Source organism: Bacillus cereus group sp. Bc061, assembly GCF_027715825.1.
Classification (GTDB): Bacteria; Bacillota; Bacilli; order Bacillales; family Bacillaceae_G; genus Bacillus_A; species Bacillus_A paranthracis.
In genome coordinates this window covers 1-57,671 of the sequence record NZ_JAQFTZ010000005.1, presented here as the reverse complement: position 1 = coordinate 57,671, position 57,671 = coordinate 1, and the positions used below count along the sequence as shown (strand labels likewise).

The following is a 57,671-nucleotide window of genomic DNA, read 5'->3' as shown; positions in this document are numbered from 1 at the left end:
AGCTCTGTCGCAGCTGTTGCACTAGCTCGTAAATACAATGTTCCGATCCGCTATGATTTCACAGCACAGGCTCCTCATTTTAATTATTTCGATGAAAATGGTGTACAACACGAAGTTTGGTTTGAAGATTCACGGTCTGTTCAAAGTAAGTTTAATTTAATGAAAGAACAAGGTATAGGTGGTATTAGTTATTGGAAGATTGGTTTACCATTCCCGCAAAATTGGCGTTTACTCGTTGAAAACTTTACGATTACGAAAAAGGGCTGACAAAAGTCAGCCCTTTTTGTACATTCTGTTAAGATTCATCTTTGATTTCACTTTTTAATGAGTCAATACTTTCTAAACGTCTTTGATTTTTTGCTTCAATAGCAGAACGATCTTTTTCATTAGAAAGTTCCGCTGTTTCTTTCGCTTCATTAAAGTTATCAATTGTATTTTGCACCATTTCTTGTAACTTTTCAGCGTTATCACTTCGATTATCTGGATTTGGCATGTACTTTCCTCCTAATATTGTATATACACACCATCTTAAATTACCTATCTTCCCTCAAATTTATACATAAAAAAGGAGAATACAATATTCTCCTTTTCTTTAACCGTTATCAACAATCGGTTGTTTACCCGTTTGGTCTTGCATTTGCTTCCCTTTATTGCCACCAGCTTTTTTTGATTGTGTTCCAATATGATTCGGTACAAAGTCTTTTGAATTCTTTTTCGGATTACCCATTACTATCGCCTCCTTAACAGTAGTATCGTACTAGTGTTAAGAATTATTCAGCTTGCTTAAAAAGTTTCATTTCATAACGTTTTTCAATACGCTCTTCAATGCGATCGATTGCATCGCGATCGCTTAATAATTGTTGTTTATTTTCTTTCACAAGCTCGTCAAATGATTTGCGACGACTTCTTCTCATGCTGTTCACCCTCTCTCCTTCTCATTCTTACTATACATAGTATGAGCAAAGGAAAAACTCTTTAATCAGATTTGCAAGAAAATTTTATGTTTTAATACTCCTAAAAAAACTCCGTGTACAATAAAATGTACACGGAGTTTTTCATACCATAATATTTAAATACTCTTTTAACTTTTCATCTGCATTCATTTCACTTTGTTTATAATCATGCAGCGCTTGCAGTACGAAATCATACTGTTCTAAAATATAACTTTCTAATTTCAGGACGTCCTCTAAGCAATTCAGCATAATTCTCGTATTACCAACTTCACTTTTTAACGCCGGTTCACAGGCTAAACTCGTACATATTTCTTTCACATCATCTTCTAATATGTCTGTTAATACGTATTTCTTTCGCCCTTTTACCTTTAATCTCATAACTGGATAAAAAGCTTTTATATCTAAATAGCTTCCTACATTCATGCAACGAATCCATTCGATATCACGTTTATTTCGTACAAGTATCTCTTTTACCGCTTCATATACTGCTGTCTCATCAAGTACTTCTGTATTCGATTTCCTTTTCGCCTCTTCTTCAATAGAGGCACATTTTTGATAAACTGCTGCACAAGTAATACAATCATCAAATGCATTATGAGAACTCAAACGAATTCCAAGCATTCGCTTTAACGTTTCAAGTTTATGATTAGGAGCGTGCTTCATATATTTCTTCGCTAAAAATACAGTATCAATCACTTTATTTTTCGGTTCCGGCAACCCCAGCATATTCACATTACTTTTCAAAAAGCGCATATCAAAAGATGCATTATGAGCGACAATTACATTCGTATGTAAAAATGCTAAAAATAAAGGTAACACTTCTTCAATCGTCGGTGCATCTGAAACACGATAATTTGTAATACCTGTTAAACTCGTTATTCGGTCTGGAATTGGACGCTCTGGATTCACATAGGAAACAAATTGATCTACTAGTTCATGATTACGATATTTCACTGCTGCCACTTGAATAATTTTATCATTATAAGGGTTAAATCCTGTTGTTTCAAAGTCAATTACAACATAATCTAACGGTAAGGATATATTCCCCACTCCAAATACACTCCTTTATCTCTCAACGTTTATATTTCTTTTATCATATCATGAAGCTTTCACTACGTGAAAAAGAAAAGGCAGAAATGATTATATTCCATCTCTACCTTTTCACTGTTATTTTAATTTAGCAATTCGTTTCTCCATCTCTTTTTGCGTCATCGGTCCAATAAACTTATCTTGAATGACACCTTTCGTATCTATAAAATACGAAGTTGGGATTGTAATGACTTTATACGCTGTTGTCACATCAATATTCTTGTCCAATAAAATAGGAAAAGTAATTCCTTTCTCCTTAGCAAAATTACTCACCTTTTCTATCCCTCCGCCTTTTTCTGAAGGCGTATAATTTATTGCTAAAATTTCTACATTTTCTTTATGTTCTTTATAGAAAGCCTCCATATCTGGCATTTCTTGCTGACAAGGTCCACACCACGTTGCCCAAAAGTTTAAAATCACTTTCTTTCCTTTTAAATCCGATAACTTTACATTCGTTCCATCTAACTTCGTTAATTCAAAGTCTGGCGCACTCTTTCCTATTTCAATACCGTTACTTGCAATCATCTCTTTCATAGCAGCTTTACTTTTTTCTTGCTCTCCTTGGGCCACCTGATCGCTTTTACCAAACTGTTCATAAGCTGCATATCCCGCTAAACAAAGTAACACTACAATAATCGTAAGCTTCCGCCACATTTTATATCACCCTAACGTGTTTGTCTTGTAACATATTCACCAAAATGCTATATACCTTATTTTAGCTTATACGGACAAGCTTGGAAATATTCACAGTCTAAATAATTAGAATATTCTTATTTAAAGTGCATTTTTTTCCTTTTTATCATATAATTAGAAAAACAAATGAAGTATTACCTATCTTCTTCTAGACCCATTCACCTTTTATTTTCATGGTTATATAACCTTCAACAAAAGGGGGATTGTTTATGAATTCATTCGAAAAAATAACATTATATATTCTTAGTTTTCTTTTATATCCAATCGGTATTATTACATGGATCATTTCACTCTTTAGTAAAGATATTGAAAAAAAGAAAGTAGGGCGTATTTGTCTTTACATCTCTCTAGTCTCATTCGTCCTTTTCATAATCCTCGGAATTACAACTTTCCTTATGACTGCTACTTTTAATGTTGATCTGAATCATTCCGAATCTATCGAGTATCAAATAAATGACGCTGAATAAAGATAAGAACAATGCTCTTATCTTTATTCACATCCCTTAAAAAAACAAATGACTATTTATTAATTTTTCAGGACTTCCACATGCTACAATACTTCCTTCTTTCATGATGACAACGCGATCTGCTAGTATTACTTTCTCTACATCATGCGTTGCTACAATTCTCGTTACATCGCTTCCTAGTCCTTCTATCATATTCCAAACAAATTCTTGATTGCCCGGATCTAATCCCGCAGTCGGTTCATCTAAAATAATAAAATTCGGATTTGAACCAATTGCTCGCAATAATGCAAGCCGTTTTCTTTCTCCTCCCGAAAACTCTTCACCGATTTTATGTAGTACAGTTTGAAGACCTTCAGGTAACCCCCTAATAATCGGCGTTACATTTACAAGTTCAGCACTTTTTTCTAACTCGTTTTCTAAGCCCACTTCCCCGAAATACATATTCTCTTTTACTGTCGTCCGAAAGAATTGAGGTTCTTGCCACACTGTAGTCAATCGAGCCTCATTTCCATAATAAGCAATGCTACCGTTAGATGGTTGATACAAACCTGTCATTAATTTTAAAAGCGTTGTTTTTCCTGCACCACTTTCTCCCACAATCATAACGAGTTCGCCAGGATTAATTTGCAAATCAATATTCTTAATTCTGCATTTCTCTTCACCATTCTCCTGAAATGAAACATTTGTTATTGTCATCCCCATCGCTTTTTCTACATTACTATTTGCCACTCGTTTATCTAAAAAGGAAAAAACTCTACTTGCCGAAGCAGCTGCAACTTGTGTCATCATTAATAAATCCCCCACATAACGGACAGGGAAAAAGAGCATCTCAATTGTCGCTAACACTGCAACAAGTGAACCAACCTCCATTTCGCCCTGCATTATTTTTTGCGCACCTATAATAAGAACAACGATATATGCTCCTGTTTCAATCACTGTTCCAACTACTCCAATGTAATGCTGCATCATCGTCTTCTTTACTTCTGTTTTATAAGATTGTGCCGTTACTCCTTTAAATAAGCCAATAGCCCATTTTTCTTTTTGCAAACTACGTAAATCTTGCGCTCCTTTTACAAACTGTGACACCATCTCTACAACAGTTGATTGATTTTTTTGAGCAATACTAGCAATATTTCTTACCTTCTTCCCTAAAAGCATCGGAACCATTGCACTTAAAAATAAAAACGGAGTTATCCACAATATGAACTGTATATCTATATGTTGTAGTGCTATGATCGCACCGATAAATTGCGCAATGGCGTGTATATATTCTATTAATATAGAACCATATAGCCTGACCCAGTTCGGAATATCAGATACGACTAACGTTTCTAGCTCTCCTTGTTTGATTTTCTCACTCTCTTCAAACGGTAATAGGAAAAAATGGCGCAATACATCTATACGCTTCTCTCGTAATATTCGCTGGCTCGCTTTTGAGCTTACATAATCAAATGAAAGATTGTTCACCCACATCAATAAGCGGGTAACTGTAAACAAAGTAATGTAAAAACACGCTCCCTTCAGCTCTCGTTGAATTAGGTTATCTACAATTAGTCCCATGAATAGTGGACGGGATAGATTTAAAATAGCTGCAAAAACCCCACTGCATACAGCTGCTATTACTAATATTTTTTCTTTCTGTAACGGTAACAAAATTCTTTTATATTCTTTCATAGTATTCCCTCCATTTTTATAGTAAAAAGAAAGGGATGAAACCATTTGGTTTCATCCCTTTCCATAAAATAAGGAAGCTAACAGTTGTTAGCTTCCTTATCATTCATTTCAATTGTTTAGTTTGACACTTTAGACTCTTCAATTTTCTCACGAAGAACCATTTGTAAGATACCACCGTGACGGTAGTAGTCAATTTCAACTTCACTATCGAAACGAGCTACTACTTCAAATTGTTTTTCGTTGCCATCTGCATCAGTTGCAACTACTTTTACAAGATCGCGCGGTCTAACTGTTTTGTCAATTTGAATTTCAAATGACTCGTTACCAACAAGACCTAATGTTTCAGCGCTTTCGCCATCTTTAAATTGAAGTGGTAATACACCCATTAACACTAAGTTACTGCGGTGAATACGTTCGAAGCTTTCTGCGATTACTGCTTTAATACCTAATAAGTTAGTACCTTTTGCAGCCCAGTCACGAGAACTTCCCATACCGTAATCTTTACCTGCAACAACTAGAAGGCCTGTGCCATCTTCTTTATATTTCATAGCAGCATCATAGATTGATGTTACTTCACCAGTTGGCCAGTATGTTGTATATCCGCCTTCTGTTCCTGGTGCGATTTGGTTTTTAATACGGATGTTCGCGAATGTACCACGCATCATAACTTCATGGTTACCACGACGAGAACCGTAAGAGTTGAAGTCAACTGGTTGTACGCCGTTTTCTAATAAGTAGCGTCCAGCTGGTGTATGCTTACCGATTGAACCTGCTGGTGAAATGTGGTCAGTCGTTACAGAGTCACCAAATTTACCAACTACGCGTAAGCCTGATAACGTTTCAACTTCACCTGGTTCTTTAGATAAACCTTCAAAGAATGGTGGGTTTTGAATGTATGTTGAATCATTATCCCAAGTATATAAAGCTTCGTTTGAAGTTTGGATTTCATTCCAACGCTCATTACTGTTAAATACTTGTGCATATTCTTTCTTGAACAGCTCAGATGTAACAACGCTTTGAACTACATCTTCAATTTCTTTAGCTGATGGCCAAATATCATTGAAGTAAACAGCATTGCCATTTGCATCTTTACCGATTTCATCATTTTTCAGGTCAATATCAACAGTACCTGCAAGTGCATATGCCACAACAAGTGGTGGTGATGCTAAGTAATTTGCTTTTACAAGCGGGTGAATACGACCTTCAAAGTTACGGTTACCAGATAAAACAGATGTTACTAGTAAGTCGTTTGCTGCGATTGCTTCTTCTAATTCCGGTGCTAATGGGCCAGAGTTACCGATACAAGTCGTACAGCCGTAACCAACTGTTTGGAAACCTAATTGATCTAAATACGTTGTTAAACCTGATTTATCTAAGTACTCCGTAACAACTTTAGATCCTGGTGCTAATGATGTTTTTACGTATTCAGGTACTTTAAGTCCCTTTTCAATTGCTTTCTTCGCAACTAAACCTGCCCCAATTAATACGTATGGGTTTGATGTATTTGTACAGCTTGTAATTGCAGCGATTGCGATTGCACCTGTTTTCATCGTTACTTCTTTATCTTCTAATGTAACCTTCACTTCTTTATCGAACTCTTGCTCATTAAATCCAAGTCCTTGTGTTCCAACTGGTGCTACAACAGCTTTGTGGAACGCATCTTTCATATCTGAAAGTGGAATTAAATCTTGTGGGCGTTTCGGTCCAGAAAGGTTAGATTCGATTGTATTTAAATCAATTTCAACAAGATCAGTGTAAATTGGATCTTTGCTGTCTGCTGTATAGAATAAGCCGTTCGCTTTACAATATTCTTCAACAACGCGAATTTGCTCCTCATCTCTACCTGTTAAACGTAAGTATTCTAATGAAATTTCGTCGATTGGGAAGAATCCACAAGTTGCGCCGTATTCTGGTGCCATGTTTGAAATTGTTGCACGGTCAGCTAAAGGCATGCTCTTTAAGCCATTACCGAAGAACTCAACAAATTTACCAACTACACCTTTTTGACGTAATACTTGTGTTACTTTTAATGCAACGTCTGTTGCTGTAGTACCACTTGGAAGTGTACCAGTTAATTTTACACCGATTACTTCAGGTACTGGGAAGTACGAAGGCTGTCCAAGCATTCCCGCTTCTGCTTCAATACCACCAACGCCCCATCCAAGAACACCGATACCATTAATCATTGTTGTATGTGAGTCTGTTCCAACTAACGAATCTGGGTATGCAACTAAGTCACCTTCAGCATTTTTCACAGCATGAACAACTGGTGCTAAATATTCAAGGTTTACTTGGTGTACAATACCTGTAGCTGGTGGAACTGCACGGTAGTTATCAAATGACTTTTGTGCCCAGCTTAAAAATTTATAACGTTCTTCATTACGTTTAAACTCTAAGTCCATGTTGAATGCAAGCGCGTCTGCCGTACCCGCTCTATCAACCTGTACAGAGTGATCAATTACAAGGTCTACAGTAATTTCCGGATTAATTTTATCAGGATCCCCACCCATGTCTGCCATTGCTTTACGAAGCGAAGCCAAATCAACAACAGCTGGAACACCAGTGAAATCTTGTAAAATTACACGAGATGGTTTAAATGGAACATCGATATCTTGCACATCTTTCGTTCCCCATTTCGCTAAATTTGTAACATGCTCTTCTGTGATTACACGTCCGTCTACTTGACGAAGTACTGATTCAAGTAAAACTTTCACGGAATATGGTAATTGAGATACGTTGCCAACCCCTGCATTTTCAAGCGCTTTCAAATCATAATAATGATACGTTTTTCCATCTACTTCAAAAGTTGCACGTGATTGAAATGGATTATGTTTGACCATTATGTTTCCCCCCTGTTAAACGTGACTAAGTTGTCTGAATATAAAATGTAGACAAACTTTTCAATACCTTACGATAATATCTTATTACAACTTTCTAAATAAGTAAATAATAAGAAACTTATAGATTATCATAAGTTTTCTTTATGTTTCTAAATTTGAATAGTGTTCATGTTCCTTATGAATACTATTACCATAAAGTAAAGTGCTCTATTAGCGCTTTCTTTACAGTTCATACATACTATGAACTGCTCATCATGCAACTTACAAAAAAAGTTATAGAGGTGAAATAAAATGGGTAAAAGAAAAGCAAATCATACTATTTCAGGAATGAATGCAGCATCTGCACAAGGACAAGGTGCTGGTTATAACGAAGAGTTTGCAAATGAAAACTTAACTGCTGCAGAACGACAAAATAATAAGAAACGCAAAAAGAACCAGTAACGAAAAATCCCAAAAGGAACATTCACCTTTTGGGATTTTTTCTAATGTTTATAACGTAACAATTCCGAAACCGTTACAAATCGATAGCCCTGCTTTTTCAGTTCAGGTAATATTTTTGCTAGCGCTGCTACTGTTTGACTACGATTATTTCCCCCATCATGTAGCAATACGATATCACCACTTTTAGCATGTTTCACTACATGATTTACAATGGATTCAACCCCTGGATTTGCCCAATCACGTGGATCTTGATGCCACGACCATAGAACAGTTTGATAACCAGCTTCTTTCGCTGTTTTAAATACAGCATCGTTAATATATCCGCCAGGTGGACGGAAGAGCAAAGGTTCTTTCACCCATTTTTCGAAAAATTTCTTTCCATCTAAAATATCATTTTCTAATTTTTCATCTGATGAATTACTCGCATACAAATGGTTCATCGTATGATTTCCAATTTCATGCCCCTCTTTTAACACTTGTTTCACTAAATATGGATTACGCTGAACTCGAAATCCAATCATAAAAAATGTCGCTTCTGCTTTATATTGGCGCAATAAATTTAAAATTTGTGGTGTATAAGTTGGATCCGGTCCATCATCAAATGTAATAGCAATAATCTTTTCATTATTAGGTACTTCCCATGTTACATAGCCAGTTGGTTCTAGCTCTTTTCTGAGCAACATTTTCGCTTCCACTTTTTCAACTTGAAATATATGTACTGCGCATAATAAAGAAAAAACGAGTAGAAAAATTTTCTGTTTTCGCATAATATTCGTTAAAGTAAGAGGTTGTCGAATACACAACAACCTCATTTACTTTTCTAATTGATCTACATGCTGCATAATATTTTGAAGATTATTTTCGTATTGCTCAAGTTGTGGGCGTTGTGTTTCCGAAGCTACTTCTAGTGCATTTTGAATCTGTTCATAGGCTTCCTGAACCTCTTGGCGTAATTCTTTCAAATCATGACCGTAGTTTGGATCATTTTTTACAATGTTGTTAAATGCATTTTCTGCTTGTGTAACACCTTGCTGCGCTGCTTGAAAAGCTTGTTGCTTATCTTTATGATATGGCATTATACAATCCCCTTTCCATAATAGTTAGTCCCACTTATCTTTACCTTTTTTTCTAAAAACATTCTCGTATAAATTTGCAAACTTCTCTCATTCTAAAAAGAAAGAGGAGGTGTCACAGACAATGAGCAAAAACAATCGTGAAGCGAAAGAAAAAAAAGGACAACCCGAACCATTAAGCGGATCTCATAAAGTAAAAAACCGTAACCATTCACGTCAAAAACATCATGCACATCATGATATGTAACACAAAAAATGCACACTAGCTACCTTTTCCACATACAATGTTTATATTTTTCCATTTATTCTTCACCCCTACTTCATTCATGCATAACATAGTATGAATTGAGATTTTACGGAGGGTGTCTTACATGGGCAAGAAAAAGAAGGATTGTCTTTTTCATGTTGATGGTTTCGAAGAATGGATGGATCAGTTTTGTTCTGATTCTTGTAGCAACTTTAGTTTCCCAAATCAAATTCATATTGACCTTTGTGAAACGGAACAAGAATACATTTTGGAAACAGATGTACCAAATGTGACAGAACAAAATGTAGTCATTAAAAAGATGAAGACAGGCCTAAACATTTGCATACTTCATAAAAATATTTCTTTGCAGAGGATCATTCCTTTACCCGATAATATTATTTATAAAAAGATGCTAGCCTGCTTAGAGAATGGATATTTAGCCATTCATATTTCCAAAAACGAAGTAGCTCATAAACATGAGGAAAAAGTTCTTTTTCAAATTGAGAATTAAAATAAATACAAAAATAAGCCCCAGTCGTCTACTGGGGCTTATTTTATTTCGCATGTACTTCCATATTAGAATTTCTATCATATCTTTTTTTCAATAAACCTTTTGTAACTAAAAGTACAGGAAATGCTACAGTTGAAAATATAGCTAGCGCTGAAAAGACACTAAATCCATTTTGGTACCCGTAGTAATCGAGAAGTACGCCCCCAAACCATGGACCAATTACTGCTCCAATTCCTGAAAAGCCCATTGCTCCAAAGTACGTTCCTTTTAGATGCGCAACAGCTATATCATCAATAAATACATCCGTCATCGAAAACATTAAGACTTCTCCAATTGTAAAAATAATTGTGCAAATAGCAGCACCTAGCATAGATTCTACTATTCCAAATCCAAATAATCCCCCGCTCACAAATAAAGTTCCAACCATAATGGATGCTAATGGTGTATACTTTTTACACATTTGAATAACAGGATATTGAATTACGACTACAACAATCGCATTTAATGCTAACATATATGAAAATAATTTCACTCCATCCTGGAATATATGTGCATTTGCAAAATATTGTGATACTGTCGTCGTTAAGTGAGAAAAACCACAATTACTCAAAATAATACCAACTAACGCAACTAAAAATACGACATCCTTTCGTAATATACGCAGCGCATTTAGCATTGTAACAGGCTTTTCTTTATTGATTTTCTTTTGTTCCACTGGATATTTCTTGAATTGAAACGCTAGTATAACTGTATATAGAATATATACCCCAGCTGCTACTAAAAAAGGAATTGTTGATTTTGCGCTTCCAATCTGTAATCCGACAAGTGGCCCAATTGCTACTCCAACATTGATTGCACCGTAACGCAAATTATATACGAGTAAACGATACTCTGGTTTCGTTAAATCTGATAATAACGCTCTTGACGTCGGTTCAAAAAAGGACCTACATAATCCATTTAAAGCATTTAATAAAAAGAAACTTAAAACATGATCTGCAAGTGAAAATCCTATGAATACAAATACCCAAACGATCATGGACCATATTAGAATCATATTTCGACCGAATCGATCAGATAAATTCCCTCCGATAAAACTAGCAAACACTCCAACAAGTGCACTCGTTCCAATAATAGCACCCGTCATTCCAGCTGATACGCCTTTAACAGTCGTTAAATAAATTGCTAAAAAAGGAATACTCATTGACGTGGCGAACCTCGCAAATAAAGTCCCTATTATAATTGTCATTCCTAACGGATGAATATTTTGTAACTTCCCCTTCATCTTAAAAACCTACTCTCCCTGTTATCACATAAAAAAAGAAAGCAAAGGATCTGCTTTCTTTTCCCTTTTTATACTTGAGCTGTTGATACTCGAGTTGTTCTCGTTATATCCATATCTATGCCATATGTAAACTGTAATTCTTTACAAACGTCTTTAATTAAAATTGCGACATTATACTTTTCATTAAATTGTAAAACGATGTTTTCTACTTCTTCATATGTATACTTATATTCCCCTGTAATGACACTTTTTAAATCAAAGCATTCATTTATACAAAGTTGCACAAGTAGCTGGTCATATTTCTCTATTACATCTTCTTTCTTCCACAGTAACTCTTTTACATATAACCGATCAAACTTCACACTTTCGCGGTTACAATCCGTTAAAATCCGGGTCATTTCGTTTAACTCTCGATACAATTCAGAAATATTTTTGCTTAAACTAAGCAGTTTATCTACGCCGTTTTCATACAACATATTCATTCCACCCCCGCATTTTCTTTTTCTTATTATAGCAAGAAAATTCTAAAAAAAGCTTCTTTCTTCTGAAATATTAGGAAACGAATTTCAATTGCTTTACAATGAAACTAGTTAATGCGAGAGGAGAAAGAAAATTGGAGCAAAAATTATATTACACTGACGCTTATAAGCAAGACTTTACTACAAAAGTTATAAAACAAGATTATGATAAAGACGGTAACTTATACGTTATTTTAAACGAAACGGCATTTTACCCAACAGGTGGCGGGCAACCCCATGATACTGGAACTTTAAATGGCATTGCTGTACTTGGTGTTGAAGAAGTCGACGAAGAAATCCACCACTTCATTGCAGAACAATTACATACAGAAGAAGTAGAAGGTAAAATTAATTGGGAGCGTCGTTTTGATCATATGCAGCAACATGCAGCTCAGCACATTTTATCTGCTGCTTTTTGGGATTATTTTAACATACCTACTATTGGATTCCATCTTGGAAAAGAAATAGTAACAATCGATTTAGAAGCGGAAAATCTCCCTAATGAAACGGTTGAAAAAGCAGTGCAAATTGCGAACAATATTGTTTTTGAAAACCATCCAATTCTTATTAAATGGATGAACTTAGAAGAAGCGAAAACATTACCTCTTCGTAAAGAACCGAATATGACAGAAAATATACGCGTTGTTATGATCGAAAACTTTGATTATAACGGCTGTGGTGGAACTCATCCGAAACGCACAGGTGAAGTAGGTCCTATTCAAGTACTAGGATGGGAACGCAATAGAGGTGGAATACGACTAACGTTTATCGCTGGCTGGCGCACACTTAAATTAATGGGACAACAACAACAAATTATGAAGGATGTTTCTAAACAATTAAACAGTAGCGAAGCTGATATTCCAGTAAAGGTAGCACAGCTTCTAACTTCTCAAAAAGAAACCGAAAAAGCTATGCAAACAATGAATGAAAAATTATTATATGCAGAGGCAAACGAACTACTTCAACAACCTACCAAAATACATGCTGGCATACTTATTTCTAAAGTGTTTACAAATCGTTCTATGCAAGAAATCGCAAAGCTATCCGCTATTATTACAGAACAACAAGAGCATGCCATTACATATTTCGTTATTGAAAACGAGGACAAATTACAATGCATCCTCGCTTGTGGCAAAACAGTCACACTCGATATGAATGCTCTTTTAAAAGCGGCACTTCCTACAATTGAAGGAAAAGGTGGCGGAAATAAAAAAAGTGCTCGTGGCGGTGGGAAAGCGATTATGACTGGGGATGAGTTTTTAAATCAACTTGTTTCTTCTTTACAGTCAGCAGTGTAAAACATGTTATGAAGGATAGCGAACGGCTATCCTTCAACTATATTTACAGGCCAATATTTTGTTTCAATCCTTGGTAACTCCCTGCATTTGCAAACCCTTCATTTACAAGCTTTATAAAGGTTTCCGAAAAACCATGCTGACTTAATTCGTCTATTGGCATCATTTGTACATCATGAATCGGATTATGATCAAATTCATTTGATGGTAACATAATTTCCCCTGTAATCTTTTCAAGTAGAAATGTAATATGTAATAAAGATGGACTGGCATCTGGTTTATCACAAACATAGAGTAGCTTCTTAATTTTAACTTCTAATCCCGTTTCTTCTCTCATTTCTCTAACCATCGCCTCTTCTAACATTTCACCATTCTCCACTCTTCCTCCAGGTAAAGACCAATTCCGATTAGCAATTTTTTGCTTTACTAGCAATACTTTTTCATCTTCAATTAAAATTCCAGTAACACGAACTTGCATTACATTTTCCATATGTAATCTCCTCTTCCCATTATATTTACAAATTAATCCTTCCATAAAAAGAACGTACGTTTTATAATTAAAGAAAAATATGGAAGAAAGAAGTTGTTACATTCATGCGTCCACCTTTAACAAAGTCTATATCACTTGAAGATTTCCAAAACTATTATTGGTTAAAAGAAGAACTGCAAACATTTTGTCATGAGCATGGGTTGCCAGCTAGTGGCTCTAAGATTGAAATAGCCAATCGTATCTCCCATTATTTACATACTGGTAAAATATTAAAAAACAGCTCTGGTCCAAAAGCGAGTAAAACTTCCCTCTCTTATAAAGACCTTTCTCTTCAAACGATTATTACTAACAATCACCGCTGTAGCGAAGATGTTCGTGCTTTTTTTAAAGAAAAAATCGGAACAAAATTCCGCTTTACAGTAGCTCTTCAAAAGTTTTTTAAAGAGAATATTGGAAAAACATATGAAGATGCGATAACGTTTTGGTATGAAGAAAACGAACGAAAAAAAGACCCTACATATAAAACAACTATCAGCGCGCAGTTTGAATACAATCGCTTTACTCGTGACTTTTTCGAAGATCCAAATAACAAAGGAAAATCAAAAGCTGATGCTATCGCTGCTTGGAACGAAATAAAAGCAAAGCCTGGTAGCAATGCTTATGTTCCTCAAAAAGTAGAGAACTAGTTCCTTGCTAGTCTTCTACTTTCTCAAATAATAGTGCAAGCCCTATTCCGCCCCCTATTCCTAACGTCGCGATTCCGTATTTCATACGCTCTCGTTTCGCCTGATAAAACAAGCGCGTTACAAGCATAGCCCCAGATGCACCGTATGGATGACCGAGCGCAATTGCTCCACCATTGACATTCAATTTTTTATATGGAATTTGTAACTCCTTTGCACAAGCAACAACTTTTGAAGCAAACGCTTCATTTATTTCAAAATAATCGATGTCCTCTACTTTCATATTCATTTCGTTTAATAATTTGTTCACCGCAAATATCGGACCAGTCCCCGGAAGATTTGGATCCACTCCAACTACAGCACTACGAACGAAACGAAGAACAGGCTTGTATCCTAATTTTCGGGCTTTCCCTTCTTCCATTACAAGAACGGCACATGCTCCATCATTTACACCGCACGAATTACCGGCCGTTACTGTACCATTTTGTAAAAATACGGGTTTTGTTCTTTTAATCATTCTTTCATACTTCATTTCTCGTTTTATAGCTTCGTCAAAAGATCCATTAAAAGAAAGTATTTCATCCTGTAAATATCCATTTTCTAATGCTTGCAGTGTCCGTTTATAACTAAGGTAAGCGTACTCATCTTGCATTTCTCGCGTTATATTATAACGCTCTGCAACATATTCAGCCGCCACTCCCATATTAGGATCACCAATTGTTTCTGGTGAAAATCGCGCTCTATTTTGAAATGGTGACGTACTTGTACTCTCTACTCCTCCTGCAATATAACAATTACCGGCCCCGCCTTGAATAAAATGACATGCGGTGCGGATCGCTTCCAATCCGGCACCACATTGCCGGTCAATCGTTACACCAGGAATACGATATCCAAGTCCTGCTTCTAAAGCAGATAATCTTGCAACATTCCCTCCTGGTCCAACAACATTCCCTAATATGACCTCGTCTATTTCTCTCTCAATTCCTTTACTTAAAAATGTAAGAAGAGGTGCTGCTAATTGCTGAACTTCATACCCTTTTAACATCCCATTCTTCTTACCAATAGGTGTCCTTTTTGCTTCTACAATAACTGCTCTATTCATATATTTTCTCCTGGTTTTCAATCATATCTTTTGCTTCCATACGAGCGATTTTCCCGCTATTTGTATAAGGTATTTCATCTACAAAATACCATTCTTTCGGTATTTTAAAAGAGGATAATCGTTGTAAGCAAAAACTTTTTAATTGTTGCTTCATAGCACTTCCTTTTACGATGGCGACAGGTTTTTCACCCCAGTAACTATCTTCCACACCAATTACAACTATTTCATCAACAGCTGGATGTTCATGTAATACGCTCTCTATTTCTTCTGGGAAAATATTAATTCCTCCAAATAAAATCATATTCTTCTCTCTACCGACAATATAAATAAATCCTTCTTCATCTTCATAACCTACATCTCGCACTGTCATCCAGCCATCTGCATTCAACTCCCGTGCTAAAACCCCATCTATTATGTATCCCATAAAAAACTGATCACTTTTCACATAAACAGTTCCTATCTCACCTTTCTGTACTTCTTTTCCTGCCTCATTACATACTCGAACTTGCACATTGTGACAAGGTTTCCCTACTGAATTTGGCCTTCTTTCGCTCTCTTCATCAACTAATGCTGTTACAAAACTCAGTTCCGATGCACCGTAAAATTCATATCTTTTCGCATAAGGAAATATACTCTTTATTTTTTCTTTCGCTTCAGCTTCCCACTTCGCTCCTGACGAAATTATTTTCATTTCATTTTCTATTACTCTATTTTCTTTATATAAAGATTCCAGCATTGTTGGTACGGTATACATGACCGAAATATTTTCAGTTTCTAACTTATCTAACACTTGATTTGGAATAAACTTCCTCATAATATGTACGGTTTGTCCTATATATAATGCACTTATTGCACCGTATAAGAAAAGAGAGTGAACGAGCGTTCCAGCTATTAAAATAGATTCTTCTTTTTTCATATGAAAGTCATGTATATTACAATTAAAACTATGAACCCACGATTGTTGCGCACGTAAAAATGCCTTTGCCTTTCCTGTTGATCCTGATGTAAATCCCATATAAAAAGGAACATCTTGTAAACTTTCTACAATGTGCTCTGTAGGAAGATAGTTCTCTATTATTTGTTTCCATTTATCAATTTCAATTATTCTTCCTTCTTCATCGGAAATATCATTTAATTTATATCGTTCCGCAATAATCATATCTGAATTACTGATTGCTAGTCTTTCCTTTAGCTCATCCTTTTTCCACTTTATATCTAATGGCACACAAACCCATCCGGCCATAGCAGCACCAGCGAATAGTTGTAAAAACTCTATACGATTTTCTAATACAATTGCTACTCTTTTACTCTTCGATTCTGTTGCGTGCAACCAATTCGCTACTTTACATACTGACTCGTACCAATCTTCATATGTTAAAACTCTATCATTTTCCTTAATTGCTATTTTATTTGGTTGTAAAGAGGCATGCTTTTTATATTCTTTTGTAATACCCATATGAGACGTCCTTTCTTTCCAAAATAATAAAAAGAAACACGCAACGAACGTGTTTCTTCTCTTTCTTATCCCGCATTTGTATATTTGCTTCTCTTTAGAGCAGGCGTAATAATATATTTCAATGAACGGTGTAATTTTGTTACAAGAACTGCTGCTATAATCGCTTTTATGCAATCACCTGGTAAAAACACAACACTCACTTTCATCGTTTCCCATACAGAAATATCCATTACGAAAGCTTGCACAAGGATACCAAATACATAAACTACGAAAATACCACCAATTATATTAATACATAATACTTTTATAATAGAAACTTCACGTAAACGCTCAATTAAGTAACCAATGACAAATGCTCCAACGATATAACCAAGTAAATATCCTGCACTTGGCCCAACAAATACGCCAAAGCCACCACGTCCACCAGCAAGTAATGGCGCTCCAACTCCTACAATAAGTAAGAAAATAAGCTGGCTTAATGCACCTAGACGTGATCCTAACAACCCACCAGCAAGCATAACACCGAGTGATTGTAATGTAATTGGAACTGGTGTAATAGAAAGAGCAATTGGAGGTATTAACCCTAACACTCCCATAATAGAACTAAATAAAGCGACGAAAACTAAGTTTTTTGTATTCATATTTGCTTCTCCTATTTGTAAACTCAAAATGATTTTTAGATAACATATTATAGGAGTTATATTATCTTTCTATTTAGCGTTTGTCAACTTATTTTTAAATTAGGTTTACAAATATAAATTCCATTATTTCTCTTTATGCAAATGCTCAAGTTCTTTCCGAAGCGCCTGTTTTAAAAACTTCCCAACAGATGTTTTCGGTATTTCTTCCATAAATACAATATCGTCTGGTAACCACCACTTCGCAAACTGTGGTTTTAAAAACTCATATATTTCCTCTTTCGTAACTGTACTATTTTTCTTTTGAACGACGCAGGCAACAGGGCGCTCTTGCCACTGCGGATGAGGAACAGCAACGACAGCCGCTTCAAATATAGCATCATGTGCCATTAAAGCATTTTCAAGGTCTACTGAAGAAATCCACTCGCCTCCGCTTTTAATCACATCTTTCGTACGGTCGACAATTTTTACGCAGCCTTCCTCATCGACTGTGACAACATCTCCTGTATATAACCATCCATCGCGAAAGCCTTCAACAGTACGATCATCGTTATAATAGCTTTCAGCGATCCATGGCGCTCGTAAACATAGTTCTCCCATCTCCGTACTATCCCACTTCACTTCACCATTTGTACCGACTACTTTCATTTCTACACCAGGGACAAGATACCCTTGCTTTGATCTAATTTCTAATTGCTCTTCATACGATAATTCTGTTTCATAACTTTTTAAACGTGCAAGTGTTACGAGTGGGCTTGTTTCGGTCATACCATATGCATGAATGAAAGGAACATTGTGTTTCTGTTCAAATGCTTTAATAACACTCTTCGGTGCAGCTGCACCACCGCATAGTATTCTCGTCATACTAGATAAATCGTAACTATTATTTTCTAACTCTTGTAATACACCAAGCCAAATTGTCGGCACACCAGCAGCTAACGTCACTTTTTCAGCTTGAATCATTTCTAATAAAATTTTTGGCGTAAACATCGGTCCTGGAAGCACTTGTTTTGATCCAAACCAAGTAGCTGCGAAAGGTAGTCCCCAAGCATTCACATGGAACATCGGTACAATAGCCATTGCCGCATCACTTTCCGATAAAGCAGCTGTATCTGCTAAACCGAGTGCCATACAATGCAGTACAGTACTACGATGCGTATATACAACACCTTTTGGATTTCCTGTAGTCGCTGACGTATAACACATACCAGCAGGTGTATTTTCATCAATATCTTTTACAAATTGGAAATTTGGATCGCCTTCTTCTAATAGTTTTTCATAATGATATACAGGTTCTAGCGTAGTATTTGGAATTTCATCTTTATCAGTCATAATAATGTAAGCTTGTACAGTTGATAATTGTGATTGAATATTTTCAATGAGCGGTACGAGATCTTCATCAATAAGTAGAATTCGATCTTCTGCATGCTGAATAATGTATGAAATATGTTGAGGAGATAAACGAATATTAATTGTGTGCAAAACGGAAGCAATACCAGGAATAGCAAAATACGCTTCCACATGTCGATGATGATTCCACGCTAACGTTCCTATACGCTCGCCTTCTTTAATTCCTAATTTTTTTAACGCACTGGAAAGCCTTCTCGTTCTTTCACCTAACTGCTTATACGTTAATGTCGTAACTGTGTCATGTGTCCGTGAAACAATTTCTTTCTTCGAAAATAGTTTTTCTGCTCTTTCCATCATAGAACTAATTGTTAGCGGTACATTCATCATCATATTGGTTATATCCCCCTTTAAAGCGTTTTCATTTTTCGTTTATTATAACAGACTTCTACAAATAATCGCGACATTTTTCTGTATTTTCTGAATTATTTCTTTGGAAATAATTCAGAAAATACTAAGAGAAGATATGCTAAAATTCCTTCTTACGATATATAAATACCGAAATAACAAAAGAAAAGATATATATGATAACGCCAAATATCGTATATAGAATGGAAGCATATAAAGATGAATTTAAATTTGATATTGGAAATTGTTCTATTAGATAGCCAATTACACTTTGTAATCCAAAATAAGTAACAAGTCCCCCGCATGCGCCTCCAATTGTAATAGCATCAGATTTTTCTGCTCCAAAAATATAGAGAAGTGGGTAGGCTATTGCTCCGGCATTAAGGATGATAAACGTCCCTAAAGAAACACTCTTAAATATACCATCATCAATTGGCGTACCTGAAACTGAAGCATGTACGTAAAATATGCTATACGATAATAAAGTACCAATAATTACAACTATAAAATAGAAAAGGTAGTGACTTTGCACAATGTTATTTCTAGTAACCGGTAAAGTAAGTACATATTTTTCATAACCTGACTTACTCTCATATTTAATAACTTCAAGTGCAGGAATTGCAGCAAAAAAGATAATAAACGTAGCAATTAAACGGTACATTGAAGCATTACCAAAATAAAAAACGCATCCAGCTCCCAATATCGCTATTCCCATGAACATAAAGAAAGTTCGATACACTAGATAATAGTTTGTCAATAATAAACCTCTCATTTATTTTTCACTCCTCGTTAATAAGACACTTATTTCTTCTATCGAGATGGTTCTATGAGCAATACCACTTGGTAATTTATATATATCTGATACGAGTACATTGAAATATGAACCAAGTCTCCTTCTAGCCACAACTATATCTTTGTTAATTAAAGCTAATTGTTCTTCATCAACGTCTACAATGGAGTAACTTTTCAAAACTTTATCCTTTTCTTCGTTCAATAAAATTTCTCCATCTTTTATAATGATAAGATGGCTAGCTATTTTTTCTACATCACTCATAATATGAGAAGAAAGTAGTATACCACCATTACTTTTACTCACAAAACTTTTTAATTCCTCTAACACCTCTTCTCTAGATGAAGGATCGAGACCACCCGTCGCTTCATCTAGAATTAATAATTTTGCATTATGCGATAACGCAACAGCTATAGTTAGTTTCATGGACATTCCACGCGAGAATTTACCTACTTTCTCATTAGTAGGTAAAGAAAAAGTATGAACTAATCGATAAAAATTATCTTGATCCCAAGATTCAAACATCTTTTCAAAAACTTTGTTTAGTTGCTTTATCGTAAGATGAGCCGGTAGATTCATAGCATCAAATACGACTCCTATCTTTTCCTTAATCTTGGCATCTTTATTTATATTTTCTTCACCAAATATTTTTACTGTACCACTATCTTTAGAAATTAATTCTAGTACTGTTTTAAAGGTTGTTGATTTCCCTGCTCCATTGTCACCAATGAATCCAACAATTGATCCAGACGGCACATTGAAGGAAACATCTCTTAAAACAACTTTGTTTCCAAATGATTTACTTAAATTTTCAATTTCTAGAAGATTTGACATCATTACACTCCTATCTTAACTTTTCATAAAAATATGTTTTCATTTATTAAAAATTATCCACTTTTTCTCTCACTTTCTTTTTCAGTTTAAAAATAAGACGATTACTATATTCTTTATTTTCTACTAAAATTCGATACGCCTCTAATACTCCTAACACACGAACAAAAAGATAAACTCCAATAGCAATAAGTACAACACAATAAGGGTGATACTGGACTAATTCTCCTGAAGTGATATGCTTTTTCTCAAATAAAAAAGGTAGCGCTCCTGCTGCTATAAAACAAAATCCAACGATTATTACTACAGCATACTTTTTCTTAATAATTGCATATCTTGTTGTCAATTCTTTTAGAAAGTTTTGATCAAATAATAATTCTTCCTTTTTTAATACATTGTATCGACTTTCTTCTATCATTACAGGTACCATCATCGCTCCAATTCCAAGAACAGCAACAATAATGACAAGGAATGTCGACATTGTTGCATCTTCTTTAAATAGTAAATATGGTATTGTAGATAAAATGAGTAAACTAAATCCTAGCGCTATATATTTAGAAATTTTTTGTCCATACGCTACATACCCTTCTGCCATTTCCTGACTTACGTAATAGCCATCCACATTTTCATTACTTTTCTCTGCAGTTTCTTTTAATAAATAGTCGAGTGATACTTCAAAAACATTTCCAATCATTATTAACTTTTCAGTTTCAGGAAAACCTTGACCGTTTTCCCATTTACTAACCGCTTGCCTTGTTGTGTTTAATTTCTCAGCTAATGCTTCTTGAGAAAGGCCCTTTTCCTTTCTTAATTTAAAAAGCTTTTCACCAAATCCCATATGTGTGTGTCCCCCTTTGTTTTCTTACCTAAATTGTATGTAAACATTGCCTTTATCTCTATCTTCCTGCGGTTGCACTTTGTCAACTTACGGTTGCGAATGTGTTATATAGCGGTTTTCTATACAATTTAGCTAGTTTTCTTTTATGATTATGGTGTAAATAAAAACCTCCCATCTCAATAACCAATTATAACAATTAAAGGTAATTATTGTTACCCGAAAATAAAAACTCCTTTATTTATTTAAAGGAGTTTTCGATATGAAATATTCTAAGATGAGCTAATTTTTCTTTCTCATACTAATTCACAATTTCTTCTATACATTTTTGTACGTTGTGCAACGATTCATAAGCATCCCACACAGTATATGTTGTCATCTCTTTATATAAGGCATATTCATATATATGTAAATATTTCTCCTATTAACTTCCCTAATAAAAACACTTTTTAATAATCATAACGGCTTCTGCTTAAACTTTTCATAATGTCGTACTTTTAATAAAAGGACATTCCCGCAATCTGTACAAATATAAGCATCTACTGGTGAAGATGTGAACATCGTCTCCTTTTTCCGTATTTGTGCATAACCGACAAACTCACCTTCTCCTATATTTTGAGAACCACAATTAGAGCATGTCTGCACGTCTTTCTGTTTCATGAGAGCACCACCTTTAATCTGTTTCTACTCCCTTCGACAGTTCACTTCCATTTCCCTTCCAAAAAACCTCTTATTCTCTTACATTTCAACAGGAATCTCAGAACAAACATCGTATATGTACTATGAAATATATTTATTGACGGGGGAATCTCATGAGTACAATTATGACAATCAATACCGCACAAGAAATTGAAAACGCAGAAATACATATGCTTTCTTCTAGATTAGCACTATTACAAGCAATGGACGGAAATCCAATGCAGGTACAAGTGAAAAAGTTCGGTAGTGCCACTGCCTTTTCATCAAAAGTAATTGCTGGTCCTGCTTTTAATACAGTAAAAGGCGTTACCTTTACAAATACAGATGAGATAGATGCGATTCTCTCTTATTATCAATCACTACAAATTCCTTGCCGTTTTGAAATTACACCAGCGCAAGGTACAGCTGAACTATTTCAATACTTATCTGAAAAAGGTTTTTATCAATCTAGCTTCCATACCGCTTTATATAGTACACCGCGAGAAGATCCGTCCCTTCTTCCTTCTAACATTTCAGTACGCAAACTAAAAGAAAATGAGTTTGATGTTTTTGCAGACATATATGTACGTGGATTTAACATGCCATCCTTTACAAAAGATGGTGTGCGCCAAAATAACGAAATTCTCTACGATAAACCAGGATGGCATTTTTTCATAGCTGAAGTTCAAAACATTCCTGCTGGCATTGGTGTCCTGTATATAAATAAGGGTGTCGCATCATTAGCTGCTTCTGCTACTTTGCCAGAATTTCAGCGTAAAGGCTGTCATACTGCCTTAATTCAAAAACGAATTGAGACAGCTATTGAATCCAATTGTCATTTAATAGTCGGACAAGCAAGATTCGGTAGCAGCAGTCAAAATAATATGGAACGTGCCCATATGAAGATCGCTTATACAAAATCAATCTGGACCGCCAAAAACATATAATTAACATTCTTTCTCTTCTCATTACAACTTTATACACTTTATGACAATTCCTTTTCAACTCTATTAATCATTTGAATATTCAAACTAAATCTGTTACGCTATTGCTAGATACATCATTCAACTTGCAATATGAAAAGAGCATTCTAATCAAACTACAAGGAGGAGAAATGTATGACTAAACATGATCATGGTTTAAAAGAAAAAGTAGAAGGTGCTATTGATAAAGTAAAAGGTGAAGTAAAAGAAGTTGTCGGGAAAGTAACTGATAATAAGAAATTACAAGCTGAAGGAAAATGGGATAAGGTAAAAGGCACTGCTAAAGATACTGTCGGTAATGTAAAAAAGAAAGTTAATGAATATAAAGAGAATAAAGAAAATAAATAAAAAACGAAAATGTAGGGTTGTGCAAGTAGTAAGTTACTAGATTTGAGAAAAGAGAAATTGCACCCATAAAAAATCATTTTAAAACGACAAATAGATGCCTCAAGGCATCTATTTGTCTATAAATAACTATTTTAATTACCCAACCCTTAAGCTTTTCCTTACTAACATTTTCTAACATAATGCTTTGCTACAGTAAAGGCTTACTTTGTGAAATTTGGTTTTAGATCACCTGTATACGGTTCATGCTCAACAAAGATTTTTATATCTTTTCCATTCGCATCTTTCCCCATTCTTGTATACGTAAATTTTTCTTTATTTAATTCTGTAAGTTCAAGAACTGCACCGTATTTATTATTTCCTAACGAAACGTGAGCTCTTATTTTATTACCATGTACAACATCAAAGAAACCGTAGTCTCCACGACTTTCTCCAGTATTCACATTGAAAAATTCGTATTTATTTGTATTTTTATCGTATTTTGCTAGACTGATTAAGTTTGAGTTATATTTTGTTACATCATTACCTTGGTCGTCTAATACCACCGTTCCGTTCCATAGTGTACTAGATAAAATTTCATCTCCATCAACATCTTTAACTATTTTACCTGTCGAACTTTCTAAATTTTTATCAGGCCGCGTGAAAGAAAGTTCTTTTTCATGGTACGGAATATGTTCAACAAACACCTCTACATCGTTCCCTTTTGTATCTTTCCCCATTCTTTTATATGTAAATTTCTCCTTATCTAATTGCGTTAATTCAACAACTGCTTGATAATTTTGCGTCTCAGAAATTAGTACTCTTTTCTTTCCATCATTCGTTATAAAAAAGGTACCGCTATCATTACGACTCTCTCCTGTACTTGCATTAAAAAATTCATACCTTGCCGTTTTAGCATCATACTTTGCAAGCCCGATGAAATTTTGATTTTCTTTCGTTACATCATTATGATCTTTGTCATAGACTTTTGTCCCTTGCCAGTTTGTTTCACCAAGTATACTAGCTAGTTGTTGCCCCTTCGTCTTTTGAGTTTGCTTAGTTTCTTGTATTGCATTGTATAAAAATTGTGCATACTGTTCACGCGTCACATCCATATTTGGAGCAAAATTTCCTCCGCCTACTCCTTTTGCAATATTATTTGTTTGAACAGCACTAATTGCATTGCTTGCCCATGAGTTCGTTGAAACGTCATTAAAAGTGTGATCACTCTTTGCCTTTAAATGAAAAGCATTTGTAAGAACTTGTGCCATTTCTGCACGCGTTAAGGAAGCCTTCGGTCTAAAATTCCCATGCTCGTCACCCTTAAAAACGCCCATTTCTGTTAAAGACAAAATCTCCTTTATATAACTTGTCGAATCTTCACTTACGTCTCCATATGGGTTCTGATAATTTTTGTCTTCTGCCAAATTAAAATAACGATATAGTAAAGCTGCAACTTGTTCGCGTGTCACGTTATCTCCAAAACCAAATCTTCCATCATCATAGCCGAAAATGATTTTCTCGTCTGTTAATTGCTGAATCGCCTCATATGCCCAGTGCCCCTTTGGAACATCTTTGAATACCCCAGTATGATTCGTGTTTGGTGTAACTACTTCTGCTTTCACCTCTCCAGTCGTTTCACTTAATAGACTTCCACCTAAAACTGCTGATATGATACATGTTTTTAAAATTGTTTTATTCATAGCTTCCCAATCCCTTCCTTCATTTAACAAATAATTACACCACTTTTCTTTCAAAAGAAGATTCTATGTGCGCAATTTATGTTATAAATTTTGATTACAGCTAATGGAATACAAAGTGTTACACATCCAAATTTCTTATTTGTAGTATCAATAGCTGCTATATATAGGAATTATAAATAGGAACTATAAATTGCCCATAAACAAATTATTAAAAAAAGATAAAATTAAGATAATATATTTTTAATCTCAATTTTTTTATAAAAAACGTTCCTTTTGGCAAAAAAGATGGCTTGAAATTAAAAGTTCATTCTATTTTTTTGTTTATGTTATCATGATAAAAGAAAGAATATTCCGAAATAAAAAACCCTGAATTTGGGCAGAAATGAGGAAAAGAAATTGAATATTGAGCAACAATTATATGATGTGGTGAAACAGTTAATTGAACAAAGATATCCAAACGATTGGGGTGGAGCCGCAGCGATTCGTGTAGAAGATGGAACAATTTATACAAGCGTTGCTCCGGATGTAATAAATGCTTCAACTGAACTTTGTATGGAAACAGGTGCAATTTTAGAAGCTCATAAATTTCAAAAGAAAGTTACACATTCTATTTGTCTTGCGAGAGAAAATGAGCATTCTGAATTAAAGGTACTCTCGCCTTGTGGTGTATGCCAAGAACGTTTATTTTATTGGGGACCAAAAGTACAGTGTGCGATTACAAATGCTAAACAAGATATTATTTTTAAACCTTTAAAAGAGTTGCAACCATATCATTGGACAGAAGCATATCATGATGAAATGGCAAAAGAATGGAGTACGAGATAGAGGAATAAGTTTCATTATTTCCCTGATGACAATAAAAAAATGTCACGGCCTTTTCCAAATAAAACATCGAAAAAGGCCGTGACATAACACTTATTTTATAATTGACGAAAGCTTACTTCCCTTCATTTTTCTCTAACACATACAAATCTTCTTCAATATTAGATAGTTTCTCTGTTACAAGCTTTCTTGCCTCTCCAATTGCTTGATTGTATGCAAATGGTCCAACTAATTTAATCATTTCTTCTATTAAACGCTCTGCTTGGAAACGTCCAATTTCATCTAAATCTTCTTCAACGAAAAATTGCTGAATTTGTGCTACAAGCTCTTCTTTTTTATCATTTGGTATTTTTATATTCATCATCGTTTATTACTCCTCTATATGTAAGATAGTATGTTTCTTAACTCTACCATAGAAAAACGCTTTCCAGGACAACTTTTTGTAACGCCTTCTAGTTCCCTATGACCGAGTATATTTTCTTTCTTTATAGCAAACCGATTCATAAACATTTTACATAAAGAATATAATGCATTCATTTGTGCGGTAGTTGGATCATATTTATCAAAATTACCCGTCATACATATTCCAATTGTATCTCTATTATGATCTTTCGCATGTGCTCCAATATGTAAACCACGTCCTTCGACTACAGTTCCATCTTCTTCAATAAAATAATTGTAACCGATCCCGCTCCACCCTCTTACTTTTTGATGAAATTCATGTGTTTTATACACATCCCATCCATCTTCGGATGTATGGTGAATAATCAGTTTGTTTACTTTTTCTAAAGGAACTAATTCATCTTGAAATGCTAAATTTACACATTTAATTTCCATTTGAATATCCCCCTTAAAAATCAATCATCATAATTGTTTTATCATCTGGTCGTATTCTCTTTTCCCCTTCTAACTCTTCAATAATTGCTACATATTCATTTATACTATTCTTTCTTATATATGCAACAGTTTGTTCGAGTGGCCAATCTGGGTGGAATAATCCGTCTGAACAAATAAAAATCCCACTCACTTCATCTATATGTAATTCCCCATGCTGCAAATAATGAATTGCTTCTTTCATTCCATTCGCAACGGAATATCCCCCCTTCACATTTGCAAGATAACGATTGTATTTTAACTGTTCTCGCACATCTTGAAAAACATGTTCTTCTGGTACAGATAACCCTTTTTTACGATCTTCTTCTCTTTTCTTTTTTGCTCGTTTACTAATTCCTTCAACCGTATCTTTCGTTAATACTTGCATCGTTCCTTTCCGAAATATTGCGACAATCATACAGTCCCCTAACTGTGCGTATTCAATTTTCTCACCAACTATTTGGACTGCCGCGATACATGTGCACCACAAATGCTCTTTCTTTCTCGTATCTACTCCATATGCTAACATTTTTCTTTGCAATGCTTCATTTGCTTTTGCAACAGCAACTTGTAAACTATGATTTTCGCGGAATGAATTAAAATAACTTGCAAATAAATGTGAAGCGATGTATGCTCCATTATGTCCCTTTTCATCACGAAACGGGACAAGTGGTGTTGCACCGTCACATACACCATAAATCTTTTTTTCTTCATTACAAAAATAAGAATCCTCACATTCTTGCTTCAACGGGCTTTTCTGTTGATATGTTTTTATCTTCACAACTGTATCCCCTTTCAAATGGTAAAATACTCAAATTCTTTTGATTAATCTAATTTTCCGAAATAAACTGTTTTTACCCAAAACTTTCAATATCATATATAATCTTGAAATAATATGAATTTTTCAGTGAAGGACGGGAAAGAGATGGTCAGATTTCTTGGTGTTATTATTGGTTCTATTATTATTGCGATTGCCTTTAATCTTTTCCTTATCCCCCACAAAATTTTAAGTAGTGGAATTGGCGGAATTGCTATTATTTTAGGGATTGTAACTCCTGTAAACACAGGTATTATTAACTTTGTATTAAACTTACCTATCCTTATTTTAGGATACATAGGTCTTGGAAAAAAAGTCATTTTTAACACGATTGTCTCTGTTATTGTATTATCTGTTGCATTATACTATGTTCCAGTGAAAGTCGTAGCAACAGATCCACTTTTATCATCTATCTTTGGTGGTGTTATTGCCGGAGCTGGTATCGGTCTTGTTTTTAACTGTAATGGATCAACTGGTGGATTTGATATTATCGGTATGTTGTTATCTCGCAAAAGAGATATTAAACTTGGCGGATTCCTTATTGTTTTAAATGCAGTCGTTGTAATCATTGCAGGATTCTTCTTCACTTGGGATGTTGCTCTTACAAGCTTACTTTCGATTTATGTAACTGGTAAAGTTATTGATGCTATTCATACGAAACATCGGAAGGTTACACTTATGATTGTAACAAATGAAGCAGAAAAAATGAAAAAACAACTTCTTTCAACTGTTGTACGTGGCATTACATTACTTGATGGCGAAGGTGCTTATTCTAGCGAAAAGAAACGTGTACTTATGACAGTCGTTTCTCGTGAAGAATTAGCAAGTATGAAATTAACAATTTCTGAAATTGACCCTCATGCATTCGTTAACATTACAGAAACAGTTGAAGTATTAGGATTGTTTAGAAAAGCTTAAAAAACTAGGTGGATTTCCACCTAGTTTTTATTTTCCATAAATTCAATTCGATTTCCGAACGGATCTGACACATAAAATCGAATTACATCTGGTCGTGCATGATCATCTATTACTTCAATGCCTTGCTGTATTAACGCTTGTTTAAATTCATCTATGTTTAAAACATAAAAAGCCGGATGTGCCTTTTTAGCTGGGGTAAAGTTTTGCTCAACTCCGATATGAATCTCTTGATTTCCACACTTAAACCAGCACCCACCGCGCTTCTTTAATTCCTCTGGCTTTGGGATTTCCTCCATACCAATTTTATTACTATAAAACTCTCGCGCTTCTTCTTCACACCCTACAGGCGCAGCTACTTGTACATGATCGATCCCTTGAATATAAGTTCTCATTTTCTCTCCCCCTCTTCTACCCTAATGTTATAAGGAAAACCTACTCCTGTAACTTACAAATGATTTATAAAACAATATAAGCTCCCCTTATTACCACCCTATACGTACTTTTCCAAAATAAAGAAAACAAAATTTATTATATAACTTCCATTTTTTATAGAAATACACGTTACATCTATATTATAGTTATGAATAGACAAATCTTTTTAGATGCTATTTGTACGGAGGAACTATTATGAGTCGTAAAAAATATTCATCAACTCAAAAAAAACGTCATCCGAACATTTCTAGACGTTTGCGAAACCATATACAAGATCGTTCATTAGCAGAAATGTACGCATCTCTGTTCGAACACAACCCTGATGGTATTATTTCATTAAATTTAGAGGGAATTATTATACACACTAATCCTTCTGCTGAAAGAATACTAGGTTACACTTCTTCAGAATTAGAGCGAAAAAGCATTACCTCGATTTTAGAAGCTCATATTTCTGAGCAAGTATTACAAAATATAAAGAATACGGAAGCGGATAATCAACAAGAGTATATTTTATCTATTTATCATAAAGATGGATTCTTATTAGATGTCGTGACAAAACTAGTTCCTATTTTTGTCCAAAATCGTCTAACTGGCGTATATGCCATTATGAAGCCTCTTGAAAAATCAGAAAGAATTGAGAAAAAGCTGAAAGAAAGTGAGAAGAGATTACGCACATTAGTAAACTCCATGCCTGCGTTTGTTATATTTAAAGATCATGAAGGGCGCTGGCTTGAGGCAAATGACTACGCACTTTCTTGCTTCAATTTCCATCATGTACCTTACCACGGAAAAAAAGATAGTGAACTCATTCAATATAATGAAGCGTACCGAGAAGCTTTTTTACATTGTGAAGAAGTCGATGAATTAGCATGGCAACAAAGACAAATTCTTCATGGTGAAGAATTTATTATTCATAGAGATGATTTCGACCTAATCTTAAGTATATCGAAAGTTCCTCTCTATCACCCTGACGGCTCCCGTAAAGGTCTTATCGTAATGGGAAGAGATATTACTGAGCTAAAGGAAACGGAAAAGTTATTACGAAAATCTGAAAAGCTCGCAGTAGTCGGACAACTGACAGCTGGAATTGCTCATGAAATTCGAAATCCACTCACTTCTCTAAAAGGTTTTCTAACATTGCTACTCCCTGAAATAAATGAGGAGCAGAAGTGGTATATCGATGTTATGCTAAGTGAAATTTCACAGATGGAATCTATCACGAGTCAATTTATGGCGATGTCTAAACCACAAGTATTAGCAATCCAAACTTGTAACATACAAACTTTAATTGAAGAGGTAGTTACATTTATTTTACCAACCGCAATTATGCATAGCGTTCATATCATTATGGATCATTTTGATTACGTATATGACATTCAATGTGACGGTAACCAATTAAAACAAGTTTTTATAAATATATTAAAAAATGCGATTGAAGCAATGCCAAATGGCGGAAATATTTTCATCCAAACAAAACCATTAGAGGGTAATTTCATCTTAATACGGATCATCGATGAAGGTTGCGGTATCCCAGAAGATCGTATCTCCCGTTTAGGCGAACCTTTTTATAGTTTAAAAGAAAAAGGCACAGGGCTAGGATTAATGATGTGTTACAAAATAATTGAAGAACATCATGGTAAATTACACATTTCAAGTGAATTAAATAAAGGTACGGTCGTTGATATTCACCTACCACTTTCTTCACCTCACCTTGCAATCCAGTCTTAAATAATAAAAGAAGCATCTGCTAACGATTAGCAGATGCTTCTTTTATTATTTATACTTATAGAACTGTTTTTCCATACCATTCTTTTGCTTTTTCTACTTCACCCATCGTTAATTGATGTCCTCTATTTTCCCAATGCATTGTTACATTAGCGTTTGCATTTTCTAATAGTAGCTTCAATTCCTCTGACTCAGAAGATGAACAAATTGGATCATTTGTCCCAGCAGCAATAAACACGGATTTCCCAGCTAAATTAGGCAATTGTGTTCCTCTTCTAGGCACCATTGGGTGATGAAGCACAGCACCTTTTAACGCATTTTCGTAGTGGAATAATAAGCTTGCCGCAATGTTTGCTCCATTTGAATAACCGATAGCTACAATGTTATTTCTATCAAATTCATATGTTTTTGCAGCTTCGTCTAAAAACTCATTTAATTCCTTCGTACGGAAAATAAGATCCTCTTCATCAAAAATACCTTCTGCTAATCGACGGAAGAAACGTGGCATCCCATTCTCTAATACATTTCCACGGACACTTAATACTGAAGCTTCCGGATCCATTATTTCTGCAAGTGGTAATAAATCTAATTCATTACCTCCTGTACCATGAAGTAATAGCAATACTGGTTTTGACGTATCTTTTCCTTTTTGAAAAACATGTTTCATCATAATCCTTTTCCCCTTTCAATCACTTTAATCTAAATTTCTCACTTCAAATGGTAAAAGCGTTTGTTCAATCTGTTTTCTATGTTTTTCATATTGTTCCGGTAACTTTAATTCCTCACCCATCGTCTCTAACGATTCATCATGAGCGAAACCAGGGGGATCTGTTGCAATTTCAAATAAAATTTCACCGTGTTCTCTAAAATAAATTGCGTTAAAATAATTTCGATCTTGTACAGGAGTTACGTGGTATCCAAAACGGGACACATGCTCTTTCCAGTCTAGCTGATCAGCATCGTCACTCGCTCTCCAAGCAATATGATGAACTGTACCAACACCCATTTGACCGCGTCCGATTGTCGATAATTTCAAATCAATAATATTGCCAATATTAGCAGAAGAACGGAATCGAACAAATTCACCCTCTTCTCCAATTTTCTCAAGACCCATGATATGTTCTAACAGTTCAGCAGTTTTTTGAGGCTGCGTTGATAAAAGAACTGCACCGCCAAATCCTTTAATTGCTACTTCTGGCGTAACTTCCCCAAAAGTCCAATTATTTAATTCGCCTTCTTCTCTTTCTACTAATTCTATATGCAAACCATGTGGATCATCAAATTCTAAGTACTGTTCCCCAAATCGAGTCATTTTTGTATACGAAACATCGAATTTTTCTAATCTATTTTCCCAAAACTCCATTGCCCCTTTTGGTACAACATAAGAAGTGATTCCTACTTGACCGTCACCAATAACTCCTTGACGAGCACCTGCCCATGGGAAAAACGTAATAATTGTTCCCGGTTTTCCTCCTTCATTACCAAAATAAAGATGGTACGTACCTGGATCATCAAAATTCACTGTTTGTTTCACTAAACGTAAACCTAACACACCAGCGTAAAAATCTACATTTTCTTGTGGATGCCCTACAATCGCTGTAATATGGTGGATGCCCATTGTTTTCTTTTCCATTTCTTCCACTCCTTTTTTATTCCATTATAAAAATTGCTTTACATTAAGATTCATTATTCATTTTGTCCATACTGACTAGTAAAATCCGTCATGATAATTTTATCTCGAATTCGAGATATTGATTTTAAAATTACACATTAACTTCCAGTTCCTTAAATTATCTCAAATTCGAGATAATTATTAAAAAAATATTTAATCCATTTGAAATCTTTATTCAAAGTACAAATTAACTCGAACTCAAATTTATTATAAGTTACTTACTTTTAGTTGTCAACAAGTTCCTTATTTTCATTTTAAATAAAAAGAGAGTAAACGCCAGTTTCGTTTACTCTCTTCGCTGATCATTTCGTTTCTTCTTCCAGCACTGCTTCCATCTCATTAAATTCACGATGAATTGCTTTAACTGGTTCTTTCGTTAATAAACTTATAACAATCACAGCTAATAAGCTACAGAAGAATCCAGGTACCATTTCATACATAGTCGCTTTTAAACTTGGAATTTGTACCCAAGTAATTACAACTACTGCACCAACAATCATCCCAGCAAGAACGCCCCATTTGTTCGTTCTCTTCCAATATAAACTTAATAAAATGGCAGGTCCGAATGCTGAACCAAATCCTGCCCAAGCATAACCGACGAGTGTTAAAATTGTATCACTTGGATGATACGCTAAAACAACTGCGATCATAGCTACTACTAAAACTGACAGTCTACCGATAAATACAAGTTCTTTATCACTTGCGTTACGACGGAAAAATGTTTTATAGAAATCTTCCGTTACTGCACTTGAAATAACAAGTAATTGCGAGGAAATACTACTCATAATCGAAGCCAAAATAGCTGATAATAAAAATCCAGTAATGTACGGATGGAATAAAATATTTGAGAATGTTACAAAGACCATTTCCGGATCTTGTAATGTCGCATTATTTTTAGCGTAATAAGCAATACCAACTAGACCAGTAAGCATTGCACCTATAATTGAAATCGTCATCCAACCGATACCGATTCTACGAGAAGTTTTCAAATCTTTAATAGAGGTAATTGCCATAAAGCGGACAATAATATGTGGTTGACCAAAATACCCAAGACCCCATGCTAAAAAGGAAATAATACCAAGAATTGTGGTCCCTTTAAACATATCTAAATGCGATGCATCAACTTGCTTAATCGTATTGAATGTTTCTGTTACACCACCGACATCTGTAAAAGCAACAATTGGTACTAATACGAGAGCAATAAACATAATACACCCTTGCACAAAGTCGGTCCAACTTACTGCTAAAAAACCACCGAATAGTGTATAAGCAACTACGACACCAACAGTTACAAATAAACCAATTTTATAATCAAGGTTAAAAGAATTTTCAAACAAACGTCCACCTGATACTAAACCAGCCGACGCATAAAATGTGAAAAATACTAAAATGACGATAGCGGAGACAAAACGAAGTATTTTCGTACGATCTTTAAATCGATTCTCTAAAAAGTCTGGAATCGTAATTGAATCATTAGCCACTTCTGTATACGTTCGCAAACGCGGGGCAAGAATTAAATAGTTTACATAAGCACCTATTAATAAACCTATCGCAATCCACACACTTGATAACCCTGTCGCATACATCGCACCAGGTAATCCCATTAGCATCCAACCACTCATGTCAGAAGCACCAGCTGATAAAGCTGTAACTGCTGGACCGAGTCCCCTTCCGCCTAACATATAATCTGATAAATCGGATGTCTTCTTATAAGACCAATAACCGATATACAACATACCTGCCATATAAATAGCAAGCGAAACCATAATCTCAATCTTCACCAAATCTCTCCCTTAGTTACATAAGCCATTCAAAATTTCGAAAAATGACTTTTTCTATTTTCTTGTTTTCGCTTATGGTTCCCTACCTTAACAAACATTTTTTGTTCTTTCAAGTGAACAGGTGTTTTTTACTGCATGTGAAAACCTTCATAAACGCCTTTATCCCAGTGGATTACCCGGTTTTTAAAAGAAATTAAAGTAAAAATATTCAGAAAACAAAAAACACTTTTCCACTTCTTATTTTCATTTATTTATCCGACAAATTTCCAAAAGAAAAAGCCATACAAATGCATGGCTTTTAGCTTATTGGCATCGTAATTTTCTCTTTCTCTACGTAAACTTTACGAAATTTTATATAGCAGCCAATACGCCAAGGTACTATATAACAAACCGCAAGAGTGTAGAAAAGAATGCCGATTGACTTTGGATCTAAACCTTGTAAATGTCTTCTAAAATAAGCACGTAAAAGAACGATAACTAAAAATGTAGCAATAAAAGCAATACTTTTTTTCGCATAAATTTGACCATCTTCTCTCACTTCATACCCACTTAAAATAATAAGTGGAATTGACAATAACAGTCCAATCCCAGCAGCTATCCCAATTTGCCAACCAGCAAGTTGTATCGGTGCAGCATATAAAGAAAAACCTGGTAATAAAAAGAATAATGGCAATAATAGTCGTCTTCCTTTATTTTTAATTGGCCGATTCATAGAACGCATACGTCTAAATATAACGAGCCCTATGACGAGTAAAAAAATTGTAATACTGTACGAACCTTGCTGCAAGTGAATCTCTCCCTAAAAATAGTCATTTTTAAAATCTTTTCCCATTATACTCCTAATATTTCCTAAATAATATGATTATCCCTTCGAAAAATCTTACATTTTCAATATACTTTTAGGTTTGATTTATTATAGGAAATAATTCCAAAAGAGGCACCACCCGCCCCACCTCATCTTTAAATACAATATGCTCCCTCGTTAAATGACGCGGACTCTTTACTCCCGCTGCTGCTGCTAACGAAAACAAACTATATCTCATACTAATAATATAATTCATAACTCGCCACTTCTTCTCATACGGATCTAACGCTTTTTGATAGTGCGGATTCGTCGTGGCCACACCAGATGGACATTGGCCAGAGTTACATTGAAGCGCCATAATACAACCGCTTGCCATCATAAAACCACGTGCCGAGTTTACAGCATCTGCACCAATCGCTAAAGCAATTGCCACTTTATCTGGTGTAATTAATTTCCCCGAGGCAAACACTTTGAATTTATCACGAACACCATACTGATTCGCTGTATCAATACATGTCAGTAACGCTGGAATAAGCGGCATCCCCATACTATCTGCCATCGATTTATATGTTGCTCCTGATCCACCTTCTGAACCGTCAATTGTAATAAAATCCGGATAGATATTTAACTCTTTCATCGTTTTAAATAAATCTTCCAACGGCTCCTGCTGTCCAATTACAATTTTCATACCGATTGGTTTCCCGCCAGTTTCTTGCAAACGCTGAATAAAATAAAGTGTATCTGCCGCATTGTTCAAAAATGAAAATCGATTCGGAGAATTAATCGTTTCTCCTACTCGTACATTCCGAACAGAAGCAATTTTCTCATTTACTTTTTGCCCCTCTAAATGACCACCACGTATTTTCGCACCTTGCCCAAATTTCAATTCAAATGCTTTAATATTACTTTCTTTCACTTTCTCCATAAATTTCTCCATTGAAAAATTCCCGTCCTCATCACGGTATCCAAATAGTCCTGGACCAATTTGCGCAACGATATTCGCCCCTGTATGTAAATGTTCTGGAATAACGCCACCTTCACCAGTATTAATCCACGATCCGCCTGCCATTTTCGCTCCAAAGCCGCTCGCTAAAATATAATTTTCGCCAATCGCACCGTAAGAAGTTGCTGATGCCCCAAACATGCCATACAGTTTCCACGGATATTTACGATTTTCGCCGACGATAATTGCATCGTCTTCTTCGTATAACCAAAGATTCGTTGTATCCGCTGTCAATTTTTCTCTCCTTGAAAATAATCCTTCTTTATGAATCACATACTTTTTCCCTTCACGTTCTTGCGTTACGTTCACACTTAATTCTTCTGTTAATACCGGAAACAACGTATTAGCAATATAATAACCAGATGCTTCAAAATCTCGTTTCGACCCAAAACCAAGTATTTCAGAGCGATACTTCGCTAAAAACATAACACTTTGAAAGTCGTAACGTGAAAAAGGTTTTCCATCTGTATCGTGATCAAACCAATATTGCCGGAATTCCGGCCCTATCTTTTCCAGTAAGTAACGCATTCTTCCTAAGTATGGATGTAGTTTTAAAATAGAATGATGCGTCCGTTTTTTTATAAAAAATGTGATAATAAAAAAGACGATTAAAAGCAACATTAATAATAGTAATATACTAATAATAACGAGTAGCGTTTCACTCATCTCGCTTCCCCCTATGAAATTCCATAATAAAAGGAGAACACTCCATGTGTTCTCCTTTTATCTTTATTCAAATTAATGTAGCAAGATGCTCTTTCGCGTCATATTCAACTAAACTTTCAGCATGTTTAATTCGATGAACAAAATCTGGATTAGCAATTAACGGTCTTCCGAATGCAGCTACGTCAATTGTTCCTTCTTGCAACGCTTCTTCAGCTTCTTTCGGATTCAAATTACCAACCCCAACAATCGTACCATCCCAATATTTTCTTACTAATTGATGAAAATTCTTTCCGTCAGCAATCACTTGCGTATAATTCATCGTTGAAGGATGAATCATCGTTAATCCAACTTCTTTAAACATATTTACAAATGTTTCAATTGCCAGCTCAGGGTTTTCCCACATATAAGTAGGATTATCCCCTTTAAAAGCAGAGAAACGAAGAAGTGTTTTATCAGCTCCAACTGCTTCTATTACAGCCTCAGTTACTTCTTTCATAAACGTTAATCTTTGCTTTAAGTCACCGCCATATTTATCAGTACGCTTATTAGCAAACTCATAAGTAAATTGATCAATTAAATATCCGTGTGCACCGTGAATTTCTACCCCATCAAACCCAGCTTCAATCGCATTTTTTGCAGCTTGTGCGTATTGACTGATAACTTCTTGTATTTCTTCTAATGTCATTGCTTCTGGTGTATCGAATGGTTTGCGAAAACGTGGAACATTCCCTTCTGCAGCGATGGCAGAAGGCGCTTGGGGCATTTGCCCACCAATTATTTCATGATGACTCATACGACCAACATGCCATATTTGAGCAATAATTGTCCCGCCTTCTTTATGTACTGCCTCTGTAACAGGTTTCCATGAATCAATTTGTTCTTGCGTATAAATCCCTGGTACTCCTGGGTTTCCTTTTGCTCTTGCGCTAATAACGATTCCTTCTGTAATAATTAATCCAACTCCGTCAGCAGCACGCTTTCTATAGTACTCCACTACATCAGCACCAACTACTCCAGTTTCATTGTCTGCAAAGCATCTTGTCATCGGTGCCATTGCTATGCGATTACGAAGAGACCAAGCTCCGACTTGAATCTGATCAAACAACTTCGTTTCTTCAATATTTTCAAAAGATCCCCAAGCGTTTACATTTGTTCCTTCATAAATACTTGCCGCTTTATTATTAGAACTTGCCATTTTTCTTCCCCCTTAAAAATTCTTGCTATAATCGCATCATACTTACTTTTAAATAGTAACGTCAATTTATACGACTTTTCTATAAAACATTCGAATATCCAAAAAACAGAATGCTATAAATAAACTAAAAAGGTTTCCTTAGTAGGAAACCTTTTTTAGTTGATCATATATGGCTGTCAATTTCTTCATCTCTTTAATATAAAGAATCCCTTATCAATAGAAGTGAAAATGGTTCAGTATTCTTCTAAAAATAATAACTTATATACCTAAAACAATGAAAGCCCTACCTCTCTTTCATCCTTACGGCTCCTCGTCCGTGCCAGTGTGAATCAGGATTGCAAAAATCAAGTAACTATTTTATCGAAGTATTGAATTAAACTTCGAACATTCGTAAAAGAATTAAAAAATAAAAATGGATTTGATTGTAGTAATAACAAAAGAGGTTAATGCTCTAAAAGTGGTTTGAAAGAGTTGAATGTCTTTGAAATGATTGATTGTCTATAATTATGTTCCCAAAAAATTCAAAACCTTTTTTGGGATGCCATATATTATTTGTAATGAACCTTAACAAAAGCTTTTTATTTGATTTTCTGTGATACCTTCAATTAATCCCAGTTCACTAATCAAAAATTCATGTGCGTTATCTAACATTTTCTTTTCGCTTGCATTAAGTGCCTTTTCTTTCTGTATACGCATTAAATCACGCACAACTTCAGCACCTTCTTGCATTTTACCCGTTTTTATTTTATCAGTGTTCAATTTATATCTTTGTTTCCACGTAAGTAATCTATCTGATTCTCCATGTTGAAAAATATCTATTATGTGTATTAATGCCGTGATATCCGTTACTGGTCGTATATTTGAACTCAATATTTTCCCTTCAGGAATCATTATTTCCATATTACTAGCCGACATTTTTATAACATAATACTGTTGTTTTTTTCCTGCGATTTCCTTCTCTTCTATGGCTTTAATTATACCTGCTCCTTGCATTGGATAAACAATGTTATCGCCAATTTGAAACAAATAATCCACCTCCATATATGGTAACCTTCTCAAGTTTAACACACTTTTAGTTTTTAGCAAAATTTTTATTTTATCACAAAAATATTTTACACGTCAACACTTCAGAAGCAAGAAATTAAATTCACACAATACACTATAAAAAACCGCAATTTTATTAACGGTTCCACACACATTCATTCTCTTTTAACATAAAAACACATCACTACATTTGAGTAGTAATGTGTTTTTGATAAAGCGTAAATAAAAATCTACTTTTCCGTCTATATACTAACCTGCTTACTAACTGTTTCCCTCGCCAAAAGAAAACTCATAATCACTTGCGCAGCTACTCGGCTCGTCATATCTCTGAAATCAAGGGTTGGATCAATTTCTACAATATCCATCCCTTGAACGAGAGGTTCTTTACCAAGAAATTCAATCGCATCCAGTAAAGTCGCACTATCCATTCCGCCAGGACCAATCGCTGGACAACCTGGCGCAAATGCTTGATCTAGTACATCCATATCAAGAGAAATATAAATAGAAGTCACGCCTTGCTTTCTTAATACTTCGATACTTTCCGTCATAATATCTTTTATTTCTCGCTCTCGTACATCTTTCATTGTATACACTGTCACGCCATGTTCTTTTGCATATTCATGGTACGCTCGTGCATTTGAAAAATTACGAATACCGATTTGAACGAGTTGTTTTCCTGTAATAACACCATTTTCTAATAAACTACGGAACGGTGTACCATTTGACGGACCACCATCTTCTAAATTGCGCAAATCATGATGGGCATCAAATTGAATAATACCGACCTTCCCTTTACTATTTGCAAATCCTGTTATACTCGGAAAACTAATCGAGTGATCCCCACCAAGAACGATTGGTATCATGTTCGGATTTACTTTCGTTACATGACCAACTGTTTTCGCAATTCGGTTATGACTTTCTTTTATATCCGTCACATGCATCGTAATATCGCCGCAATCATATAAGACACTTTCTTTCATATCATGTTCTTCTGTAATTGCGTACGTGCTATATGCATCTAACATCGCACGAATTGTTTTTGGAGCAAAACTTGCTCCTGAATGACTAATAGACGGTTTAGAAAGGGGTGCTCCAATTAAGGCCGCACCGAATATTTCCACGCCTTCCTCCCAATCTTTAATCATTTCACTCCATTTTGTCACTTCACGATCGATAAACTTGGCATTTTTCTTTAAATAGTGGCCGTGCTCCACGATTGTTCACCTCTTGTATATGCGATATTACCATTCTTCCATACTGTATTTACATGACTTACGCCGTAATGATACGGTACGTAAGCATAATTGTAAGCATCCCATAGCACTAGATCTGCCTTGCGACCTACTCTAATTTTCCCAGCTACGTCACCACGATTAATTGCGTAAGAAGAGTTAACTGTTACGGCATTCCAAACTTCTTCTGGTGTCATTTTCAACTTCAGCATTGCGATGCTCATAATAAGCTGAATGTTTTCCGTTGGACAGCTGCCTGGGTTAAAGTCTGTAGCTAAAGCTACCGCAACACCTTCATCGATCATTTTACGACCGCGAGCAAAGCTTTCTTTATTTAAATAGAAAGTTGTTCCTGGTAATAAAGTGGCTACTGTATTAGAGTTTGCAAGCATTTCAATTCCTTTATCAGAAGCACCAACTAAATGGTCCGCTGATGCTGCACCAATTTCAGCTGCCGCTTCCGCACCACCAAGAGGATCAATTTCATCCGCATGAATTTTCACATCAAAGCCAAGCTCTTTCGCTTTTAATAAAAACTCTTTTGACTCTTCAACAGAGAACACGCCTGTTTCGCAGAAAATATCAACAAATTCAGCTAATTGCTTCTCTTTCATTTCTGGCAGTAAGTCTAACATCCATTGTAAAAATTCTTTGGATCTACCTTTATACTCTTTCGGAACTGCATGAGCACCTAAAAATGTAGAAACTAAATCGATTGGATGCTCTTTTTGTAATTGTGCAGTTGCCTCTAATTGTTTCCATTCCGTCTCATCATCCAATCCGTAACCACTCTTCGCTTCTACAGTTGTAACTCCGAAAGATAGCATACGGTCTAAATGGAATTTCGCTTTTTGAACGAGTTCTTCTTTCGACGCCTGTTTCGTTGCATTTACCGTCGAAAGAATACCTCCGCCTTGTTCTAAAATTTCTAAGTACGGCACTCCTTGCAATTTTAATGCGATTTCATTTTCACGAGATCCACCAAATACAAGGTGAGTATGCGGATCAACAAGACCAGGAGAAACCATTTTCCCGCCGCAATCAATTACTTCTTTCGCTTGTAATCCTTTCGCTTCTTCTGCTGTTCCAACAAAAGTAATTACGCCGTTTTCAATCCCAACCACACCGTTTTCGATAACAGGAAGCGTGTTCATCGCTTCCCGTCTTAACAAGCCATCTTCTTGATCCATTGTTAGTAATTGACCGATATTGATTAGTAAAGTGTCCAGCATGTTTTCTCCTCCTTATTTCATCATTGGAATGTTAACGCCTTTTTCTTTCGCAGTTTCCACAGCTAAGTCATATCCTGCATCCACGTGACGAACAACACCCATACCAGGGTCAGAAGTTAATACGCGCTCAATACGTTTTGCCGCTGCTTCTGTTCCATCTGCAACGATAACCATTCCAGCGTGAAGTGAATAACCCATACCAACGCCGCCACCGTGGTGAACAGATACCCAGCTTGCACCGTTTACACTGTTAATTAATGCATTCAAAATTGGCCAGTCAGCTACTGCATCACTACCATCTTTCATCGCTTCTGTTTCACGGTTTGGAGATGCTACTGATCCGCAATCTAAATGGTCACGACCGATAACGATTGGTGCTGATAATTCACCATTTGCAACCATTTCATTAATGATGCGACCAAATTTCGCGCGCTCACCGTAACCAAGCCAACAAATACGTGACGGAAGACCTTGGAACTCAACTTGCTGACGAGCCATACGGATCCAGTTACATAAATGCTCATTATCAGCAAACTCACGTAAAATTACTTCGTCTGTTTTATAAATATCTTCTGGGTCACCAGAAAGTGCTACCCAGCGGAATGGTCCTTTTCCTTCGCAGAATAATGGACGGATAAATGCTGGAACGAATCCTGGGAAATCGAATGCATTTTTCAAACCTTCATCAAAAGCAACTTGGCGAATGTTATTTCCGTAATCAAATGTAATTGCGCCTTTTGCTTGCATAGCAAGCATTGCTTCTACATGTTTTGTCATGCTTTCTTTTGATAATTGTACGTAGCGCTCCGGATCTTCTTCACGAAGTTTTGCTGCTTCTTCTAATGTGTAACCTACTGGAATATAACCGTTTAATGGATCATGAGCAGATGTTTGATCTGTAACTAAATCTGGCGTAATATTACGCTTCACTAGCTCTGGTAAAATCTCTGCCGCATTTCCTAATAAACCAATAGAAATCGGTTCTTTCTTCTCTTTATACTCGTTCGCAACCGTTAATGCTTCTTCTAATGATTCTGTATACATATCACAGTATCTCTTTTCAATACGGCGATCGATACTGCGCTTATCAACATCAATAGCGATAACAACACCGCCATTCATCGTTACAGCAAGAGGTTGTGCACCGCCCATACCACCTAAACCAGCAGTAAGTGTTAATGTACCTTTTAATGAACCACCGAAATGTTGGCGTGCCGCTTCACCAAACGTTTCATATGTCCCTTGTAAAATACCTTGTGTTCCAATGTAAATCCAGCTACCTGCTGTCATTTGTCCATACATCATAAGACCTTTTTTCTCTAGTTCACGGAAGTGATCCCAGTTCGCCCACTTCGGTACTAAGTTTGAGTTCGCTAAAAGAACGCGAGGTGCATCTTCATGTGATTTAAAGATTGCAACTGGTTTTCCTGATTGAACAAGTAATGTTTCATCGCTTTCTAACGTTTTTAATGAATCTACAATTGCATTGTAGCTTTCCCAGTTACGAGCTGCACGGCCGATTCCACCATATACAACTAATTCTTCTGGCTTTTCAGCAACTTCCGGATCTAAATTGTTCATTAACATACGAAGTGCAGCTTCTTGCACCCACCCTTTCGTTTGTAACTCAGTACCTCTTGGCGCGCGAATTGTTTGTTTAACTTTTTCCATTTCAATCTCTCCCTTTTCTCATTTTATAGTGCTGCGTTTACATCTAATCTTTCTTTTATCGAATAATTCGTTTTTAACCAATACGCAATATTTTCAATATCCGTTGAGAATATACGGTCATTAGTAATAGAAGGTACTTGTTGACGACCTTGATGATAGAAGCTCTTCGTCACTGTACTCATGTTTTCAATACCGCGATATTCTGCTGCTTGCATCGCACAAATCATCTCAATTGAAAGAACACGTCTTACATTTTGAATAATTTGATGTGCATGGCGTGAAGCAATTGTTCCCATACTTACGTGATCTTCTTGGTTAGCTGATGACGGGATTGAATCAACACTCGCCGGATGTGCTAACGTTTTATTTTCAGAAACTAGTGACGCTGCAGCATATTGCATAATCATTGCACCAGACTGAAGTCCTGGTTCTGGACTTAAAAATGGTGGTAAATCGTTTAACTGTGGATTTACTAAGCGTTCAATACGGCGCTCTGAAATATTTGCAAGTTCTGCCATTCCAACTTTTAAGAAGTCCATCGCAAATGCAATTGGTTGACCGTGGAAATTACCACCTGAAATTACTTTTTCTCCGCCATCAAAAATAAGTGGATTATCTGTCGCGGCATTCATTTCAATTTCTAATTTTTCTTTCACATAATTTAAAACTTGCCAAGAAGCACCGTGTACTTGCGGAATACAGCGAAGTGAATAGGCATCCTGCACACGTAGTTCTCCTTGTTTCGTTGTTAATTTACTATCATGAAGGATGTCACGAATTCTGCTTGCTACTTCCACTTGCTCTTTATAACCACGTGCTTTATGAACATTTTCATCAAATGCATCAATAATGCCTTGTAAACCTTCAATTGTCATAGATGCAATTAATTCAGCTTGATAAGCCGTTGCTTCTGCTTCTATATAAGAAAGAACTCCTTGCGCTGTCATCGCCTGCGTACCATTAATTAACGCCAGACCTTCTTTCGCTTCAAGTTCAATTGGCTCAAGACCTTCTTCTGTAAGAGCGACCATTGCATGAACGCGTTTTCCTTTATAGAACACTTCACCTTCGCCTAATAATACGAGCGCAAGATGAGATAAAGGTGCTAAATCGCCACTCGCACCAAGTGAGCCTTGTTGTGGAACAACTGGGTGAATTTTACGATTTACAAACTCAAGAAGCATATTTACAACGAGCGGTCTAACACCAGATACTCCTTTAAGCATCGTGTTTGCTCGTAAAATTAACATACCGCGTGATACTTCTTCAGGGAATGGCTCGCCTATCCCACATGCATGTGACTGAATTAAATTATGTTGAAGTGCCTTTACATCATCTTTTTGAATTAGCACATCACTAAACTTTCCAAATCCAGTTGTAATACCGTAAACAACTTTTCCGTCCTCTACAATTTTCTCAACTACTTCGCGGCACTCCGCCACCTTTTGCATACTAGTTGGACAAGCTGTTACACCTTCTCCTTCAAGTAACAACCTCTTCATTTCTTCAATTGTCAATGTGTGTCCTGTTAACGTAATCATTGTTTTTCCTCCTTAAAAAGGCAAAAGGGGACCTTATCTTTTTAAGACAGACTTCTGTCCTAAAAAAGTAAGGCCCCCTTCTAACTAATAGACTATGGGCAAATCATATGTGATTAATTCCTAAACCAATCGCCTCATGCTCAGATCCTTTTACAGGTGCACCAATCGTTCCATATAATGCAACAGCAACCCATTCGCCCTCTTTTTTTCCGTCGTATGGTGTACCGCGCACAATCGCAAAGCGAAGTCCTACTGTACGAAGAACGTCTGCTAACTGAATTTGACCTCTCGTCACTCCGTACAAAGCTTCCATAATTGCGTGATAAAGTGCATGTGTTTCTCTGTAAACGTCTGTTTCAATAACTTGGTTGCTCTTAGCCGCTGTTTCCATTGCTGCGACAACCTTTTGCGAATTCATCGAACCCACTTTCCCCGTACAATACTTCCAACCTTTTTGGATAGATAATACAGGGCTTTCATTCTCATCCGCAAGTGCCAACAGCATGGCCATACGACCAATTCGATGTGTTCCTTGAAGAAGCATGTGACTCTCTCATTTCTTTTAATTATTTGAATATTTCTTAATTTAAGAATATATGAAAACGGTTAAATCGTCAATAGTTTAAACTCACATTCAAACAATTTTTTCATCCCCTCCATTTGTGTACACAAATGATTTACACAAATTTTTCAGGCGTGTTATAGTCTCACTAACCGATACAAAGGGGAGAGATTTCAGTGACAAAGCGAAAAAATATTCATTTTCGAATTGAAGAAAAATTACTTGAAAGGTTTGAAGCTGCACTCCATTACGAAGGCTTAAAGAAAACCGACGTATTAACGCACGCAATTCAGCAATTTTGCACGAAGGTGGAATGCGAAAAGATGAATGATGTAAAACGCCAGTACAATGTAAGCAACCATTTACAAATACGTATTGATACGCATAAACATTACGAAGAAAAACAAGTGAATTTAGATGAAGTCGTCATGGATCATTTACAACTTCAAGGAGACGAGAAAATATTAGAGGTTGGGTGCGCTAACGGAAAATTTCTTTCCTTTTTGCAAGCGAATGGCCATAAAGGTCAATTAACAGGTTTTGATCAATCAGAAGCCATGCTCTCTGAAGCCACTAAAACAAATACTTTAATTGAATGGAGACTAGGTGACGCTGAAAAACTTCCTTTTGAAGCCAATTGCTACGACTGGATCGTCGCAAGACATATGTTATATCATATGAAAGATGTTGAAAAAACTATCCAAGGGTTCCATAAAGTAATACGTCCTGGTGGCTCACTTTTAGCTACTACAAATTCTGACGTTACATTACCTCGTATAGTTGAAATGTGTAATCGCATGTTAGACGCATTTGATTTACCGAAAACAACATCTTCAGTCACGCCATTTTGTTTGGAAAATGGTAAAGAGATATTACAGTCTGTTTTTTCAACTGTTGAAGAAGCAGTTATTCATAATGCTCTCGTTTTTCATCATGCTACTCCAATTGTAAACTATATTTCTAGCATGTTTCCGTCGCTAAATATACCTGATAATACACATCTTCACGCCGAAATGAAGGAATGGCTAAAAGAAGAAGTAGAAAATGAATTGGCAATTCATAACGGTATATGGCGCGATCCGAAAACGTTAGCCATTTATCGATGTCAAAAAGAAAAAAGCTAGCAAATGCTAGCTTTTATACATTCTCAGGCAAAAGCTCCTCCATCATCACATTCCCCTTACCACTGTAAAAATTTATATTGTGTTCGTTCGCTATCCCAAAATAAGAGGCAATCGCTATTCCAAATGGTACAAATGCATGCCCCTGCGCTGTAATAATGTTTGAATGTTCCACAACTTCTTCATACACAAAATTTTCTACTGGAAAACAATCTAATTTTCTATAGTCCATAGTTACTGTATACGAGTTTTCTTTGAATAAGCCTGCTTTTGCTAGTGCATACGGTCCCGCACAAATAGCAGCTACTAATTTTTCTTGTTCGTGAAACTGACGGATGACTGAAAAGAGTCCTTCTGCATCCTTCATATGTATCGCATCTCCGCCTGGAATAATAATCCCCTCATATTCTTCTACACGTACTTCACTTAATTCTATATGCGGTTGCACTTGCAAACCTGTTTCACTTATAATCAATTCTTTCGTTAAACTCGCTGTAATAATTTCATATTTATTTTTCAACAATGCCGTTGCTACTGTTATTTCAAACTCCGCAAATGTTGGGTATACAAATAAAAGTATTTTTTTCATATCCCTCTCTCCTTTAACCAATCCATAAAATATCCCTCTAATTCTTCCGCTGTTAATCTATTCGTGTCCACATAAGTTACAGGAAATTGTTTATACCAGTCTTTTTCAGTTTCTACTAATTTAAATTGCTCCTCAAATGTACTTCTGTTTCTTGTTCTATCATTATTTTTTCTATTATATAAATTACTTTCCGAGCCATCTAAATAAAAAATAGCATCTGAACGACATTCTCTTAATTTATATAATTCATCTCTTAATGCAGTTTCTATATCCCACTCTTCTCCTATAATCTTTGGATAAAAGAGCGTAAAAAACTCAATATCTTCTGGCCCGCGATCAAAAATTACAACTGAATCTTTTACATTTTGAAACTCCTTTATTTTTGCTTCCATAAACATTTTTTGATTTAGAATAAACCCTTCTTTTGAATTTATATCCAAATTTAATACTCTTCGCTTTTCTACAATTGGATAAGGGTTTTCATATATAACTGAAAACCCACATCGCTCTAACCTTTTAGCCAATGTCGTTTTTCCGCTTGCCATCGGTCCTTGGAGTGAAATTACATATGCCATTCCTCTCATTCCCTTGCGCTTTAGTAAAACTATAATATACAGAATCTTGAAAACTATCAACAAAATATATATCATCTTGTTTCTTATTCTTATCTAACATATAATAAAAAATAGAGATTATGACGGACGCATTAATAATGTAAGCTTGGAAATCCAAGCTTACATTATTTTTTGCTTTCCCTTTTCAAATAAAAAGAGTATACTAGATTAGAACGTATGTTCTTAATGATTACATACAGTAAGGAGATAAGACAATGGTATACGATACAAAAGCAATTTCTTGGAACGAGTCTTTAAAACAACTTCAACGCCGCTATACAAACAAACAAGTTGACCGAAAAGAATTTGAGGATATTGAACTGATGGAATTCTTCCGCGATAACGACTACATTTCTTTACCTACACATATAAGCGGCCTATCAACAGCACGTTTTACTTCTTACTCTATTTTCACAACTGAAGATAAAGATCGTAAAGTTGGCACATTAATCATTGAATATGTAGAAGATGATAATAATAATTTATGTGTGGAACAACTATACTTCGTTTAAATGATAACGCTTGGTCAAAATGACCAAGCGTTCTTGCTTTCTATGAATCTCACTGTTTATAATATAAATAAAAGAAAACCGCAATCATTAAGGGGGGATACTCTTGCTCGAAGGATGGTTCAGTTGGTTTATTGTACTGTGGACTGTTATTTTATTAGGACTTATGTCTATCGGTGGATACTTTATGTTCAGAAAATTTTTAAAACGACTACCAAAAGAAGATGGTATGTCCATTTTAGATTGGGAAGAGCACTATATTAATAAAACGAGGCATTTATGGGATGACGAACAAAAACAATTGTTAGAAGAGCTCGTAAGTCCTGTTCCAGAGCTATTTCGCGATGTTGCTAAATCAAAAATTGCTGGCAAAATCGGTGAACTAGCCTTACAAGAAAAAGCCTCTCAAATTACACAAGATTTAATTATTAAAGGGTATATTATTGCTACACCGAAGCGTGATCATAAATTTTTAGTAAAAAAACTACAAGAAAAAAAGATTGATTATTCTCATTATCAATCTTTACTAACAAAATCTACCTCATAAAAAAAGATTGCTAACTTATAGCAATCTTTTTTAACTTACAGTTACTGATTTTACTGCTGTTAATTTAGCCTCCGCCAAGTCTATTTGTAATCCAACCGCACTTGTATAAATTGTATCTCCAGTACCTGTAATATTTACTTGTGTAGATGTCGTATTTGGTGCAATAGAACCTGTTGCATTTACATTTGTAATATCAAACTCAGCTCTTGCATTTGCAGTTGTAGTCGTTCCAGAAAAATTCCGATCTGCAAAACTACCAATTGTATTTAAATTTCCATTAATATCATTTACTTGCCCTCTAAAAAAGTTCCCTATTGGATTATTTGGTCCTGTTAATGTCACAGAGTTCAATTGAAAATTATCACCTGTAAAATTCGGATCACCATTTACCGCCATTACAAAAGCTCTTGCTGTCACCGTCCCTGTAGCTGGTGTAAAAAATCCTGAAATGGTTTGTGGTGTACCGGATAATAAAAAACCTGGAAATAAACTCACATTTCTCATCGGATATGAGGAATCACGATATACAACAATCAACGACCATCCTGCACCATAACCAACTGGCTGACGCGTAGGTAATCTTGTCACACTATATCTTCCTGCTGCTCGATTCGGTAAACCTTGCAGTAAAGATGTAACGTCTGCTGCTCGATTATAAACATTGGCTATAAAAGGGAGATTTGTCCCTTCTGATGACCATGCTGAATTAATTGTCACTTGTGTACTCGTTCCATCAGGCGTAACTAAATTTGGAGGATTCGCATCAACAACAGCAGTTGTAACAGCCGTATCCAATCCACCTGACCAAACAAGTAACGCAAAATCTACAACCGCCGTAGCTGGAACGATAGTAGTTGATGGATTTAATTCAGCCCATGAGCCATCTAATGTCCAATCATTTGTTGTACCTCCAAATGTATTCGGGTCCGTCGATGAAGGAACTCCTCCAAAAGTAGAATCTGTATTTAATGTTATAAGTGCATTGTAAGCAAAGTTTGTATTTGCAGTACCGCGCATTCCCATCGTATTACCCGTATGCATCATAAATAAGTTATCGTTTTTACCGTAAGCTTGAACAAAAGCCAATAGAATTCACTCCTATTAGGATAAAAAATTTTATTAAAGTTTTCAATTTTTTAACTCACTATTACTGATTTTGTAGCAGTTAAACGTGCCTCCGCTAAATCTATTTGTAAACCGACAGCACCAGCGTAAAGATAATCAAATGTATTTGGGATATTCACGGTAGTAGAAGTAGAACCGGCTGTTAACACGCCATTTGCGGGTACATTTGTCACATCAAACTCTGCACGTCGATTAGTCGCAGAAGTACCAATTGGCATATTTCTATCCCCAAAACTTCCGACTGTATTTAAATTTCCCAAATAATTATTTACTTGTGAAGCAAAAAAGTTATTTATTAAATTATTAGGTCCTGAAAGTCCCGTACCGTTTAAGTTAAATCTATCACCTGTCGCATCAGTATCACCATTAATTGCCATTGTAAATACACGAGCATTAACCGGCGCTACAGCTGGAGTGATAAAATTTGAAATCGTTGCTGTCTCACCCAATGTAGAAATGAGTAAACCAGTATATAAACTAACATTCCTAATAGGATATGAATTATCGCGATATACAACAACCAATGCCCATCCTACGCCTGTCCCTTGCGTCGGAGGATTTGCCGTGGGAACCCTTTCTACAAAATAATCCCCCGCTGCTCGATTTGAAAGCCCTTGTAGAATATTTGTTACATTTGCAGCACGTGTATAAATGGTACCTTGAAATGTTCCGCTTGATCTCGTCTCTCCCCATGCAGGAACACTCGTAATTGTATGAGTGACCCCATCCGGTGTTTGTAAAGTAGGTATATTGTTATTTACCACCGTTTCTGTCACAGTTGCACTCAATGTTCCTTGCCATACTAGCATTGCAAAGTCTATAGTTGCTGTTGCTGGTACATCTGTTACTGAAGGATTAAGTCTTGCCCAAGAACCATTTAATGTCCAATCATTTGTCGTTCCCGCAAAAGTTAATGGATCTACCGAAGAAGGAACTCCTGCAAAACTTAAATTTGTATCTCTTGTTATTAATGCATTGTATTGATACGCCGTCGCTGTTGTAATACCACGTATGCCAACTGTATTCCCTGTGTGTACCATAAATAAAGAGTCCGTTTTCGTATATGTTTGTACAAAAGCCAACAATTCCACTCCCCTTCCATATAAGATAAATATTTATTCGCTATTTCATTTAATGCAAACAAGTAAAAAAAGTTCCATTTGTATATGCACAGACTAATTTGGGCAAAAAAAAAGCCTTTGCCTATTCCTATTCATTTAAATTTGAATAGGATGCAATGACGAGCTCATTTTATACTAATATTTACACATAGTATTGTTTCTAGATTATTAAATAATGCTATTTGTAAATATTCCATGCCTTGACCGGATTTAAATTTATACAGAAAGGACGAATCTAATGGCAATAGCAACAATAGGAAGTCGTTTAACCTATACAATCGTTGTCCAAAATACCGGAACACTTCCTGCCCAAAACGTTACATTTACAGACCCCATACCCGCTGGCACTACTTTCGTTCCAAACAGCGTTACAGTTGATGGCGTTGCAACAGCTGGAAATCCTGCTACTGGTATTCCCATTAGCAACATTCCTGCTGGCGGCTCTGTTACAATTACCTTTCAAGTAGATGTTACAAGTGTCCCTACCCCACCAGTTGCAAGTAACGTAGCATCATTTGGATACGAATTTCAACCTGCACCTAACGCACCCACTATCACACGTACGACAACAAGCAATATTGTTAATACAGATATTTTCACAGCTAATGTCGCATTAACAAAAGCAGTAGATAAAACAATTGCTACTATCGGTGATACGATTACGTATACAATTACGGCCACAAATCAAGCCACATTAGCTGCTAATAATGTTATCATTACAGACACGCCTCCTGCCGGCACATCGTTCGTACCGGGTAGCGTTACAGTTAATGGTACTTCTACTACAGATAATCCTGCTACTGGAATAAATGTAGGAACGATTGCTGCAAACGGGAATGCTACAATTACGTTTCAAGTTCAAGTTAATACTCTCCCTACACCTAACCCTATTCCAAATAGTGCAACTTCAAGCTTTCAATATAATCCACCAAACCAACCACCAATTAACAGAAACTCTACAAGTAATATAGTTGAAACACAAATTAATGCTACTATCATAAATCCAACTAAAAGTGCAAACCAACAAATTGTGAATATTGGTGACATCATTACGTATACGATTACTGTTCCAAATAACGGTAATATTTCAGCGACAAATGTTTCCATCACCGACCCTATCCCTACTGGCACTACTTTTATTCCAAACAGTGTTACAGTTAATGGAACGGCACAATCTGGCGTAACTCCAACAAATATTCCGCTAGGTACAATTCCTGCTGGTCAAACTACAACTGTCACATTTCAAGTCCAAGTCACTTCCCTCCCAGCTAACGGAACGATTACTAACGAAGCAAATGTAACATTTACGTCGCAACCGAATCCGGCTGAACCCTCAACAACCACTACGATAACACCACCTCCAACAACTACTTCTGTACGAACTGCAATTGTAAATCCAACAAAAACTGCTAGTCCACAAATTGCTGATATCGGTGATATTATTACGTATACGATTACTGTACCAAATACAGGAAACATCGCTGCAACGAACGTTATTGTAACTGATCCAATTCCAAGTAGCACTACATTTATTCCGAATAGCGTCACAATTAACGGTACTTCACAACCTGGCGTAAACCCTTCTGGTGGTATACAAATTGGAACAATCGCAGCTGGTAATACTGTCACTGTCACTTTCCAAGTTCAAGTTACCGCTCTCCCAGAGAATGGCCTAATCCGAAATATCGGAACCACAACATTTACGTATCAACCAGATCCTACAAAACCAGCTATTACAACAACAAACCCTACACCACCTACTACTACTCCTGTTAACACCGCTATTACAAACCCTGTTAAAACGGCGGATAAAACTACTGTTGATATTGGTGATGTTATTACGTATACGATTACTTTCACTAATGATGGTACGATCCCTGCTACAAATGTAGTTTTTACTGATACCATTCCTACTGGTACAACATTCATTCCGAATAGCGTAATCTTAAATAATGTACCGGTTCCAAATTCAAATCCCGCACTAGGAATCCCGGTTGGAACAATTAATCCCGGTGAAACCAAAACACTATCTTTCCAAGTTCTTGTTACACAAATTCCAGCTGGCGGTGTTATTGCAAACGAAGCTTCAACGACATATACGTACCAGCCAGATCCAACAAGACCGCCGGTTACCACAACCGAACCGACAGCACCTACTACAGTCTCCGTTAATACCGCTACAGTTAACCCTACAAAATCTGCTGATCGTATTTTCGTTGATATTGGTGATGTTATTACGTATACAATTAGTTTACAAAATAACGGCACTGTTCCCTCAACAAATATTGTACTAACAGATCCAATTCCAAACGGTACAACATTTATTCCAAATAGCGTCACGATTGATGGTGTCTCACAACCTAACAGTAATCCTGAAAACGGTATATCGATTGGTACTTTAAATCCAAATCAAGCAAAAACAATTACATTCCAAGTTCAAGTTACAAGTGTCCCGCCAAATGGAATTATAGAAAACCAAGGCAGTGTATCATTTAATTATATTGTTAATCCAAATGAGCCTCCTGTTACAACAACTACCCCAACTCCTAAAACAGAAACTCAAGTTGGGACCGTTATTACAGCGCCTACAAAATCTGCCGACAAACAAGTTGCTGATTTAGGAGATACGATTACCTACACGGTCACATTTACAAATAACGGGACCGTTCCGGCTACAAATGTAGTCGTTACAGACCCTACACCTAACGGAACTATTTTCGTTCCAAATAGTGTTACAATCGATGGCATTACAACGCCAGGAGCAGCCCCATCACTTGGTATACCACTTGGTACCATTTCTGTCGGAGAAACGAAAACAATCACGTATCAAGTTGTCGTTACAAACTTACCACCTGATGGAATAATTAGAAACCAAGCATCCTTCACTTACCAATATCAACCGAACCCAAGTGAGCCTCCTGTCACAACAACTACCACCACTCCAAGTGTAAACATTCCAATTAATAATCCTAATCCAACGACTACAAAATCTGCTGATCGACAAGTTGTTGATATAGGGGATACGATTACTTTTACTGTAACATTCCAAAATAGAGGGACCGTCCCCGCTACAAATGTTATTATAAAAGATGCACTTCCATCTGGTGTTTCTTTCGTTCCAGGTAGCATTGTCGTAAATGGCACATCACAACTTGGAGAAAACCCTGAAATTGGTATACCCGTCGGCACTGTAAATCCCGGTCAAAGTATTACAGTTACGTTCCAAGGTGTAGTAAATAGTATCCCGCCCGGAGGAGTTATTAGAAATCAAGCAAATGTTACATTCACATACGAGCCAAATCCAAATGAACCTCCCGTTACGACAACTATTACAACTCCTGAAACAGAAACAGCAGTTAATACCGCTACACTAAATCCACAAAAAACAGCAGATCGCTCCTTCGTTGCATTAAATGATGTCATTACCTATACTCTCTCATTTCAAAACACCGGTACTGTTCCTGCTACGAATATAACAGTAATAGATTCTATCCCTGCCGGTACTGTATTTATTCCAGATAGTGTTACGATTAATGGGATTCCTCAAGCAGGAACAAATCCATCATCAGGAATTTCACTTGGAACTTTAGCGCCATCCGAACGCGCAACGATTACTTTCCAAGTACGAGTAATAAACATCCCTGCTAGCGGCGAAATTCGAAATCAAGGTAGTGCAACATTTAATTATCAACCGGATCCAAATTTACCTCCAGTCACAAAAACAGAAACAACTCCTGAAACAACGACTCCTATCCAAACTGTAGTCATAAGTCCAACAAAAACAGCAAACCTTACGTTTGCAGAAATTGGCGATATTGTAACTTATACTGTCACATTTACAAACCAAGGAACTATACCTGCTACTGGTGTAACAATTACAGATTCTTTGCCACCGGGTACAACCTTTATTACGAATAGTGTTACTGTAAACAATGTCGCTCAACCCGGCGTAAGTCCAGTCACAGGAATTCCTGTTGGAACAGTTAATCCCGGCGAGACAGTTACTGTTACATTCCAGATTCAAATAAACGCTATTCCTCCTAATGGAAAAATAGAAAATACAGCAAGTGTTACCTACACTTCTCAGCCTAATCCTAGCGAACCTCCTATTACAACAACAGAAACGACTCCTACCGTAACTTTACCTGTTCGTACCGCTAACCCGAACCCGCAAAAAACAGTGGATCGTGAGTTTGCAAGTATTGGTGATACGCTCACTTATACAATCACCCTTCAAAATACTGGTAATATACCTGCAACTAATGTCATTATTACAGATTCTATCCCTACTGGAACTACATTTATCCCTGGTAGCGTTACGATTAATGGCATTCCACAACCTAATTTGACCCCTGAAACAGGAATCCCAGTTGGCACATTAAACCCTAGACAAGTAGTGACTGTTACTTTAGAAGTACAAATAACAGCTTTACCACCAAATGGCATTATCTCAAATGAAGCAAATGTCACTTACACATCTCAACCAGATCCGACACTCCCGCCTATTACAACAACCACACCGACTCCAATCGCAGAAACAATTGTACAAAATGCAGAATTAGAGTCAACAAAAACAGTAGATTTGCCAATCGCTAACATTGGCGATGCACTCACTTATACAATTACCCTTGAAAACACTGGAAATATTCCTATGACAAATGTATCTGTCATTGATCAACCACCAGTAGGCACACAATTTATTGTAGATTCTGTTACAGTAAATGGCCTTTCACAACCAGGTGTTGATCCAAGCATTGGGATACTCATTGGTACAATACAACCAAATCAAATAATAACCATTACGTTCCAAGTAACGATTACGAATATACCGCCTAACGGGGTTGTTACAAATGTCGGTTCAGTCAGCTTTACATCTCAGCCTAATCCAAATGAACCTCCTATTACGGAAACAGAGACAACACCACCAGTTAATACTGAAATCATTAATAGTATTATTAATCCATCGAAAACGGCTGATCGAAACAACGTTGATATAGACGATATCATTACGTACACCGTTACATTCCAAAACTTACAAACTGTTCAACTAACAAATATCATTTTTACAGATTCGATTCCAGTTGGTACGACTTTCATTCCAAATAGTGTAACAATTAATGGTATCCCAACTAGTGATGTTGATCCAGCTCTTGGCATTCCTCTTGGCACATTAAATCCTAGTCAATCAGTTGTTGTAACTTTTCAAGTTCGCGTTGTTTCCATACCACCTAACGGAATTATTATAAATGAAGCTACTATCACCTACACATTCCAACCTAATCCTGGAGAACCTCCAGTAACAGTGACTACTCCAACGCCTCCTACTACTACCAATGTCAACACGGCAACAACAAACCCTACAAAATCCGCTGATAAAGTATTTGCTTTATTAGGTGACACAATCACCTATACAATCTCCTTACAAAATACAGGAACTGTCCCTGCAACAAATGTACTTGTAACCGATCCTATTCCAGCTGGTACTACTTTCATTCCGAATAGTGTTACGATAAACGGCGTCACGCAACCAGGTATCGTTCCTAGTTCCGGAATTCTTATCGGTACATTAGAACCTAACACTTCAGCCGTCGTAACTTTCCAAGTTCAAGTAACTTCGATACCACCGACAGGCTTTATCGAAAATGAAGGGATCGTTTCATTCCAATATCAGCCAGATCCTACTAGACCACCTGTATCTGTTACTACGCCTACACCTACTACAAAGACGCAAGTAAGTGAAGTTACTATTAATCCTAACAAACAAGGTAACCCTCAAACTATTAATCTTGGTGATACTGTCACATATACAATTACGTTCCAAAATGTCGGGAATATTAATGCGACAGATGTTATTATTACAGACCCTACTCCATCTGGTACTACTTTCATTCCGAATAGCGTTACGATTAATGGCGTCACGCAACCTGGAACAAATCCAAATAATGGTGTAAACGTTGGGACTGTAACTCCAGGACAAATTGTTACATTAACTTATCAAGTTACTGTAACTGAACTCCCACCAGACGGTATTATTAAAAACACTGCAACTGTCACTTACACATTCCAGCCAAACCCTAGCGAACCCCCTATTACTATTACAGATCCTACTCCAACTGTTGAAGTATCCGTTATTACACCTACACCTAACCCAAATAAACTAGCCGACAAACAAATTGTAGATATAAATGAAATCATAACGTATACTGTAACCTTCCAAAATCGCGGATCAGTCCCTGCAACTTCCGTTATCATTACTGATCCGTTAGCAAATGGGTTAACGTTTCTTCCAGGTACTGTTGTAATAAATGGCATTTCAGATCTTGGAGCAAATCCTGTTGTAGGTATACCTGTTGGAACAGTCAATCCAAACGATACAATTACTGTTCAATTCCAAGCAAGAGTCACAAGTGTACCACCTGGTGGTATTATTCGAAATCAAGCAACTGTTACTTTCACATATGAACCAGGTCCTGGTGAACCTCCTATTACAATTACAGACCCTACTCCAATTAACACAACGAATGTAACTACAGCTATATTAAATCCGAAAAAAACAGCCACGCCGGAAACAGTTACTTTAGGTGATATCATTAATTGTCGATAGGTAAGTCTTTGAGGTTATCTCCAACTTTTCCCCCGATCCGCACGGTACGTGCCACTTTCACGGCATACCGCGGTCCACCTATATTGTAGTTTTCTTTTC

Annotated in this window: 56 protein-coding genes and 2 pseudogenes (1 of these 58 running past the window's edge); 16 read left to right on the top strand and 42 right to left on the bottom strand. The window is 36.1% G+C overall.

Annotated elements, in window-relative coordinates; genetic code table 11:
- A protein-coding gene (locus PDQ40_RS18170) for a glycosyl hydrolase family 18 protein (protein WP_000614849.1) crosses the window boundary here: on the top strand, positions 1–267 show its final stretch. 1,026 nt of this gene lie to the left of the window's left edge; the window shows 267 of its 1,293 coding nt (coding positions 1,027–1,293); the start codon falls outside the window, past its left edge; its stop codon occupies positions 265–267.
- Between the two features lie 28 nt (positions 268–295).
- Here the strand turns inward: PDQ40_RS18170 and tlp are convergent, their stop codons facing one another.
- From tlp to PDQ40_RS18145, 5 genes are all read right to left on the bottom strand, one after another.
- A complete protein-coding gene (tlp, locus tag PDQ40_RS18165) occupies positions 296–493 on the bottom strand; it encodes a small acid-soluble spore protein Tlp (RefSeq protein WP_001133509.1) in 198 nt (65 codons plus the stop codon).
- A gap of 99 nt (positions 494–592) precedes the next feature.
- The gene (gene sspN / locus PDQ40_RS18160) at positions 593–727 is read right to left on the bottom strand and encodes an acid-soluble spore protein SspN (protein WP_000527989.1); all 135 of its coding nucleotides are present in this window, start codon (positions 725–727) and stop codon (positions 593–595) included.
- 43 nt (positions 728–770) lie between these two features.
- A complete protein-coding gene (locus tag PDQ40_RS18155) occupies positions 771–914 on the bottom strand; it encodes an FbpB family small basic protein (RefSeq protein ID WP_001254697.1) in 144 nt (47 codons plus the stop codon).
- Between the two features lie 141 nt (positions 915–1,055).
- Positions 1,056–2,003 (bottom strand): 3'-5' exonuclease, encoded by a 948-nt coding sequence (locus PDQ40_RS18150; protein WP_000526906.1) that lies wholly within the window; start codon positions 2,001–2,003, stop codon positions 1,056–1,058.
- 117 nt (positions 2,004–2,120) lie between these two features.
- On the bottom strand, positions 2,121–2,696 hold the full coding sequence (locus PDQ40_RS18145; protein ID WP_000269077.1) for a TlpA family protein disulfide reductase: 576 nt from the start codon (positions 2,694–2,696) through the stop codon (positions 2,121–2,123).
- Between the two features lie 248 nt (positions 2,697–2,944).
- Here PDQ40_RS18145 and PDQ40_RS18140 point away from each other — a divergent pair, with 248 nt between their 5' ends.
- Positions 2,945–3,202 carry a hypothetical protein gene (locus tag PDQ40_RS18140; RefSeq protein WP_001083869.1) on the top strand — a complete coding sequence of 86 codons (258 nt, stop codon included), beginning with the start codon at positions 2,945–2,947 and terminating at the stop codon, positions 3,200–3,202.
- A gap of 36 nt (positions 3,203–3,238) precedes the next feature.
- Here the strand turns inward: PDQ40_RS18140 and PDQ40_RS18135 are convergent, their stop codons facing one another.
- The gene (locus PDQ40_RS18135; RefSeq protein ID WP_270691555.1) at positions 3,239–4,876 is read right to left on the bottom strand and encodes an ABC transporter ATP-binding protein; all 1,638 of its coding nucleotides are present in this window, start codon (positions 4,874–4,876) and stop codon (positions 3,239–3,241) included.
- Between the two features lie 116 nt (positions 4,877–4,992).
- Positions 4,993–7,716, bottom strand: coding sequence for an aconitate hydratase AcnA (gene acnA, locus PDQ40_RS18130; protein ID WP_000238572.1), 2,724 nt, complete (start codon positions 7,714–7,716; stop codon positions 4,993–4,995).
- Positions 7,717–8,007: 291 nt separating this feature from the next.
- Between acnA and sspO the strand changes: the two genes are divergently transcribed.
- Entirely contained in the window at positions 8,008–8,157 is a 150-nt protein-coding gene (gene sspO, locus PDQ40_RS18125) for an acid-soluble spore protein SspO (protein ID WP_000518051.1), read from the top strand.
- A gap of 41 nt (positions 8,158–8,198) precedes the next feature.
- Here the strand turns inward: sspO and pdaB are convergent, their stop codons facing one another.
- The gene (pdaB, locus tag PDQ40_RS18120) at positions 8,199–8,924 is read right to left on the bottom strand and encodes a polysaccharide deacetylase family sporulation protein PdaB (protein ID WP_002022108.1); all 726 of its coding nucleotides are present in this window, start codon (positions 8,922–8,924) and stop codon (positions 8,199–8,201) included.
- A 45-nt stretch (positions 8,925–8,969) separates the two neighbouring features.
- On the bottom strand, positions 8,970–9,233 hold the full coding sequence (locus PDQ40_RS18115) for a hypothetical protein (RefSeq protein ID WP_001146294.1): 264 nt from the start codon (positions 9,231–9,233) through the stop codon (positions 8,970–8,972).
- A 121-nt stretch (positions 9,234–9,354) separates the two neighbouring features.
- Between PDQ40_RS18115 and PDQ40_RS18110 the strand changes: the two genes are divergently transcribed.
- Both PDQ40_RS18110 and PDQ40_RS18105 read left to right on the top strand, forming a co-directional pair.
- The gene (locus tag PDQ40_RS18110; protein ID WP_000042141.1) at positions 9,355–9,477 is read left to right on the top strand and encodes a small acid-soluble spore protein P; all 123 of its coding nucleotides are present in this window, start codon (positions 9,355–9,357) and stop codon (positions 9,475–9,477) included.
- A gap of 124 nt (positions 9,478–9,601) precedes the next feature.
- Positions 9,602–9,988, top strand: coding sequence for an Hsp20/alpha crystallin family protein (locus PDQ40_RS18105; RefSeq protein ID WP_000516745.1), 387 nt, complete (start codon positions 9,602–9,604; stop codon positions 9,986–9,988).
- A 43-nt stretch (positions 9,989–10,031) separates the two neighbouring features.
- On the opposite strand, the gene PDQ40_RS18100 is transcribed toward PDQ40_RS18105, so the two are convergent.
- Positions 10,032–11,270, bottom strand: a complete 1,239-nt coding sequence (locus PDQ40_RS18100; protein ID WP_000676836.1) for an MDR family MFS transporter — start codon at positions 11,268–11,270, stop codon at positions 10,032–10,034.
- A 68-nt stretch (positions 11,271–11,338) separates the two neighbouring features.
- The gene (locus tag PDQ40_RS18095) at positions 11,339–11,746 is read right to left on the bottom strand and encodes a hypothetical protein (protein ID WP_000965134.1); all 408 of its coding nucleotides are present in this window, start codon (positions 11,744–11,746) and stop codon (positions 11,339–11,341) included.
- Positions 11,747–11,883: 137 nt separating this feature from the next.
- Here PDQ40_RS18095 and PDQ40_RS18090 point away from each other — a divergent pair, with 137 nt between their 5' ends.
- The gene (locus PDQ40_RS18090; RefSeq protein WP_000435891.1) at positions 11,884–13,086 is read left to right on the top strand and encodes a serine-tRNA(Ala) deacylase AlaX; all 1,203 of its coding nucleotides are present in this window, start codon (positions 11,884–11,886) and stop codon (positions 13,084–13,086) included.
- A 43-nt stretch (positions 13,087–13,129) separates the two neighbouring features.
- On the opposite strand, the gene PDQ40_RS18085 is transcribed toward PDQ40_RS18090, so the two are convergent.
- Positions 13,130–13,573 carry an NUDIX hydrolase gene (locus PDQ40_RS18085; protein WP_000432558.1) on the bottom strand — a complete coding sequence of 148 codons (444 nt, stop codon included), beginning with the start codon at positions 13,571–13,573 and terminating at the stop codon, positions 13,130–13,132.
- A 104-nt stretch (positions 13,574–13,677) separates the two neighbouring features.
- Between PDQ40_RS18085 and PDQ40_RS18080 the strand changes: the two genes are divergently transcribed.
- The gene (locus PDQ40_RS18080; RefSeq protein ID WP_001247753.1) at positions 13,678–14,259 is read left to right on the top strand and encodes a DUF6434 domain-containing protein; all 582 of its coding nucleotides are present in this window, start codon (positions 13,678–13,680) and stop codon (positions 14,257–14,259) included.
- 7 nt (positions 14,260–14,266) lie between these two features.
- Here PDQ40_RS18080 and PDQ40_RS18075 read toward each other — a convergent pair whose 3' ends face one another.
- From PDQ40_RS18075 to PDQ40_RS18035, 9 genes and pseudogenes are all read right to left on the bottom strand, one after another.
- Positions 14,267–15,358, bottom strand: a complete 1,092-nt coding sequence (locus tag PDQ40_RS18075) for an acetyl-CoA C-acyltransferase (RefSeq protein ID WP_001078016.1) — start codon at positions 15,356–15,358, stop codon at positions 14,267–14,269.
- A complete protein-coding gene (locus PDQ40_RS18070; RefSeq protein WP_000513140.1) occupies positions 15,351–16,814 on the bottom strand; it encodes an acyl-CoA synthetase in 1,464 nt (487 codons plus the stop codon). Before PDQ40_RS18070 ends, PDQ40_RS18075 begins: the two co-directional genes overlap by 8 nt.
- A 65-nt stretch (positions 16,815–16,879) precedes the next feature.
- A complete protein-coding gene (locus PDQ40_RS18065) occupies positions 16,880–17,455 on the bottom strand; it encodes a biotin transporter BioY (RefSeq protein ID WP_001093330.1) in 576 nt (191 codons plus the stop codon).
- A gap of 123 nt (positions 17,456–17,578) precedes the next feature.
- On the bottom strand, positions 17,579–19,192 hold the full coding sequence (locus tag PDQ40_RS18060) for a long-chain fatty acid--CoA ligase (protein WP_000980184.1): 1,614 nt from the start codon (positions 19,190–19,192) through the stop codon (positions 17,579–17,581).
- 136 nt (positions 19,193–19,328) lie between these two features.
- Entirely contained in the window at positions 19,329–19,979 is a 651-nt protein-coding gene (locus PDQ40_RS18055) for an ABC-2 transporter permease (RefSeq protein ID WP_001214688.1), read from the bottom strand.
- Complete coding sequence (locus PDQ40_RS18050) at positions 19,980–20,831, bottom strand: ABC transporter ATP-binding protein (RefSeq protein ID WP_000067330.1); 852 nt, start codon at positions 20,829–20,831, stop codon at positions 19,980–19,982.
- Positions 20,832–20,877: 46 nt separating this feature from the next.
- The gene (locus PDQ40_RS18045) at positions 20,878–21,666 is read right to left on the bottom strand and encodes a helix-turn-helix domain-containing protein (protein ID WP_000505602.1); all 789 of its coding nucleotides are present in this window, start codon (positions 21,664–21,666) and stop codon (positions 20,878–20,880) included.
- Positions 21,667–21,967: 301 nt separating this feature from the next.
- Positions 21,968–22,042: pseudogene (locus tag PDQ40_RS28135) on the bottom strand (GNAT family N-acetyltransferase); the annotation flags it as partial.
- 77 nt (positions 22,043–22,119) lie between these two features.
- Positions 22,120–22,323, bottom strand: a complete 204-nt coding sequence (locus tag PDQ40_RS18035; protein WP_000810212.1) for a hypothetical protein — start codon at positions 22,321–22,323, stop codon at positions 22,120–22,122.
- A gap of 152 nt (positions 22,324–22,475) precedes the next feature.
- Here PDQ40_RS18035 and PDQ40_RS18030 point away from each other — a divergent pair, with 152 nt between their 5' ends.
- Complete coding sequence (locus PDQ40_RS18030; RefSeq protein WP_000104264.1) at positions 22,476–23,288, top strand: GNAT family N-acetyltransferase; 813 nt, start codon at positions 22,476–22,478, stop codon at positions 23,286–23,288.
- Between the two features lie 171 nt (positions 23,289–23,459).
- Positions 23,460–23,672 (top strand): CsbD family protein, encoded by a 213-nt coding sequence (locus PDQ40_RS18025; RefSeq protein WP_000160413.1) that lies wholly within the window; start codon positions 23,460–23,462, stop codon positions 23,670–23,672.
- A 200-nt stretch (positions 23,673–23,872) separates the two neighbouring features.
- Here the strand turns inward: PDQ40_RS18025 and PDQ40_RS18020 are convergent, their stop codons facing one another.
- On the bottom strand, positions 23,873–25,351 hold the full coding sequence (locus PDQ40_RS18020) for a DUF4822 domain-containing protein (protein ID WP_002170180.1): 1,479 nt from the start codon (positions 25,349–25,351) through the stop codon (positions 23,873–23,875).
- Between the two features lie 396 nt (positions 25,352–25,747).
- On the opposite strand from PDQ40_RS18020, the gene PDQ40_RS18015 reads away from it, so the two are divergent.
- On the top strand, positions 25,748–26,176 hold the full coding sequence (locus tag PDQ40_RS18015) for a cytidine deaminase (protein WP_001019672.1): 429 nt from the start codon (positions 25,748–25,750) through the stop codon (positions 26,174–26,176).
- A gap of 112 nt (positions 26,177–26,288) precedes the next feature.
- Here PDQ40_RS18015 and PDQ40_RS18010 read toward each other — a convergent pair whose 3' ends face one another.
- The 3 genes from PDQ40_RS18010 to PDQ40_RS18000 are packed head-to-tail and all read right to left on the bottom strand — an operon-like array spanning position 26,289 to position 27,845.
- Positions 26,289–26,537 (bottom strand): DUF2164 domain-containing protein, encoded by a 249-nt coding sequence (locus PDQ40_RS18010; RefSeq protein WP_000981073.1) that lies wholly within the window; start codon positions 26,535–26,537, stop codon positions 26,289–26,291.
- Positions 26,538–26,551: 14 nt separating this feature from the next.
- Positions 26,552–27,010, bottom strand: coding sequence for a peptidoglycan recognition protein family protein (locus PDQ40_RS18005; RefSeq protein ID WP_000402952.1), 459 nt, complete (start codon positions 27,008–27,010; stop codon positions 26,552–26,554).
- 13 nt (positions 27,011–27,023) lie between these two features.
- Complete coding sequence (locus tag PDQ40_RS18000; protein ID WP_002170179.1) at positions 27,024–27,845, bottom strand: protein phosphatase 2C domain-containing protein; 822 nt, start codon at positions 27,843–27,845, stop codon at positions 27,024–27,026.
- A 96-nt stretch (positions 27,846–27,941) separates the two neighbouring features.
- Here PDQ40_RS18000 and PDQ40_RS17995 point away from each other — a divergent pair, with 96 nt between their 5' ends.
- Entirely contained in the window at positions 27,942–28,781 is an 840-nt protein-coding gene (locus tag PDQ40_RS17995; RefSeq protein WP_002028192.1) for a YitT family protein, read from the top strand.
- Between the two features lie 20 nt (positions 28,782–28,801).
- On the opposite strand, the gene PDQ40_RS17990 is transcribed toward PDQ40_RS17995, so the two are convergent.
- Positions 28,802–29,173: a VOC family protein gene (locus PDQ40_RS17990; protein WP_001261472.1), complete on the bottom strand. Its 372-nt coding sequence runs from the start codon at positions 29,171–29,173 to the stop codon at positions 28,802–28,804.
- Positions 29,174–29,408: 235 nt separating this feature from the next.
- On the opposite strand from PDQ40_RS17990, the gene PDQ40_RS17985 reads away from it, so the two are divergent.
- On the top strand, positions 29,409–30,941 hold the full coding sequence (locus PDQ40_RS17985) for a BA3702 family sensor histidine kinase (RefSeq protein ID WP_000087671.1): 1,533 nt from the start codon (positions 29,409–29,411) through the stop codon (positions 30,939–30,941).
- A 55-nt stretch (positions 30,942–30,996) separates the two neighbouring features.
- Here PDQ40_RS17985 and PDQ40_RS17980 read toward each other — a convergent pair whose 3' ends face one another.
- The 12 genes from PDQ40_RS17980 to hutP form a co-directional block, all read right to left on the bottom strand.
- A complete protein-coding gene (locus PDQ40_RS17980; RefSeq protein ID WP_000975470.1) occupies positions 30,997–31,608 on the bottom strand; it encodes an alpha/beta hydrolase in 612 nt (203 codons plus the stop codon).
- Positions 31,609–31,632: 24 nt separating this feature from the next.
- A complete protein-coding gene (locus tag PDQ40_RS17975; protein ID WP_000412746.1) occupies positions 31,633–32,571 on the bottom strand; it encodes a ring-cleaving dioxygenase in 939 nt (312 codons plus the stop codon).
- 341 nt (positions 32,572–32,912) lie between these two features.
- The gene (gene putP, locus PDQ40_RS17970) at positions 32,913–34,391 is read right to left on the bottom strand and encodes a sodium/proline symporter PutP (RefSeq protein ID WP_000687615.1); all 1,479 of its coding nucleotides are present in this window, start codon (positions 34,389–34,391) and stop codon (positions 32,913–32,915) included.
- Between the two features lie 298 nt (positions 34,392–34,689).
- Positions 34,690–35,178 (bottom strand): cytochrome c biogenesis protein CcdC, encoded by a 489-nt coding sequence (locus tag PDQ40_RS17965; protein WP_001183914.1) that lies wholly within the window; start codon positions 35,176–35,178, stop codon positions 34,690–34,692.
- A 112-nt stretch (positions 35,179–35,290) separates the two neighbouring features.
- Positions 35,291–36,865, bottom strand: a complete 1,575-nt coding sequence (locus PDQ40_RS17960; RefSeq protein WP_000005201.1) for an FMN-binding glutamate synthase family protein — start codon at positions 36,863–36,865, stop codon at positions 35,291–35,293.
- Between the two features lie 67 nt (positions 36,866–36,932).
- Positions 36,933–38,060 carry an alkene reductase gene (locus PDQ40_RS17955; protein WP_000168641.1) on the bottom strand — a complete coding sequence of 376 codons (1,128 nt, stop codon included), beginning with the start codon at positions 38,058–38,060 and terminating at the stop codon, positions 36,933–36,935.
- Between the two features lie 564 nt (positions 38,061–38,624).
- Complete coding sequence (locus PDQ40_RS17950) at positions 38,625–39,086, bottom strand: CarD family transcriptional regulator (RefSeq protein ID WP_000486325.1); 462 nt, start codon at positions 39,084–39,086, stop codon at positions 38,625–38,627.
- A gap of 260 nt (positions 39,087–39,346) precedes the next feature.
- Positions 39,347–40,318 (bottom strand): formimidoylglutamase, encoded by a 972-nt coding sequence (gene hutG, locus PDQ40_RS17945; RefSeq protein ID WP_000399843.1) that lies wholly within the window; start codon positions 40,316–40,318, stop codon positions 39,347–39,349.
- Entirely contained in the window at positions 40,297–41,568 is a 1,272-nt protein-coding gene (gene hutI / locus PDQ40_RS17940; RefSeq protein ID WP_000887557.1) for an imidazolonepropionase, read from the bottom strand. Before hutI ends, hutG begins: the two co-directional genes overlap by 22 nt.
- 12 nt (positions 41,569–41,580) lie before the next feature.
- Positions 41,581–43,239, bottom strand: coding sequence for a urocanate hydratase (hutU, locus tag PDQ40_RS17935; protein WP_000416706.1), 1,659 nt, complete (start codon positions 43,237–43,239; stop codon positions 41,581–41,583).
- A 23-nt stretch (positions 43,240–43,262) separates the two neighbouring features.
- The gene (gene hutH, locus PDQ40_RS17930) at positions 43,263–44,780 is read right to left on the bottom strand and encodes a histidine ammonia-lyase (RefSeq protein WP_000631850.1); all 1,518 of its coding nucleotides are present in this window, start codon (positions 44,778–44,780) and stop codon (positions 43,263–43,265) included.
- Between the two features lie 103 nt (positions 44,781–44,883).
- The gene (gene hutP, locus PDQ40_RS17925) at positions 44,884–45,324 is read right to left on the bottom strand and encodes a hut operon transcriptional regulator HutP (protein ID WP_270691552.1); all 441 of its coding nucleotides are present in this window, start codon (positions 45,322–45,324) and stop codon (positions 44,884–44,886) included.
- 194 nt (positions 45,325–45,518) lie between these two features.
- Here hutP and PDQ40_RS17920 point away from each other — a divergent pair, with 194 nt between their 5' ends.
- Positions 45,519–46,466 carry a class I SAM-dependent methyltransferase gene (locus PDQ40_RS17920; RefSeq protein WP_000166810.1) on the top strand — a complete coding sequence of 316 codons (948 nt, stop codon included), beginning with the start codon at positions 45,519–45,521 and terminating at the stop codon, positions 46,464–46,466.
- 13 nt (positions 46,467–46,479) lie between these two features.
- Here the strand turns inward: PDQ40_RS17920 and PDQ40_RS17915 are convergent, their stop codons facing one another.
- Positions 46,480–47,052: a DJ-1/PfpI family protein gene (locus PDQ40_RS17915; RefSeq protein WP_000722213.1), complete on the bottom strand. Its 573-nt coding sequence runs from the start codon at positions 47,050–47,052 to the stop codon at positions 46,480–46,482.
- A complete protein-coding gene (locus PDQ40_RS17910; RefSeq protein ID WP_001998011.1) occupies positions 47,049–47,636 on the bottom strand; it encodes an AAA family ATPase in 588 nt (195 codons plus the stop codon). The genes PDQ40_RS17915 and PDQ40_RS17910 overlap by 4 nt, the downstream gene beginning before the upstream one ends.
- 245 nt (positions 47,637–47,881) lie before the next feature.
- Between PDQ40_RS17910 and PDQ40_RS17905 the strand changes: the two genes are divergently transcribed.
- Both PDQ40_RS17905 and PDQ40_RS17900 read left to right on the top strand, forming a co-directional pair.
- Positions 47,882–48,178 carry a hypothetical protein gene (locus PDQ40_RS17905; protein WP_000262403.1) on the top strand — a complete coding sequence of 99 codons (297 nt, stop codon included), beginning with the start codon at positions 47,882–47,884 and terminating at the stop codon, positions 48,176–48,178.
- A 103-nt stretch (positions 48,179–48,281) separates the two neighbouring features.
- Positions 48,282–48,722, top strand: a complete 441-nt coding sequence (locus tag PDQ40_RS17900) for a DUF2621 domain-containing protein (protein WP_000889384.1) — start codon at positions 48,282–48,284, stop codon at positions 48,720–48,722.
- Positions 48,723–48,752: 30 nt separating this feature from the next.
- On the opposite strand, the gene PDQ40_RS17895 is transcribed toward PDQ40_RS17900, so the two are convergent.
- Complete coding sequence (locus PDQ40_RS17895) at positions 48,753–49,808, bottom strand: hypothetical protein (protein ID WP_061131647.1); 1,056 nt, start codon at positions 49,806–49,808, stop codon at positions 48,753–48,755.
- Positions 49,809–49,858: 50 nt separating this feature from the next.
- On the bottom strand, positions 49,859–50,929 hold the full coding sequence (locus tag PDQ40_RS17890; RefSeq protein WP_000896241.1) for a hypothetical protein: 1,071 nt from the start codon (positions 50,927–50,929) through the stop codon (positions 49,859–49,861).
- 277 nt (positions 50,930–51,206) lie between these two features.
- Here PDQ40_RS17890 and PDQ40_RS17885 point away from each other — a divergent pair.
- A pseudogene (locus PDQ40_RS17885) lies at positions 51,207–57,560 on the top strand (DUF7507 domain-containing protein); the annotation flags it as partial.
- Positions 57,561–57,671 lie beyond the last annotated feature (111 nt).

Bases quoted from the DNA above. Each gene is read 5' to 3' on its own strand.
- tlp (WP_001133509.1), bottom strand. From the start codon at position 493: ATGCCAAATCCAGATAATCGAAGTGATAACGCTGAAAAGTTACAAGAA.
- sspN (WP_000527989.1), bottom strand. From the start codon at position 727: ATGGGTAATCCGAAAAAGAATTCAAAAGACTTTGTACCGAATCATATT.
- PDQ40_RS18155 (WP_001254697.1), bottom strand. From the start codon at position 914: ATGAGAAGAAGTCGTCGCAAATCATTTGACGAGCTTGTGAAAGAAAAT.
- PDQ40_RS18145 (WP_000269077.1), bottom strand. From the start codon at position 2,696: ATGTGGCGGAAGCTTACGATTATTGTAGTGTTACTTTGTTTAGCGGGA.
- PDQ40_RS18140 (WP_001083869.1), top strand. From the start codon at position 2,945: ATGAATTCATTCGAAAAAATAACATTATATATTCTTAGTTTTCTTTTA.
- PDQ40_RS18135 (WP_270691555.1), bottom strand. From the start codon at position 4,876: ATGAAAGAATATAAAAGAATTTTGTTACCGTTACAGAAAGAAAAAATA.
- acnA (WP_000238572.1), bottom strand. From the start codon at position 7,716: ATGGTCAAACATAATCCATTTCAATCACGTGCAACTTTTGAAGTAGAT.
- sspO (WP_000518051.1), top strand. From the start codon at position 8,008: ATGGGTAAAAGAAAAGCAAATCATACTATTTCAGGAATGAATGCAGCA.
- pdaB (WP_002022108.1), bottom strand. From the start codon at position 8,924: ATGCGAAAACAGAAAATTTTTCTACTCGTTTTTTCTTTATTATGCGCA.
- PDQ40_RS18115 (WP_001146294.1), bottom strand. From the start codon at position 9,233: ATGCCATATCATAAAGATAAGCAACAAGCTTTTCAAGCAGCGCAGCAA.
- PDQ40_RS18110 (WP_000042141.1), top strand. From the start codon at position 9,355: ATGAGCAAAAACAATCGTGAAGCGAAAGAAAAAAAAGGACAACCCGAA.
- PDQ40_RS18105 (WP_000516745.1), top strand. From the start codon at position 9,602: ATGGGCAAGAAAAAGAAGGATTGTCTTTTTCATGTTGATGGTTTCGAA.
- PDQ40_RS18100 (WP_000676836.1), bottom strand. From the start codon at position 11,270: ATGAAGGGGAAGTTACAAAATATTCATCCGTTAGGAATGACAATTATA.
- PDQ40_RS18095 (WP_000965134.1), bottom strand. From the start codon at position 11,746: ATGTTGTATGAAAACGGCGTAGATAAACTGCTTAGTTTAAGCAAAAAT.
- PDQ40_RS18085 (WP_000432558.1), bottom strand. From the start codon at position 13,573: ATGGAAAATGTAATGCAAGTTCGTGTTACTGGAATTTTAATTGAAGAT.
- PDQ40_RS18080 (WP_001247753.1), top strand. From the start codon at position 13,678: ATGCGTCCACCTTTAACAAAGTCTATATCACTTGAAGATTTCCAAAAC.
- PDQ40_RS18075 (WP_001078016.1), bottom strand. From the start codon at position 15,358: ATGAATAGAGCAGTTATTGTAGAAGCAAAAAGGACACCTATTGGTAAG.
- PDQ40_RS18070 (WP_000513140.1), bottom strand. From the start codon at position 16,814: ATGGGTATTACAAAAGAATATAAAAAGCATGCCTCTTTACAACCAAAT.
- PDQ40_RS18065 (WP_001093330.1), bottom strand. From the start codon at position 17,455: ATGAATACAAAAAACTTAGTTTTCGTCGCTTTATTTAGTTCTATTATG.
- PDQ40_RS18060 (WP_000980184.1), bottom strand. From the start codon at position 19,192: ATGATGATGAATGTACCGCTAACAATTAGTTCTATGATGGAAAGAGCA.
- PDQ40_RS18055 (WP_001214688.1), bottom strand. From the start codon at position 19,979: ATGAGAGGTTTATTATTGACAAACTATTATCTAGTGTATCGAACTTTC.
- PDQ40_RS18050 (WP_000067330.1), bottom strand. From the start codon at position 20,831: ATGTCAAATCTTCTAGAAATTGAAAATTTAAGTAAATCATTTGGAAAC.
- PDQ40_RS18045 (WP_000505602.1), bottom strand. From the start codon at position 21,666: ATGGGATTTGGTGAAAAGCTTTTTAAATTAAGAAAGGAAAAGGGCCTT.
- PDQ40_RS18035 (WP_000810212.1), bottom strand. From the start codon at position 22,323: ATGAAACAGAAAGACGTGCAGACATGCTCTAATTGTGGTTCTCAAAAT.
- PDQ40_RS18030 (WP_000104264.1), top strand. From the start codon at position 22,476: ATGAGTACAATTATGACAATCAATACCGCACAAGAAATTGAAAACGCA.
- PDQ40_RS18025 (WP_000160413.1), top strand. From the start codon at position 23,460: ATGACTAAACATGATCATGGTTTAAAAGAAAAAGTAGAAGGTGCTATT.
- PDQ40_RS18020 (WP_002170180.1), bottom strand. From the start codon at position 25,351: ATGAATAAAACAATTTTAAAAACATGTATCATATCAGCAGTTTTAGGT.
- PDQ40_RS18010 (WP_000981073.1), bottom strand. From the start codon at position 26,537: ATGATGAATATAAAAATACCAAATGATAAAAAAGAAGAGCTTGTAGCA.
- PDQ40_RS18005 (WP_000402952.1), bottom strand. From the start codon at position 27,010: ATGGAAATTAAATGTGTAAATTTAGCATTTCAAGATGAATTAGTTCCT.
- PDQ40_RS17995 (WP_002028192.1), top strand. From the start codon at position 27,942: ATGAATTTTTCAGTGAAGGACGGGAAAGAGATGGTCAGATTTCTTGGT.
- PDQ40_RS17990 (WP_001261472.1), bottom strand. From the start codon at position 29,173: ATGAGAACTTATATTCAAGGGATCGATCATGTACAAGTAGCTGCGCCT.
- PDQ40_RS17985 (WP_000087671.1), top strand. From the start codon at position 29,409: ATGAGTCGTAAAAAATATTCATCAACTCAAAAAAAACGTCATCCGAAC.
- PDQ40_RS17980 (WP_000975470.1), bottom strand. From the start codon at position 31,608: ATGATGAAACATGTTTTTCAAAAAGGAAAAGATACGTCAAAACCAGTA.
- PDQ40_RS17975 (WP_000412746.1), bottom strand. From the start codon at position 32,571: ATGGAAAAGAAAACAATGGGCATCCACCATATTACAGCGATTGTAGGG.
- PDQ40_RS17960 (WP_000005201.1), bottom strand. From the start codon at position 36,865: ATGAGTGAAACGCTACTCGTTATTATTAGTATATTACTATTATTAATG.
- PDQ40_RS17955 (WP_000168641.1), bottom strand. From the start codon at position 38,060: ATGGCAAGTTCTAATAATAAAGCGGCAAGTATTTATGAAGGAACAAAT.
- hutI (WP_000887557.1), bottom strand. From the start codon at position 41,568: ATGCTGGACACTTTACTAATCAATATCGGTCAATTACTAACAATGGAT.
- hutU (WP_000416706.1), bottom strand. From the start codon at position 43,239: ATGGAAAAAGTTAAACAAACAATTCGCGCGCCAAGAGGTACTGAGTTA.
- hutH (WP_000631850.1), bottom strand. From the start codon at position 44,780: ATGATTACGTTAACAGGACACACATTGACAATTGAAGAAATGAAGAGG.
- hutP (WP_270691552.1), bottom strand. From the start codon at position 45,324: ATGCTTCTTCAAGGAACACATCGAATTGGTCGTATGGCCATGCTGTTG.
- PDQ40_RS17915 (WP_000722213.1), bottom strand. From the start codon at position 47,052: ATGAAAAAAATACTTTTATTTGTATACCCAACATTTGCGGAGTTTGAA.
- PDQ40_RS17910 (WP_001998011.1), bottom strand. From the start codon at position 47,636: ATGAGAGGAATGGCATATGTAATTTCACTCCAAGGACCGATGGCAAGC.
- PDQ40_RS17905 (WP_000262403.1), top strand. From the start codon at position 47,882: ATGGTATACGATACAAAAGCAATTTCTTGGAACGAGTCTTTAAAACAA.